This is a genomic window from Amycolatopsis sp. NPDC049688 (genome assembly GCF_040674975.1).
Lineage (GTDB): Bacteria > Actinomycetota > Actinomycetes > Mycobacteriales > Pseudonocardiaceae > Amycolatopsis.
The window spans coordinates 146503-204173 of the sequence record NZ_JBFANY010000008.1 but is presented as its reverse complement, the minus strand read 5'-3'; the positions used below and the strand labels follow the sequence as shown (position 1 = coordinate 204173).

Here is a 57671-nt window from a genome sequence, read left to right as displayed (position 1 = left end):
GCCGGTGCCGTGTGCCTCGACCAGGTCGACGTCCACTGTGGACAGGCGCGCGTCGGCGAGCGCGTCCCGGATCACCCGCTGCTGGGACGGGCCGTTCGGCGCCGAGAGACCGCTGCTCGCGCCGTCGGAGTTGACCGCCGAACCGCGGACCACGGCCAGGACCGGGTGGCCGAGGCGCTGCGCGTCGGCCAGCCGCTCGACCAGCAGCATGCCGGCGCCTTCGCCCCAGCCGGTGCCGTCGGCGCCGTCGGCGAACGCCTGGCACCGGCCGTTGCCCGACAGCCCGCCCTGGCGGCTCATTTCGGTGAACATGTCCGGGTTGACCATCACGGCCGCGCCGCCGGCCAGCGCGAGGTCGGACTCCCCGCGCCGCAGCGACTGGACGGCCAGGTGCAGCGCGACCAGCGACGACGAACAGGCCGTGTCCACGGTGACCGACGGCCCCTCCAGGCCGAGGGTGTAGGAGATCCGGCCGGACAGGACGCTGGTGGCGGTGCCGGTCATCAGGTGCCCGGCGACCGACTCGGCCTCCTCCCCCGCGCCCGTGCCGTAGCCCTGGGAGGCCGCGCCGACGAACACCGCCGTGCGGCTGCCGCGCAGGGTGTCCGGCACGATCCCGGCGCGTTCGAGGGCCTCCCACGACGTCTCGAGCAGCAGCCGCTGCTGTGGGTCCATGGCCAGGGCTTCGCGCGGTGAGATGCCGAAGAAGCCCGCGTCGAACCGGCCCGCGTCGTGGACGAAGCCGCCTTCGGCGACGAAGCCGGCGTCGTGGGCGTCGGGCCAGCCGCGATCAGCGGGGAAGCCGGACATCCCGTCGCCGCCGGAATCGACGAGCCGCCAGAGATCCTCGGGCGAGCGGACGCCGCCGGGGAACCGGCAGGCCATCCCGACGATCGCCACCGGGGCGGACGCGGCGTCCTCGACCTCCTGGACGCGCTTGCGGGCGCGCCGGAGGTCCGCGGTCACCTTCTTCAGGTACTCCCGGAGCTTCGCGTCGTTGTCCATCAGGCCCCATCCCGTCGCGTGCCGTCCATTCAGGACAGTCCGAGTTCGTTGTCGATCAGGTCGAAGATTTCGTCGTCGGTGGCGGAGTCGAGCTCGGCTTCGCCGTCTTCGTCGCCGTGCGCGGCCCGGCGGCGGGCGAGCAGGGTCTCCAGCCGCGCGGTGACGCGGCGGCTGTCCCCCGCCCGGTCCAGCAGCCGGTCCAGTTCCGCCAGCACCGCGTCGTCCGCGTCGGCGGCGGTGGGCGCGAGCCCGGCCAGCAGGTGCGCGGCCAGATCCGCGGGCGAGGGGTGGTCGAAGATCAGCGTGGCCGGCAGCCGCAGCCCGCTCTCGGCGGTGAGCCGGTTACGCAGTTCCACCGCGGTGAGCGAGTCGAAGCCCAGGTCGAGGAAGCCGCGGCCGCCCTCGACGTCGGCGGCCGAGCCGTGGCCCAGCACCGTGGCGACGTGCCCGCGCACAACGTCGAGCAGGAACTCGCCGCGCTCGGCCTCGGGCACGGCCGCGAGCCGCTCGGCCAGCGCCGGACCGGACGGATCGCCCGCCGCCACCGAAGCGGTCCGCCGGCCCGGCGCCCGCACCAGCGACGCGAACAGCGGCGGCAGCCCGGACTGCGCGCCCAGCGCGGCCGGGTCGAGCTGCAGCGGCAGCAGCGCCGGTTCCGGCCGGGCGGCCGCGACGTCGAACAGGTCGAGCCCGCGCTCGGCGGTGAACGGGACGAACGCGGACTTCGTCAGCTTCGCGAGATCGGCGTCGCGGAGCATCCCGCCGGTGGCCCACGGGCCCCAGCCGAGGGATCCGGCCGGGAGTCCCCGGGCTGCGCGGTGCTGCGCCAGGGCGTCGAGGAACGCGTTGGCCGCGGCGTAGTTGCCCTGGCCGGGGCTGCCCAGGGTGGCCGCCGCCGAGGAGAACAGCACGAACGCCGAAAGCCCCCGGTCGCGGGTGAGTTCGTGCAGGTTCAGGGCCGCGTCGACCTTCGGCCGCAGCACCGCGTTCAGCCGTTCGGGCGTCAGGGCCGCGACGACGCCGTCGTCGAGGACGCCGGCCGCGTGCACGACGCCGGTGAGCTCCGGGATCGCGGCGAGCACCCCGGCGAGTTCCCGGCGGTCGGCGGCGTCGCCGGCCACGACCCGGACGTCCGCCCCCAGCTCCCGCAGGTCCTCGGCCAGCTCGGCCGCGCCGGGGGCGGCCGGCCCGCGACGGCTCAGCAGCACCAGGTCGCGGACGCCGTGCCCGGTGACCAGCCGCCGGGCGACCAGGCCGCCCAGTGCCCCGGTGCCGCCGGTGACCAGTACCGTGCCGTCGCCGAAGGACGGCGGCATGGTGAGCACGACCTTGCCGACGTGCTTGGCCTGGCTGACGAACCGGAACGCCTCCGGGGCGCGCCGGACGTCCCACGTCCGCACCGGCAGCGGGGTCAGCGCGCCCGCCTCGAACAGCGCGAGGACCTCGGTGAACAGCTCCCGGATCCGGTCCGGGCCGGCTTCGACCAGGTCGAACGCCTGGTAGCGGACGCCCGGGTGCGCGGCGGCGACGGCGCCGGGGTCCCGCACGTCGGCCTTGCCCATTTCGAGGAACCGCCCGCCGCGCGGCATCAGCGCGAAGGAGGCGTCGACGAACTCGTGGGTCAGGGCGTTGAGCACGACGTCGACCCCCCGGCCGCCGCTGGCCTCGCGGAACAGCTCCGCGAACCCGGTCGTGCGCGACGACGCCAGGTGCGCGTCGTCGAGCCCGGAAGCACGCAGGACGTCCCACTTGCCGGGGCTGGCGGTGGCGTAGACCTCGGCGCCGAGGTGGCGGGCGAGCTGGATGGCGGCCATGCCGACGCCGCCGGCGCCCGCGTGCACGAGCACGGACTCGCCGGCCCGCAGCCCGGCCAGGTCGACCAGGCCGTAGTAGGCGGTGAGGAAGACGATGGGGACCGACGCGGCTTCGCTGAACGACCAGCCGTCCGGAATTTTGGCCAGCATCCGCCGGTCCGCGACCGAACGCGGGCCGAACGCGCCGGGGAAGAAGCCCATCACCTTGTCCCCGGGGGCGAGGCCGGTGACCCCTTCGCCGCATTCGAGGACGACGCCGGCGCCTTCGATGCCCATGATCGGCTCGCCCGGGTACATGCCGAGTCCGATGAGGACGTCGCGGAAGTTCATCCCGGCGGCGCGGATGGCCACCCGGACCGTGCCCGGTTCGAGCCGGTCCGGCAGCGGGTTGGGGACGAGCGCGAGGTTCTGCAGGGTGCCACGGCCGGTGCTGTCGAGCCGCCAGTTGCCCTCGGCAGGCGGCTGCAGCAGCGTGCCGGTGCCGGCGCGCACGAGCCGCGCGGCCAGTGCCCGGCCGTCGCGCAACGCGAGCTGGGGTTCGCCGGAGGCGACCGCGCCGAGCAGGGCCGCCGAGCGCGGGTCTTCGTCGTCGAGGTCGGCCAGGACGAGCCGGCCCGGGTTCTCGAACTGCGCCGACCGCAGCAGGCCCCACACCGGGGCGGCGGTGAGGTCGGGGACGCGGTCGCCGTCGGCCGCGCCGACCGCGCCGCGGGTCACCAGCACGAGCCGGGCGGTGGCGAACCGTTCGTCGGCCAGCCACTCCCGCACGAGCTCGAGCGCGAAGGCGGCGCGCTCGCGCGGGTGCGCGGAGTGCCGGATCGCGGAGAACACGTACTGCGGTTCTTCGCCGCCTTCTCCGATGCGGCGGCCCAGTTCCGCGAGGTCCACACAGGACTCGACGGTGCCCGAGGAGCCGAGCCCGGCCACCAGGCCGAGCGGGTCCGGGCCGATGACGGCGTACCGGCCGCCCGGCGTTTCCGGCACGGGCACCGGCGTCCACTCGACCTGGAACAGCGCGTCCCCGACGTCCGGGCCGCGCAGCTGCTCGGCCGAAACCGGGCGCAGCACCAGCGCGCCGACCGACGCGACCGGTGCGCCGGTGGTGTCGGCGACGTCGACGGCGACCGCGTCCCCGGTGCCCGGCCGCAGCCGGACCCGCAGCGCGGTGGCGCCGGTCGCGTGCAAGGTGACGCCGGTCCAGGCGAACGGCAGCCGCGGGCCGGTGTCGCCGTCCCGGAGACCGAGGGCGTGCAGCGCCGCGTCCAGCAAGGCCGGGTGCAGGCCGAACGCGCCCGCCTGCTGCTCGGGCAGCGCGACTTCGGCGTAGACGTCCTCGCCGAGGCGCCAGGCCGCGCGCAGGCCGCGGAAGGCCGGGCCGTAGCCGAACCCGGACGCGGCGAGGGTGTCGTAGAACCCGGTCACGTCAACGGGTTCCGCACCGGCAGGTGGCCACTCGGCCAGGGTGGCCGGTTGCGCCGCGGCCGCCGGGGCGAGAACGCCGGCGGCGTGCGCGGTCCATTCGTCGCGGCCTTCCGGTCGCGAATGGATGGTCAGCTCGCGGCGGCCGTCGTCGTCCGGGCCGCCGACCGACACCTGGATCGCGACGGCGTCCTGCTCGCGCAGCACGAGCGGAGCCGAGAGGGTCAGTTCCTCGACCACCGGGCACCCGGCCTGGTCACCCGCCCGGATCGCCAGCTCGACGAACGCGGTGCCGGGCAGCAGGACCGTCCCGAGCACGGCGTGGTCCGCGAGCCACGGCTGCGCGGAGAGCGACAACCGTCCGGTGAGGACGATGCCGTCCCCGCCCGCGAGCGGCAGGGTCGCGGCGAGCAGCGGGTGGGCGGCGTCGGTGAGCCCGGCCGCGCCGACGTCGCCGGCGTGGGCCGATACCTCGGGCCAGTAACGGCGGTGCTGGAAGGCATACGTCGGCAGCGGCACCCGGCGGGCGCCGGGGAACGCGGCCGCGAGGTCGACCGGGACACCGCGGACCCACAGCCCGGCGACCGCGGCGGCGAACGTGCGTTCCTCCGGCCGGTCGCGGCGCAGCAGCGGGACGGCCACGACGTCGTCGCCGAGGCAGTCGGCGGCCATCGCGCTGAGCACCGCGTCCGGCCCGGCTTCGAGGAACGTCCGCACGCCCAGCCCGGCCAGGGTGGCGACGGCGTCGGCGAACCGCACCGACGCCCGCACCTGGCGCACCCAGTAGTCCGGAGTGGACAGTTCGGGACCGGCGAGCGCACCGGTCACTGTGGACACCACAGCTCGTTCGGCCGGGTGGTAGGTGAGGCGCCGGGCCACCGCAGCGAAGGTGTCGAGCATCGCGTCCATCCGCGGCGAGTGGAACGCGTGGCTGACCTTGAGCCGTTTGGTCCGCACGCCCGCCGCGGCGAACCCGGCGGCCAGGTCCAGCACGACGTCCTCGTCGCCGGAGACGACGACCGAGCCGGGCCCGTTGACGGCCGCGATGCCCGCCCGGCCGCTGGTCTTGGCCACCTCGGCGGCCACGGCTTCTTCGCCCGCCCGCAGCGAAACCATCGCACCGCCCGCCGGCAGGGCCTCCATCAGGCGGCCGCGGGCGGCGACCAGTTCGGCGGCGTCGGCCAGGGACAGCACCCCGGCGACGTGCGCGGCGACCAGCTCGCCGATCGAGTGGCCGGCCAGGTGGTCCGGCCGCACGCCCCAGCTCTCGGCCAGCCGGAACAGGGCCAGCTCCACCGCGAACAGCGCCGTCTGCGTGTAGGCGGTCCGGTCCAGCAGCGCGGCTTCGGGCGTGCCGGACTCGGCGAACACCAGGTCGCGCAGGGAGTGCTCGAGATGCGCGTCGAGGTGAGCGCACGCCTCGTCGAACGCGTCGGCGTACACCGGGAACCGGTCGTAGAGCTCGCGGCCCATCCCGGCCCGCTGGGCACCCTGCCCGGTGAACAGCACGGCCAGCGGGCCGGTCGCGGCCTCTCCCGAAACGACCTCGGCGGCAGGTGTCCCTTCGGCGAGCGCGGTCAGGCCCGTCCGGAAGTCCTCGGCCGTGGTCCCGAGCACGACGGCCCGGTGGTCCAGCGCCGCCCGGCCGGTGGTCAGCGAGAAGCCGACGTCGGCCGGGTGCGCGTCCACTTCGGACAGCCGGGCGGCCTGGGCGCGCAGTGCGGCCACCGAGCGGCCGGACACCGGCCACGGCACGAGCCCGGTCCTTTCGGGCGTGGTCGCGGGCAAAGCGGGTTCGGCCTGCTCGATGATGGTGTGGGCGTTGGTGCCGGAGATGCCGAAGGAGGAGATCCCGGCCCGGCGCGGCCGGCCGGCCGGCCACTCGCGGGCCTCGGTCAGCAGGCGGACCGCACCCGCCGTCCAGTCCACGTGGGACGTCGGCGCGTCGACGTGCAGCGACTGCGGCAGCAGCCCGTGCCGCATGGCCATGACCATCTTGATGATCCCGGCGACCCCGGCGGCGGCCTGCGTGTGCCCGATGTTCGACTTCACCGACCCGAGCCACAACGGCGTCTCGCGGTCCTGGCCGTAGGTGGCGAGGACGGCCTGGGCCTCGATGGGATCGCCGAGGGCGGTCCCGGTGCCGTGCGCCTCGACGACGTCCACATCGGACGGTTGCAGGCCCGCGTTCGCCAGCGCCGCCCGGATCACCCGCTGCTGCGACGGGCCGTTCGGCGCGGTCAGGCCGTTCGACGCGCCATCGGAGTTGACGGCCGAACCGCGGACGAGCGCCAGCACCTCGTGGCCGTTGCGCCGGGCGTCCGAAAGCCGTTCCAGCAGGAGCAGGCCGGCGCCTTCGGCCCAGCCGGTGCCGTCGGCGGCCTCGGCGAACGGCTTGCAACGGCCGTCGGGGGCGAGCCCGCGCTGCCGGCTGAACTCGACGAACGCGCCCGGCGTCGACATCACGGTGACGCCGCCGGCGACGGCCATCGCGGACTCGCCCTGCCGCAGCGATTGGCAGGCCAGGTGCAGCGCGACCAGCGACGACGAGCAGGCCGTGTCGACCGCGACCGACGGCCCTTCGAGGCCGAAGGTGTAGGAGACGCGCCCGGCGATGACGCTCGTGGTGTTGCCGGTGAGCAGGTGCCCCTCGACGCCGGAGGACGCGCCGAGCATGGTGACGTAGTCCTGGCCGTTGGTCCCGGCGAACACACCGGTTTTGGTGCCGCGCAGCGAATGCGGGTCGATGCCGGCCCGCTCGAACAGCTCCCACGACGTCTCCAGCAGCAGCCGCTGCTGCGGGTCCATGGCCAGCGCCTCGCGCGGCGAGATCCCGAAGAACCCGGCGTCGAATTCGCCGGCGCCCTCGAGGAAACCGCCCTCGCGGGCGTAGCTGCGGCCGCTCTTGCCCGGGTCCGGGTCGTAGAGCGCGCCGACGTCCCAGCCGCGGTCGCCGGGGAACGCGGAGATGCCGTCGCCGCCCGTGCCGACCAGGCGCCAGAGGTCCTCCGGGGACCGCACCCCGCCCGGGTAGCGGCAGCTCATCGCGACGATGGCGATCGGCTCGTCGCCGGAGGCGGCCACGGCGGGCGGCGCCGGCTCCGGTGCGTCGTCCCCGAAGACCTCGCCGAGCAGGCGGTCGGTCAGGTCGGCCGGGGTCGGGTGGTCGAACACGAGCGTCGAAGGCAGCGCGAGGCCGGTTTCGGCGGCCAGCGCGGTGCGCAGCTCGACCGCGGTGAGCGAGTCGAAGCCCAGGTCCTTGAACGGCCGCGCCGGTTCGATCGCTCCGGCGCCGTCGTGCCCGAGGACCGCCGCGGCGCGGGCGCGCACGACGTCCAGGAGCACGCGACGGCGTTCGGGTGCAGGCAGCGCCGCCAGGCGGGTGGTCAGCTCGGCCGAGCCGCGCACGCCGGTGTCCTCGCCGGCGTCGAACTCGGGCAGTTCGGCCATGAGCGGCCGGGACCGGGCGGCGGCGTACGAGGGCGCGAACCGGGCCCAGTCGACGTCGGCGACGACGACCGTGGTCTCCCCCAGCCCGGCCGCCTGCAGCAGCGCACGCAGGCCCAGTTCGGGGTCCAGTGGGCGGAGCCCGCGGCGGCGGAGCAGTTCTTCGCCCTCTTCGGACGCGCCCATCCCGGCGCCCGCCCACGGGCCCCAGGCGATCGATGTCGCCTTCGCGCCGCGGGCGCGGCGCTGTTCGGCGAGCGCGTCGAGGTGGGCATTGGCCGCCGCGTAGGCGCCCTGGTGCCCGCTGCCCCAGACCCCGGCGATCGAGGAGAACAGCACGAACGCTTCGAGGTCGTCGCCGAGCAGTTCGTCGAGGTGGGTGGCACCATCCACTTTGCCGCTGACGACGTCTTCGAAGTCCGTTGTGGACGATTCGGCGATCGGGGTGAACCGGCCGTAGCCCGCCGCGTGGAAGACGGCGCTGATTGAACGTCCACTCAGGACTTCGGTCAGGGCCGTGCGGTCGGCGACGTCGCAGGCCACGATCTCGGGCTCGGCGCCGAGGTCGCGCAGCTGCGCCGCGAGGTCGTCCGCGCCCGGGGTGTCCGGGCCGCGACGGCTGAGCAGCAGCAGGTGCCGGACGCCGCGGGCGGCCAGGGTCCGGGCCAGCGCGCTGCCCAGTGCCCCGGTGCCGCCGGTGATCAGGACGGGGCCGCCGGGCCGCCAGCTGCCGGGCTCGGCGCCCGCCGGGGCGCGGACCAGCCGGGGCACGAAGGCGCCGGACGTCCGCAGCGCCACCTGGTCTTCGCCGGTGCCCGCGGCGAGGAGGGCGGCGAGCCGGTCGTGACCGCGGTCGTCGAGCGCCGCCGGCAGGTCGAGGAGCCCGATCTCGCGGCCGGTGAGTTCGAGGGCGGCGACCCGGCCGAGGCCCCAGACCTGCGCCTTCGCCGGGTCGGGGGCGGCGTCGGACCGGCCGGTGCGCACGGCGCCGGTGGTGCCGAGCCAGAGCGGGCCGGGCAGTCCGGCCTGCAGCACGGCGAGGGCTTCGGCCAGGTCCGCCGGGAAGGCGAGTGCCCCGGCGATGTCTGTCACCTCACCCAGGCGCCCGACGGGCACGGTGACGACGTCCGCACCCCGCGTGGCCAGGCCTTCCGCGAGACCCGCGGGCGCGGTGCCGATGAGCAGCCAGGTGCCGGACAGCCGTCCGGCGGGGATCGGGTGCGGCCGCCAGGCGACGCGGTAGCGCCACGATTCCAGGGTGCCCGCCTCGCGGTGGCGGGTGCGCCACGCCTGCAGCGCGGGCTGGATCGCGCCGGCGAGGTCTTCGCCGACGGCGAGGTCCCGGGCCAGGTCGCCGTGCTCGACGGCGGCCCAGAACGCGCTGTCGGCGGTGTCGGCCGCCGGCTGCGGGCGGACGGGTTCGAGCCAGTACCGCTGGTGCTCGAAGGGGTAGGTCGGCAGCGCGACGGCCCGGCCGGCGGATCCGGCGTAGAGGCTCTCCCAGTCCAGGCCGACGCCGTTGACGTGCAGGCGGGCCAGCGCGGTGAACAGCGTTCGTGCTTCGTCGCGGTCGCGGCGGAGGGCGGGGATCGCGATCCCGGGGACCATCGAGCTGAGGACGCCGTCCGGGCCCAGCTCCAGGAACACGCTGGTGCCCGCGGCTTCGAGGGTCGAGATGCCGTCGGCGAACCGGACGGTTTCGCGGACGTGCCGGACCCAATAGTCCGCGGTGAACGGCTCAGCGAGAGCACCGCTCACATTCGAGAGCACAGGTATCTGCGCCGGGTGGTGTGTGAGGGTCTCGGCGACCGCACGGAACTCGTCGAGCATCGGGTCCATCAGCGGCGAGTGGAACGCGTGGCTCACCTTCAGCCGCTTGGTCTTCGGGAACTGCGCCGCGATCGCCAGCACCGCGGCCTCGTCACCGGAGATCACCACCGACTCCGGGCCGTTCACCGCCGCAATGGAAACACCCTCGGTCAACGTGATGGCCGACTCGGGCGCGGCGATCGACACCATCGCTCCCCCGGTGGGCAGCGCCTGCATCAGCGACGCCCGCGCCGACACCAGACGACAAGCGTCCTCAAGGGACAACACGCCGGCCACATGCGCAGCCGAGATTTCCCCGATCGAATGCCCGGCCACGAAATCCGGGCGGACGCCGAACGATTCGACCAAGCGGAACAACGCCACCTCGACCGCGAACAACGCGGGCTGGGTGAACTCCGTACGGTCCAGCAGCTCAGCATCCTCGAAGGCTGCGCGCAGCTCCGGGCTGAAGTGTGCGCAGACAGCATCGAAAGCCTCGGCGTACACGGGGAACCGGTCGTAGAGGCCGCGGCCCATTCCGGCCCGCTGGGCGCCCTGGCCGGTGAACAGCACGGCCAGCAGCGCGTCCCGGTCGGCCGTGCCGGTCACCACGGCGGCGTCGGTACCGCCCTCGGCGAGGACACCCAAAGCGCGGTCGATCTCGTCGCCACTCGCGACGAGGACTGCGCGGTGGTCGTGCGTCGCGCGGGTGAACGCCAGGGAGTATGCGAGGTCCTGTGGCGCCAGGCCCGTGCCCCGGAGCCGGGCCGCGTGGGCTCGCAACGCCGTGGCACTCCGGGCCGACAGCGGGACGAGCGGCGGCGTCGCGTCCGGTCCCGCCGGCGGGACCGCGACCGGTTCGGCCTGTTCGAGGACCACGTGCGCGTTGGTCCCGCTCACCCCGAACGCCGAGACGGCCGCGCGGCGCGGGCCGTCGGAAACCCAATCGCGTTGCTCGGTGAGCAGTTCCACCGCACCCGCCGACCAGTCCACTTGCGACGATGGCGTGTCGACGTGCAGCGTCCGCGGAAGGACGCCGTGCCGCATGGCGAGGACCATCTTGATCACCCCCGCCACACCGGAAGCGGACTGGGTGTGCCCGATGTTGGACTTCAGCGACCCGAGCCACAGCGGCCGGTCGCGGTCCTGGCCGTAGGTGGCCAGCAACGCCTGCGCCTCGATCGGGTCGCCGAGCCGGGTCCCGGTGCCGTGCGCTTCCACCGCGTCGACGTCCGAAGTGGACATACCGGCATTGGCCAGTGCGGCCCGGATCACCCGCTGCTGCGAAGGACCGTTCGGCGCGCTCAAGCCGTTGGACGCACCATCCTGGTTGACCGCCGAACCGCGGACCACAGCGAGGACTTCGTGGCCGTTGCGCCGGGCATCCGACAGCCGTTCCAGCAGCACCAGGCCGACGCCCTCGCCCCAGCCGGTGCCGTCCGCGGCGTCGGCGAAGGACTTGCAGCGGCCGTCCTCGGCGAGCCCGCGCTGGCGGCTGAACTCGACGAACGCCGCCGGGTGCGCCATCACGGTGACCCCGCCGGCCAGCGCCATCGAGCACTCGCCCTGCCGCAGCGACTGGCACGCCAGGTGCAGCGCCACCAGCGACGACGAACACGCCGTGTCCACCGTGACGGCCGGGCCCTCCAGGCCGAACGTGTAGGACAGGCGGCCGGAGACGACGGCCGGGGCGCTGCCGGTCAGCAGGTAGCCTTCGGAGCCGCCGGACTCGTCGCGCGCGCCGACGCCGTAGCCGGAGGAGGTCGCGCCGACGAACACGCCGGTTCCGCTGCCGCGCAACGACTCCGGGTCGAGGCCCGCCCGCTCGAACACCTCCCACGACGTCTCCAGCAGCACCCGCTGCTGCGGGTCCATCGCGAGCGCCTCGCGCGGCGAGATGCCGAAGAAGGCCGCGTCGAACTCGGCCGCCGTGGTCATGAACCCGCCTTCGCGGGTGTAGCTGGTGCCGAGGTTCGCCGGGTCGGGGTCGTAGAGCGCGGCCAGGTCCCAGCCGCGGTCGGCGGGGAACGGGCCGACGCCGTCGGCGCCGCCGGCCAGCAGGCGCCACAGGTCCTCGGGCGAGGACACGTCCCCGGGGTAGCGGCAGCCCATGGCCACGATGGCGATCGGTTCGCCGGACGCGGCGGCCGTCACCGGATCCGCGGTCGCGGCCCCGGCGCCGGAGACCTCGCCGAGCAGGAGCTCGGCCAGCGCCCGCGGGTGCGGGTGGTCGAAGACGACGGTCGACGGCAGCCGGACGCCGGTCGCGGCGGTCAGCCGGTTGCGCAGCTCGACGGCGGTCAGCGAGTCGAAGCCGAGGTCGCGGAAGGCCCGGTCCGCCGGGACGGCCGCGCCGGAGTCGTGCCCCAGGACGGCGGCGGCCTGCGCGCGCACGAGCTCGAGCACGTGGTGCGCGGCCTCGCGCGGGCCGAGTCCGCGGACGGCCTCGGCGAGTCCGGTGCCGGCTTCGGTGACGACCTCCTCGGCGGTCACCTCCGGCAGGTCTTCGATCAGCGGCCGCCGCCGCGCGGCGGTGAATCCGGCGGCGAACCGCGCCCAGTCCATGTCGGCGACGGCCACGAACGTCTCGTCGGCGTCGAGCGCCTGCTGCAGGGCGGCGATCGCGAGCGCGGGGTCCATTTCGCGCAGGCCGCGGCGGCGCAGGTGGTCCTTCGCTTCGGCGCTGCCCGCCATGCCGTCGCCCGCCCAGGACCCCCAGGCGACGGCGGTCGCCGTCCGGCCGGCGGCGCGGCGGCGTGCGGCGAGCGCGTCGAGGTGGGCGTTCGCGGCGGCGTAGGCGCCCTGCCCGGCGCTGCCCCAGACGCCGGCGTTGGAGGAGAAGAGGACGAACGCGTCGAGGTCGTCGCCGAGCAGTTCGTCGAGGTGGTCGGCCCCGCCGGCTTTGGCGGCGAGGATTCCGGCGAACTCGGCGACGCTGGTGTCGGCGACGGTTTTCGCTTGCGGCAGGCCGGCGGTGTGCACGACGGCCCGCACATCGCCGAGGTTTCCGACGAGCGCGGCCACGGCGTCACGGTCGGCGAGGTCGCAGGCGGCGAAGGTGACCCGGGTGCCGAGTTCCGCGGCGAGTTCGGCGGCCCCGGGGGCATCGGCCCCGCGGCGGCTGACGAGGACGAGGTGCTCGGCACCGACCCGCACAAGCCACCGGGCGACGTGCCGGCCGAGCGCGCCGGTGCCCCCGGTGACGAGCACGGTCCCCCGCGGACGCCAGTTCCGGCGAGGTTCGCCGCCGGGAGCGTGCGCAAGCCGGCGCGCGAAGACCCCGGAAGCGCGGAGGGCGACTTGGTCTTCGTGGTCGAGCCCGGCCAGGACGGCGATCAGGCGGCGGGTGGCGCGGCGGTCGAGGGTGGCGGGGAGGTCGACGAGGCCGCCCCAGCGTTCGGGGTGTTCGAGGCCGACGACCCGGCCGAGCGCCCACACCTGCGCGGGATCGGCGGCGGGCGGGGTGTCGCCGGGCAGGGCCGCGACGGCGTTGCGGGTGAGGAGCCAGAGGGGCGCGGTGGTGCCGGCGAGGGCTTGGGTGAGGAGGAGGGTGGCGGGGGCATCGGGGAGGAGGGAGATGACCCCGGCGACGGGCGGCTCGGCGGCCGCCGCAAGCTCGGCTCCCCCGACGGCGAGGCCGCTCCCCGGCTCGGCGACCGCCGCAAGCTCCGCTTCCCCAACGACGAGGCCGCTCCCCGGCTCGGCCACCGCCGCAAGTTCGCCTTCCCCGACGACGAGGTCGCTCGCCGGCTCGGCGCCACCGCCAGCCGCCTGTCCTGCGCCCCCGGTGGCTTCGGCGAGCGAGGCAGGCGCGCTACCCCCGCCGGACCACTCGACCACCACCGGCTCCGCACCGGCCGCCGTCAGGCCGGTCGTCAGCTCTGTCGTATCCGTTCCCGGCGGGGCGACCACCACCCACCGCCCGGACAACTTCCCCGCTTCGGGTTCCGCGAGCGGCTTCCACTCCACCCGATACCGCCACGAATCCACAGTGGACTTCTCCTGCCGGACTCGCCGCCACTGGGCGAGCGCCGGCAACAGCTCGGCGAAGGACGTCTCCGCGGGCACGCCGATCAGCTCGGCCAGCGTCCCGAGGTCGCCGCCGTCGACCGCGGCCCAGAAGCGGGTGTCCGCCGGGTCTCCGGCTGCCGGGCGGTCCGGTGCGTCCAGCCAGTAGCGCTTGCGCTGGAACGCGTAGGTCGGCAGGTCGACGATCCGGCCGTCCGGGAACGCGGGCGTCCAGTCCACCGCGACCCCGCTCACGTGCGCCTCGGCGAGCGCCGTGTGGAACCGGGCCAGCCCGCCGTCGTCGCGGCGCAGCGAGCCCAGCGCGAGCACGTCCTCACCGATCGCCATGGTCAGCACCGGGTGCGGCGAGGCCTCGATGAACGTGCCGAAACCCTCGGCCTTCAGCCGCTCGATCGCCACGTCCAGGCGGACGGGGTGGCGGAGGTTGGAATACCAGTACCCGGCGTCCGGTGCGCCGGCCCATTCGCCGGTCACCGTGGACAGGAAAGGAATCTCCGGCGCCCGCGGAGCGATCGGGGCCAGCACCTCGAGGATTTCCTCGCGCAGCTGCTCCACCTGCGCCGAGTGCGACGCATAGTCCACCGGCACCCGCTTCGCGCGGACACCGTCGGCCTCGCAAGAACCGATCAGCTCGTCGAGGGCCTCCGGCGAGCCGGAAACCACCACCGCGGCCGGGCCGTTCACGGCCGCGATCGACAGCCCGTCCGCCAGCCGGTCTTCGACAGCGGACAGCGGCGCCGCCACCGACACCATTCCGCCCCGTCCGGCCAGCGCCAGCAGAGCCCGGCTGCGCAGCGCCACCACCCGGGCACCGTCCTCGAGGGACAGCGCACCGGACACCACGGCGGCCGCGATCTCGCCCTGCGAATGGCCGACCACCGCATCCGGCACCACACCGTAGGACCGCCACAGCTCAGCCAGGGAGACCATGACCGCGAACAACGCCGGCTGGACGACATCGACCTGGACGAGCGGGCCCCGGAGCACGTCCCGCAGTGACCAGTCCACAAAGGACGACAAAGCGAGAGCGCATTCGTCGAGACGCGCCGCGAAGACCGGCGACGCCGACGCCAGCTCCAGCGCCATCCCCGCCCACTGCGACCCCTGCCCCGGGAACACCAGAGCCACCTTGCCGCGGGCCGACGCCTCCCCGGTCACCACCGCCGGGCTGGGCGCGCCGGCCGCCAGCGCCGCCAGCCCGTCCGGGCCGGTCACCACCGCTCGATGGCCGAGCAACGCCCGCGACCTGACCAGCGAGAACCCGACGTCGGCCGGATCCCCGCCGTGCGAGAGCAACCCGGCCGCCTGAGCCTGCAACGCTTCCGGCGATCCCGCCGACAGCACCCACGGCACCGGCCCCGAAGCCACCCGCGACGGCAACGGAGGCACCGGAGGCGCCTGCTCCAGGATCACGTGCGCGTTCGTCCCGCTGACCCCGAACGACGAGACGCCGATCCGCCGCGGCTGCCCGGTTTCCGGCCACGGCGTGGCCTCGGTCAGCAGCCGGACCGCCCCGGCACTCCAGTCCACTTGGGACGAGGGTGCGTCGATGTGCAGCGACTGCGGCAGCAGGCCCCGGCGCATGGCCTGGACGGACTTGATGATCCCGGCCACGCCCGCGGCGGCCTGGGTGTGGCCGAGGTTGGACTTGACCGACCCGAGCCACAGGGGCGTCGAACGGCCCTGGCCGTAGGTCGCCAGCAGGGCCTGGGCCTCGATCGGGTCGCCGAGCCGGGTGCCCGTGCCGTGTGCTTCCACCGCGTCGATGTCCGAAGCGGACAGAGACGCGTTCGCCAGCGCGGCCCGGATCACCCGTTGCTGCGACGGCCCGTTCGGCGCGGTCAGGCCGCTGCTCGCGCCGTCCTGGTTGACCGCCGAGCCGCGGACGACGGCGAGCACCGGGTGCCCGTGGCGGCGGGCGTCGGAAAGGCGTTCGACGAGCAGCATGCCCGCACCTTCGCCCCAGCCGGTGCCGTCGGCGGCGTCGGCGAACGGCCTGCACCGGCCGTCGGCGGCGAGGCCGCGCTGGCGGCTGAACGCGGTGAACGTACCCGGCGTGGCCATCACCGTGACCCCGCCGGCCAAGGCCAGTGAGCAGTCGCCGAGCCGGACGGCCTGGCAGGCCAGGTGCAGCGCCACCAGCGACGACGAACAGGCCGTGTCGATCGTGACCGCGGGCCCCTCCAGGCCGAGCGTGTAGGCGATCCGGCCCGAGGCGACGCTGCCTGCGCTGCCGTTGCCGAGGAACGCCTCGAACTCCGCGTAGACGTCGGGGGCCAGCAGCAGCCGCGCCGCGTAGTCGGAGTACATCACCCCGGCGTAGACGCCGACCTTCTCGCCGCGCACGGACGTCGGATCGATGCCCGCCCGCTCCAGCGCCTCCCACGACGTCTCCAGCAGCAGCCGCTGCTGCGGGTCCATGGCGAGCGCCTCGCGCGGGGAGATGCCGAAGAACCCGGCGTCGAAGTCGGCCGCGTCGTGCAGGAAAGCGCCTTCCCGGGTGTAGCTGGTGCCCGCGCTGCCGGGGTCGGCGTCGTAGAGGCGGGCCAGGTCCCAGCCGCGGTCGGCGGGGAACGCCCCGACCGCGTCTTCACCCGCCTCCAGCAGATCCCACAGCTGGGCGGGGGTGCGGACGCCGCCGGGGAACCGGCAGCTCATGCCGACGATCGCGACCGGTTCCTGCGCGCGGTCTTCGGTCTCCTTCAGCCGCCGCCGGGCTTCCCGCAGATCGGCCGTGGCCCGCTTGAGGTAGTCCAGGAGCTTCTGTTCGTTCGACATTCAGGACATCCCCAGTTCGTCGTCGAGGAGGTCGAAGAGCTCCTCGGCGGTGGCGTCGGCCAGTTCCGTGCCGGGCTCGTCCCGGCGGTCGTCGGGTGCGGTCCACCGGGCCAGCAGGCCGCGCAGGCGTTCGGTGACGCGGTCGCGTTCGCCGGCGCCGGGTGCGGCCGCGGCGAGCACCGCGGCCAGCCGGTCCAGTTCAGCGTGGACCGGCTGGACGGCCTTCGCGCCGTCCGCGGGCAGTTCGGCGCACAGGTGCTTGGTGAGCGCGTCCGGGTTCGGGTAGTCGAAGATCAGCGTGGCGGGCAGCCGCAGCCCGGTCGCCGCGGTGAGCCGGTTCCGCAGCTCCAGCGCGGTGAGCGAGTCGAAGCCCAGGTCGAGGAACCCGCGCCCGGCTTCGACGGTGTGGCCCGAGGCGTAGCCGAGCACGGCCGCCACCTGGGCGCGCACGACCTCGTCGACGACGCGGAGCCGCCCGGCCTCCGGCAGGCCGGCGAGCCGTTCGGCCAGCCCTGGCCCGGCCGGGACGCCGTCGCGCACGGCCCGCCGCGCCGGGGTCCGGACGAGCCCGCGCAGCAGCGCCGGGACCTCGGGCCGGGCCCGCCAGGCGGCGAGGTCCAGCGCGACCGGCATCAGCAGCGGTTCGCCGGTCCCCAGGGCGAGGTCGAACAGCCGCAGCGCGCGGTCCGTCGGCAACGCGCGGACGCCGGACCGGCCGAGCCGCGAGACGTCGTCGTCGCCGAGGTGCGCGGTCAGGCCGCTGCGCGTCTCCCACAGGCCCCACGCGAGGGAGGTCGCGGGCAAGCCCCGGCCGCGGCGGTGCTGGGCGAGGGCGTCGAGGTAGGCGTTGGCCGCGGAGTAGGCCGACTGGCCCGCGCCGCCCATCGTCGTCGCGAAGGAGGAGAACAGGACGAAACTGTCCAGGTCGAGGTGCTCGGTGAGCTCGTGCAGGTGCCGGGCGGCGACCGCTTTGGGCCGCAGGACCGTGTCGAGCCGTTCGGGGGTCATGGCTTCGACGACGCCGTCGTCGAGGGCGCCCGCGGCGTGCACCACCGCCGTCAGCGGGTGCTCGGCGGGGACCTGGGCCAGCGCCTTTTCGAGGGCGTCCCGGTCGGCGACGTCGCAGGCGACGACGGTGACGGACGCGCCGGTCAGCTCGGCGGTGTCGGGGGCGCTGCGGCTGAGCAGCAGCAGGTGCCGGACGCCGTGCGTGCCGACCAGGTGCCGGGCGAGCAGGCCGCCGAGCACGCCGCTCGCGCCGGTGATCAGCACGGTCCCGTCCGGGTTCCAGGAGTGCTCCCGTTGCGGCGCGGCGGCCCGCGCCAGCCGGGGCACGTGGAGTTCGCCACCGCGCACCGCCAGCTGTGGCTCGCCGGACGCGGCAGCCATCCCGGCCCAGGTGGCGAGGTTGCCGGTCGTGTCGACGTCGAGGAGGACGAACCGGTCGGGGTGCTCCGACTGCGCCGAGCGCACGAGTCCCCAGACCGCCGCCGCGGCGGGGTCGGCGGGTGCCTCCCCCACGGCCGATTCGGTGACCAGGACCAGGCGTCCCTCTCCCGGCAGGAAGTCCTGCAGGGTCTTGAGCACCTCGGCCGTCACGTCGCCGCGGCACTGCGTGTAGGCCACCGGTCCGGGCTCGCCGAGGGGAACGGCCGGCGCGGCGGGTTGGGCGTCGAGCCGCTGCCAGGTGAGGGTGAACAGCGCGTCGGCGCCGTGGTCGGCGGCCGCCGCCAGCTGCCCGGCCGAAATCGGGCGCATGACGAGGGATTCGGCTTCGGCGACCGGCGCGCCGGTTTCGTCGGCGACGGCGACCGAGACGCCGTCCGCGCCGAGTGCGCCGAGCCGGACGCGCAGGGTGGTCGCGCCGGTCGCGTACAGCCGGACGCCGGTCCACGCGAACGGCAGCCGGGCGCCGGCCTGGGCGCTGGTCAGGCCGATCGGGTGCAGGGCGGCGTCGAGCAGGGCCGGGTGCAGCCCGTAGCGGGCGGCGTCCTGGCCGTCGGGCAGGGTGACCTCGGCGTAGAGGTCTTCGCCGTGCCGCCAGGCCGCGCGCAGGCCCTGGAACGCCGGGCCGTAGCGGTAGCCGTGGCCGGCGAGGGTGTCGTAGTGGCCGTCGACCGGCAGCGGTTCCGCGCCCGGCGGTGGCCACGCGGTGAGGGCCGTGCCCGGCTCGGCGCCCGTGGTCAGGAACCCTTCGGCGTGCTGGGTCCAGTCGACGTCGTCGGAGAGTCGCGAGTGGACGGTCAGCGCGCGGCGGCCGTGTTCGTCGGCGGCTTCGACCCGGACCTGCAGGGCGACCCCACCGCGTTCCGGCAGGACCAGCGGGGCCTGCAGGGTGAGCTCTTCGACGGTCGCGCAGCCGACCTGGTCACCCGCCTGCACGGCCAGCTCGACGAACGCGGTGCCCGGCAGCAGCACGGTGTCGCCGACCGCGTGGTCGGCCAGCCACGGGTGCGTGCGCTGGGAAATCCGCCCGGTGAGCAGGGTGACGCCGGTGCCCGCGACGGTCACCGCGGCGCCGAGGAGCGGGTGACCGGCGTCGGTGAGGCCGAGCCCACCGGCGTCGCCCGCGGTGATGGCGGTCCACTGTGGCCAGTACCGTTCCTGCTGGAAGGGGTAGGTGGGGACGTCGGTGAGCCGGGCGCCGGGGAAGGCCGGAGTCCAGTCGACCTGCACGCCGCTCACGTGCGCTTCGGCCAGCGCGGTGTAGAACCGCGTGAGGCCGCCGTCGTCGCGGCGGAGCGAGCCCAGCGCGACGACGTCGTCGCCGAGCACCATGGTCAGCACCGGGTGCGGGGACACCTCCACGAACGTGCCGAACCCCTCGCTCTTGAGTCGTTCGATCGCGGTGTCGAGGCGAACCGTGGTGCGGAGGTTCGTGTACCAGTACCCGGCGTCGACCCGTTCGTTCCACTCGCCCGTCACGGTCGAGATGAAGGGGATCCCGCCTTCCCTGGGCGTGATCGGGGCCAGCACGTCGAGGAGTTCTTCCCGCAGCTGCTCCACCTGCGCCGAGTGCGACGCGTAGTCCACCGGGACCCGCTTGGCGCGGATCCCGTCGGCCTCACACGACGCGATGAGTTCGTCGAGCGCCTGCAGCGTCCCGGAAACCACCACCGCGGCCGGGCCGTTGACCGCCGCGACGGAGAGCCCGTCGGTCAACCGCTCTTCGACCGCTTCACGCGACGCGGCCACCGAGACCATCCCACCCTGGCCGGCCAGGGCGAGAAGGGCCTTGCTGCGCAGAGTCACGACCCGGGCACCGTCCTCGAGGGACAGCGCGCCGGACACCACCGCGGCCGCGATCTCACCCTGCGAGTGCCCGACGACCGCGTCCGGCACCACGCCGAACGACCGCCACAGGTCCGCCAGCGACACCATCACCGCGAACAGCGCAGGCTGAACGACATCGACCCGGCTCAGCGCCTCCGCGTCGGCGAGGACATCACGGAGGTTCCAGTCCACAAAGGATTCGACGGCGGTGGCGCATTCGCCGAGCCGGGCCGCGAACACCGGCGAGGAGTCCGCCAGTTCGAGGGCCATGCCCGCCCACTGCGAACCCTGGCCCGGGAAGACCAGCGCCACCTTGCCCGGGGTACCGGCGTGCCCGGTGACCACGTCCGCCGCAGGCCGCCCTTCGGCGACCGCGGACAACGCATCGGCGCTGAGCACCACCGCGCGGTGCGGGAACCGTGACCGGGCCGTCGCCAGCGAGAACCCGATGTCCGCCGGGTCGCCGTCGACGCGGAGGAGGGCGCCGGCCTGGTCGCGCAGGGCGGCTTCGGTTCGTCCGGACAGCACCCAGGGCACCGGTCCGGAGACCGGCTCGCGCGGCTCGGCCACCGGGTCCGGCGCCTGTTCGAGGATCGTGTGCGCGTTGGTGCCCGAGATGCCGAACGACGACACTCCCGCTCGCCGCGGACGGTCGGCGTCCCACGCCCGGGACTCGGTGAGCAGCTCCACCGCCCCGGCTGTCCAGTCCACGTGGGACGAAGGCGCGTCGACGTGCAGGGTCTGCGGCAGGACGCCGTGCTGCATCGCCATGACCATCTTGATCACGCCCGCCACCCCGGCCGCGGCCTGCGTGTGCCCGAGGTTCGACTTGACCGACCCCAGCCACAGCGGCGTTTCCCGCGACTGGCCGTAGGTCGCCAGCACCGCCTGTGCCTCGATGGGGTCACCGAGGGTCGTTCCGGTTCCGTGCGCCTCCACGGCGTCCACTTCGGACGCTGTCAGGCCGGCGTCGGCGAGGGCGGCCCGGATCACGCGTTGCTGCGACGGGCCGTTCGGGGCGGTCAGGCCGTTCGAAGCGCCGTCCGAGTTCACCGCCGAACCGCGGACGACGGCGAGGACGCGGCGGCCCTCGCGCAGCGCGTCCGACAGCGGCTGGACCAGCAGCATGCCCGCGCCTTCGGAGAACCCGGCGCCGTCGGCCGCCTCGGCGAACGGCTTGCAGCGGCCGTCCGCGGCCAGGCCGCGCTGGAGGCTGAAGTCGACGAACATGCCCGGGGTCGCCATCACGGTCGCGCCGCCGGCCAGGGCCATCGAGCACTCGCCGCGCCGCAGGGCCTGCACGGCCAGGTGCAACGCCACCAGCGACGACGAACACGCCGTGTCCACCGTCAGCGACGGTCCTTCGAGACCGAACACATAGGACAGCCGGCCGGAGACGACGCTGGCGGCGTTGCCGACCCCGGCGTGGCCTTCCAGCGACTCGGTGGACCGCTCCAGCAGCGCCGGGTAGTCCTGGCCGTTGGTGCCGGCGAACACGCCGATCCGCTGGCCCCGCACCGAAAGCGGGTCGAGCCCGGCCCGTTCGAAGGCTTCCCACGACGTCTGGAGCAGGAGCCGCTGCTGCGGGTCCATGGCCAGGGCTTCCCGCGGCGAGATGCCGAAGAAACCAGGGTCGAACTGGGTGGTGTCGGCGAGGAAGCCGCCCTCGCGGGCGTAGCTCTTGCCGGTGACGCCGGGTTCGGGGTCGTAGATCTCGCCGAGGTCCCAGCCGCGGTCGCCGGGGAACGGCGTGATGCCGTCGCCGCCCGCCGCGACCAGCCGCCAGAGGTCCTCGGGCGAGCGGACCCCGCCGGGGAACCGGCAGCCGATGCCGACGATGGCGATCGGTTCGTCCGCGCCCGCGGTGGCCGGGGGGTGCTCGGCGGTTTCGCCGCCGGTGCCGAGCAACTCGCCGAGGAAGGCGGCGAGGACGGTGACCGTCGGGTGGTCGAACACCAGGGTCGCGGGCAGCCGCAGGCCGGTCGCGGTGGCCAGCCGGGTGCGCAGCTCGACCGCGGTCAGCGAGTCGAAGCCGAGTTCGGAGAAGGCGCGGCCGACGTCGACCGCGGCCGGGGAGGCGTGGCCGAGCACGGCCGCGGCCTGCGCGCGGACCAGGTCGGTCAGCACGCGGTGGGCGTCCGGCGTGCTCAGCCCGGCGAGCCGGGCGGCGAAGCCGGACGGCGCCGGGGCCGTCTCCTCGGCGGCTTCGGGGATCTCGGCGAGCAGCGGCCGGGGCCGGGCGGCGGCGAAGGCCGGCGCGAACCGCGTCCAGTCGACGTCGGCGACGAGCACGGTGGTGTCGTCGTGGTCCAGGGCCCGGCCGAGCGCGGTCAGCGCCAGCTCGGGGTCGAGCGGCGGGACGCCCTCGGCCGCCAGCCGGGCGCGGTCGACACCCTCGTCGGCGTCCCAGACCCCCCAGGCGACGGAGGTGGCGGTCTCGCCGCGGGCCCGGCGGCGTTCGGCGAGCGCGTCGAGGTGGGCGTTGGCCGCCGCGTAGGCGCCGTGCGCGCCGCTGCCGACGACCGCGGCGATGGAGGAGAACAGCACGAAGGCGTCGAGGCCGTCCGGGAGCAGCGCGTCGAGGTGGTCGGCGGCGTCCGCCTTCACGCGGCACACCCGGTCCAGCAGGTCCGGGCCGGTCTCGGCGAGGGGGGCCAGGTCGGTGACGGCGGCGGCGTGGAAGACCGACCGCACCGGCCCGTGGGCGTCGAGGACCGCGGCCAGCTGGTCGCGGTCGGCGACGTCGCAGCGGGCCTCGACGACGTCGTGTTCCCGCAGGGCTTCCGCGCCGGGGAAGGCCGCCGCGGCGAGCACGATCCGGGTGGCGCCCCGGGCGATCAGCCAGCGGGCGAGCCGGACGGCCGCGTGGCCGCCGGTGTCGGTGACGAGCACCGTGCCCTCGGGCCGCCAGCGGCGGACCGGTTCCCGCTTCTCGGCGGGCACGAGCCGCCGGGCGAAGACGCCGGACGCGCGCAGGGCCACCTGGTCTTCGCCGGTGGTCCCGGCCAGCACGGCGGCCAGCCGGGCGCCGGTCGTTTCGTCGAGGGTGGGCGGCAGGTCGGCGAGGCCACCCCAGCGGGCCGGGTGTTCGAGCCCGGCGACGCGGCCGAGTCCCCACACCCGGGCCTGCCGGGGGTCGGGTGCGCGGTCGTCGGGGCCGGTGGCCACGGCCCCTCGGGTGAGGAGCCAGAGCGGGGCATCGAGACGGGTCAGTTCGAGAGCCGTCGCGGCGTCCGGCCGCACGGCCACGACACCGGCCAGGTCCCGGTCGTCGTCGGCGATCTCGGCGCCGTGGGCGGCCAGGACGTCCCGGACGTCGTCGCCGTCTCCGACGACGCGCCAGCGGCCGGAGAGCCGGGCGGCCGGGGTGGCGACGGGCCGCCAGGCGATCCGGTAGCGCCAGGAGTCCGTTGTGGACTCGTCGCGGCGGCGGCTGCGCCACTTCGCGAGGGCAGGCAGGACGGCGTCGAGCGGGGCGTCCTCGGCGAGGTCGAGCGCGCCCGCGAACGCCGGGACGTCCTGGTCGGCGACGACGTCCCAGAAGCGCTGGTCGGCCTGGACGGGCTCGGTTTCCGGGACGTCGAGCCAGTACCGCTCGCGCTGGAAGGCGTAGGTGGGGAGGTCGGCCGGGCGGGCGCCGGCGAAGGCCGGGGTCCAGTCGACCCGGACGCCGTTGACGTGCGCTTCGGCCAGCGCGGTGTGGAACTGGGTGAGGCCGCCGTCGTCCCGGCGCAGGCTGCCAACGGCGACGACGTCCTCGCCGAGCGCCATGGTCAGCACCGGGTGCGGCGACGCTTCGACGAACGTGCCGAAGCCCTCGCTCCTCAACCGCTCGACCGCCGTGTCCAGCCGGACGGTGCTGCGGAGGTTCTTGTACCAGTACTCGGCGTCGAGAGCTTCGTTCCACTCGCCGGTCACCGTCGAGAGGAAGGCGGTCTCGCCCCGGCGGGGCGTGATCGGCGCCAGTACTTCGAGCAGCTCGTCGCGCAGCTGCTCCACCTGGGGTGAATGCGAGGCGTAATCCACCGGGACCCGCTTGAACCGGATGCCGTCCGCGCGGCAGGCCGCCACGAACTCGTCCAGGGCCTCCGGCGCACCGGAAACCACCACGGCGGCGGGGCCGTTGGCGGCGGCGAGCGAGACGCCCTCGGTCAGCCGCTCCTCGACGGTTTCGCGGGACGCCGCAACGGAAACCATGCCGCCACCCCCGGCCAGGGCCAGGATGGCTTTGCTGCGGAGGGCCACGACCCGAGCGCCGTCTTCGAGGGAAAGCGCACCCGACACCACAGCGGCGGCGATCTCGCCCTGGGAGTGCCCGACGACCGCATCCGGGACCACGCCGAACGACCGCCACAGCTCGGCGAGGGACACCATCACCGCGAACAACGCGGGCTGGACCACATCGACCCGGCCCAACGCCGTCGCGTCGGCCAGCACCTCGCGCAGCGACCAGTCCACAAAGGATTCGAGGGCCGCACCGCATTCCCCGAGCCGGGCCGCGAACACCGGCGACGACTCCGCGAGCTCCAGCGCCATCCCGGCCCACTGGGCGCCTTGGCCCGGGAAGACCAGCGCCACCTTGCCCGGCGCAGCAGCCTCACCGGTGATGACGTTCGGCGCGGGAGTGCCCTCGGCGAGCGCGGTGAGACCGCCGCGGAGGTCCTCGCCGACCACGACCGCGCGGTGCCGGAACAGCGACCGCGCCGACACGAGGGCCGCGCCGATCGACGCCGCCGGCAGCTCTCCCCGGCCGAGCAGCGCGGCAGCCTGGGCTCGCAGCGCCTCGGCCGTCCGGCCGGACAGCACCCACGGAGCAGCACCGTCCGCCAAGGGCTCGGCCACGGCCTCGGGAACGTGCTCCAGGACCGCGTGCGCGTTGGTGCCGCTGACCCCGAACGACGACACCCCGGCCCGACGCGGGCGGTCACCGGCCGGCCAGTCGCGGGCCTCGGTCAGCAGTTCCACCGCACCCGCCGACCAGTCCACATGGGACGTCGGCGCGTCGACGTGCAGCGTCCGCGGCAGCACGCCGTGCCGCATGGCCATCACCATCTTGATCACGCCGCCGACGCCCGCCGCGGCCTGGGTGTGGCCGATGTTCGACTTCAGCGAACCCAGCCACAGCGGCGTTTCCCGCTCTTGGCCGTACGTTTCCAGCAGGGCCTGCGCCTCGATCGGGTCACCGAGGGTCGTGCCGGTGCCGTGCGCCTCCACGGCGTCCACTTCGGACACCGACAGACCCGCGTCGGCCAGCGCCTGGCGGATCACCCGCTGCTGGGCCGGGCCGTTGGGTGCGGTCAGCCCGTTGGACGCGCCGTCCTGGTTGACCGCCGTCCCGCGGACGACCGCGAGCACCGGGTGGCCGTTGCGGCGGGCGTCGGACAGCCGTTCCACCAGCAGGAGGCCGGCGCCCTCGCCCCAGCCGGTGCCGTCGGCCGCGTCGGCGAACGATTTGCACCGGCCGTCGGCCGCGAGCCCGCGCTGGCGGCTGAACTCGACGAACAGCGCGGGCGTCGACAGGACCGTGACCCCGCCGGCCAGCGCCAGGTCGCATTCCCCCTGCCGCAGCGACTGGCACGCCAGGTGCAGCGCCACCAGCGACGACGAGCACGCCGTGTCGACCGTGATCGCCGGGCCTTCGAGGCCGAACGCGTAGGAGATCCGGCCGGAGGCGACACTCCCGGCGCTGCCGTTGCCGAGGTACCCTTCGTAGCCTTCGAGTCCACTTCGGACGCCCTGCAGCCGAGTCGCGTAATCCTGGTACATCACGCCGGCGAACACGCCGGTCCGGCTGCCGCGGACCGCGTCCGGCACGATGCCGGCGCGTTCGAACGCCTCCCACGCGACTTCCAGCAAGAGCCGCTGCTGCGGGTCGGTCGCCGTCGCCTCGCGCGGCGACATGCCGAAGAACTCGGGGTCGAAGTCGGCGGCGTTGTGGAGGAATCCGCCTTCGCGGACGTACGACGTCCCGCTGCGGGCGGGGTCGTCGTCGAAGAGGCCGTCGGGCCAGCCGCGGTCGGCGGGGAACGCCGAAACGGCGTCGCGGCCCTCGGCGACCAGCTGCCAGAGGTCCTCCGGCGAGGCGATCCCGCCCGGGTAGCGGCAGCTCATCGCGACGATCGCGATGGCGTCGCCCTCGTCGGCCGTGCGCGTGACGACGGTCCGCCCGGTCCGCCCGGCGAGGTGGGCGGCGAGCACCGCCGGGGTCGGGTGGTCGAAGACCAGGGTCGCGGGCAGCCGCAGGCCGGTGGCCGCGGCGAGCCGGTTGCGCAGGTCCACCGCGGTGAGCGAGTCGAACCCGAGGTCCTTGAAGGCGCGGCCGGGGTCGATCGCCCGCGCCGACGCGTGCCCGAGCACGGCGGCGACCTGCGTCCGGACCAGGTCGAGCAGCGCCTCTTCGGAGAGCTCGCCGACGTGGCCGCCGGCTGCGGCAGTGCGCCGCGCGGACGGCGGGAAGAGCCCGCGGAACAGCGGCGAAACGGTGCCGTTGGCGGCCTGGCGGCGCAACGCGGCGGCGTCGAGCGCGATCGGGACGAGCGCGGCCGGGCCCGCGGTGACGGCCCGGTCGAACAGCGCGAGGCCCTGCGCGGAGTCCAGGGGACGCACGCCGGACCGGCCCAGCCGGTCCCGCGCGCGGTCGTCGAGGTGCCCGGTCATCCCGCTGGCCTCGGCCCACAGCCCCCAGGCGAGCGACACGGCGGGCCGCCCGGCCGCGCGCCGCCGCTGGGCGAGAGCGTCGAGGTAGGCGTTGGCGGCGGCGTAGTTGCCCTGGCCGCTGCCGCCGGTCGTGCCGGCGGCAGCGGAGAACAGCACGAACGCGGTGAGGTCGGTGGTCAGTTCGTCGAGGTTGCGGGCGGCGGCGGCCTTCGGGCGCAGGACCGTGTCCAGCCGCTCCGGGGTGAGGGCCTCGACGACGCCGTCGTCGAGCACCCCCGCGGCGTGCACGACGGCGGTGATCCGGTGCGCGGCCAGCACCTCGGAGAGCCGGTCGCGGTCCGCGGCGTCACAGGCGACGAAGACGGCCTCCGGCAGGTCCGCGGCGAGTTCGGCGGCGCCGGGGGCGTCCGCGCCGCGGCGGCTGAGCAGGACGAGGTCCCGGACGCCGTGCTGCCGCGCGAGGTGCCGGGCGACGAGCCCGCCGAGCACCCCCGAGGCGCCGGTCACCAGGACGGCGCCGTCGCCCCAGTCCGGCGTCGCCCCGGCGGCGGTGACGCGGGCGAGACGGGGCGCGAAGGACCGTCCATTGCGGACGGCCATCTGCGGCTCGGATGGGACGACCGGGTGGTCGGGGTCGTCGGTGTCCAGCAGCGCGAACCGCCCCGGGTGTTCCGACTGGGCCGACCGCACCAGCCCCCACGCGGCGGCGAGATCCGGGTCCGGCGCCTCGTCGTCGTGCACGGCGACAGCCCCGCTGGTGACGAAGACGAGCATCTCGGGCCGCTCGGCGGCGAGCCAGTCCTGGACGAGCCCGAGCACGCGGTGGACCGGCGTGCCGGTGAGCGGTTCGAAGACGGCGCCGGCCTCGGGGGCCGCGGCCGGGACCTCGGTCCAGTCCACCCGGTACAGATCGTCCACGCGGTCCAGGCCGCCGGTGGGCAGCGGCCGGAGGACGAGGGAGTCCGCCGTCGCGACCGGGGCACCCGACGGGTCGGCGACCTCGACCGCCACCTCGTCCGCGCCGCGGCGGGTGAGCCGGACGCGCAGCGCGGACGCGCCGGTGGCGTGCAGCGTCACCCCCGTCCAGGCGAACGGCAGCCGGGCCTGCCCGTCCTCTGTGGACATCGCCAGCGCGAGCGGGTGCAGGGCCGCGTCGAGCAGGGCCGGGTGCAGGCCGAACCGGGCCGCGTCGGCCGGCTCCGGCAGCTCGACCTCGGCGAAGATCTCCTCGCCGCGGCGCCACGCCGAACGCAGGCCCTGGAACGCGGGGCCGTAGCCGTACCCGGCGGCCGCGCGGAGGCCGTCGTAGAAGCCGTCGAGGTCGATCCTGGCCGCGCCCTCGGGCGGCCAGGAGTCCGAAGTGGACCCGGGTGCCGGGCGGCCCGGGGCGAGCACGCCGGTGGCGTGCCGGGTCCAAGGTTCGTCCTCGTCCCGCCGCGAATGGATCTCGACGGCGCGACGGCCGGTTTCGTCGGCGGCGCCCACCCGGACCTGCAGCGCGCGGGGACCGGGCAGGGTGAGCGGGGTTTCGAGGGTGAGTTCCTCGACCGTGCCGCAGCCGGCGCGGTCGCCCGCCTGGATCGCGAGTTCGACGAACGCGGTGCCGGGCAGCAGGATCGTGTCGTGCACGGCGTGGTCGGCGAGCCACGGCTGCGCCTGCGGCGAGACGCGGCCGGTGAGGACGAGGCCGTCGCCCGCGGCCAGTGCCACGGCCGCGCCGAGCAGCGGGTGCCCGGTGGCGCTCAGGCCGAGCGCGCCCGCGTCACCCGGCTCCGCGGCGACCGCGGGCCAGAACCGTTCGCGCTGGAAGGCGTAGGTGGGCAGGTCGGCCGGGCGGGCGCCCGCGAAGGCCGGGGTCCAGTCGACCCGGACGCCGTTGACGTGCGCTTCGGCCAGCGCGGCGTGGAACCGGGTGAGGCCGCCGTCGTCCCGGCGCAAGGAGCCCAGCGAAATGACGTCGTCGCCGATCGCCATGGTCAGCACCGGGTGCGGCGACGCTTCGACGAACGTGCCGAAGCCTTCGCTCTTCAGCCGCTCGATCGCGGTGTCCAGGCGGACGGTGCTGCGCAGGTTCGTGTACCAGTACCCGGCGTCCACGCGTTCGTTCCACTCGCCGGTGACCGTGGAGATGAACGCCGTGTGTCCCGGCTGCGGGCTGACCGGTGCCAGTACTTCCATGAGTTCGTCGCGCAGCTGCTCGACCTGCGCCGAGTGGGAGGCGTAGTCGACCGGCACCCGCTTCGCGCGGATCCCGCCGGCTTCGCAGGACTCGATCAGCTCGTCGAGGGCTTCGGGCGCCCCGGACACCACGACCGCGGCCGGACCGTTGACGGCGGCGATCGACAGGCCCTCGGTCAGCTGTGCTTCGACGGTTTCGAGGGGCGCGGCGACCGAGACCATCCCACCGCGCCCGGCCAGCGCGAGAATCGCCTTGCTGCGCAACGCGACCACCCGGGCACCGTCCTCGAGCGACAGGGCACCCGAGACGACCGCGGCGGCGATCTCCCCCTGCGAATGCCCGACGACCGCGTCCGGCACCACGCCGAACGAGCGCCACAGTTCGGCCAGGGAAACCATGACGGCGAACAACGCCGGCTGAACCACGTCCACCCGGCTCAGCGCCTCCGCGTCGGCCAGCACCTCGCGCAACGTCCAGTCCACAAAGGACGCCAAGGCCGTGCCGCATTCCTCGATGCGGGCCGCGAACACCGGCGAGGACTCCGCGAGTTCGAGAGCCATCCCGGCCCACTGCGAACCCTGCCCCGGGAAGACCAGCGCCACCTTGCCCGGCGCGCCGGCTTCCCCGGTGATGACGTTCGCCGCCGGGGTGCCCTCGGCGAGCGCCGTGAGGCCGCCGGGGAGATCGCCGACCACGACCGCGCGGTGCGGGAACGACGAGCGGGTCGTGACCAGCGAAAACCCGATGTCCGCGGCCGGTCCTTCCTGCCCCGCCAAGGCCGCGGCCTGCGCCTTGAGCGCCTCCGCGGTCCGTGCGGACAGCACCCACGGCACGGGCCCGGCGGCGGTTCCCGGCTCTTCGACGTCCGGGACGGCTTCGAGGATGGCGTGGGCGTTGGTGCCGCTCATGCCGAACGCGGACACGCCCGCGCGGCGCGGCTCGCCGGTTTCCGGCCACGGCCGGGCCTCGGTGAGCAGCCGGACCCCGCCGGACGCCCAGTCGACGTGCGAGGTCGGGGCGTCGACGTGCAGCGTCCGCGGCAGGACGCCGTGCCGCATGGCCATCACCATCTTGATCACGCCGGCGACCCCGGCGGCGCCCTGGGTGTGCCCGATGTTCGACTTCAGCGAGCCGAGGAACAGCGGGTCGCCGCCGCCGCGGGCCCGGCCGTAGGTGGCCAGCAGTGCCTGGGCCTCGATCGGGTCGCCGAGGGTGGTGCCGGTGCCGTGCGCCTCGACCGCGTCGACCTGCTTCGCCGACAACCGCGCGCTGGCCAGCGCCCCGGTGATCACGCGTTCCTGGGCGGGGCCGCTGGGCGCGGTCAGGCCGTTGGACGCGCCGTCGGAGTTGATCGCCGAGCCGCGGACCACGGCGAGCACGGGGTGGCCGAGGCGGCGGGCGTCGGACAGGCGTTCCAGCACCAGCATGCCGGCGCCTTCGCCCCAGCCGGTGCCGTCGGCGGCGTCGGCGAAGGACTTGCACCGGCCGTCGGGGGCCAGGCCGCGCTGGCGGCTGAACGCGACGAACGCCGCCGGGGTGGACAGCACGGTGACCCCGCCGGCCAGCGCGAGCGAGCATTCGCCGCGCCGCAGCGAGTGGCACGCCCAGTGCAGGGCGACGAGTGAGGACGAGCAGGCGGTGTCGACCGTGACGGCGGAGCCGCCGAGGCCGAGGAAGTAGGCCAGCCGTCCCGAGACGACGGCGGTCGCGGTGCCGGTGAGCAGGTGCCCTTCGAGGTTGTCCCCGGCGCCGCGCATCAGGTTCGCGTAGTCCTGGCCGGTGTTGCCGACGAAGACGCCGGTCGGCGAGCCGGCCAGCGAAGCCGGGTCGATGCGCGCGCGTTCGATGGCCTCCCACGTCGTCTCCAGCAGCAGCCGCTGCTGGGCGTCCATGGCGAGCGCCTCGCGCGGGGAGATGCCGAAGAACGCGGCGTCGAAGTCGGCGACGTCGTGCAGGAAGCCGCCGGACGCGGTGTGCGAGGTGCCGGGCCGGTCGGGATCGGGGTCGCGGAGCGCGTCGAGGTCCCAGCCGCGGTTCCCGGGGAACCCGGTGACGGCGTCGGTACCGCTTTCGACCAGGTCCCACAGCTGCTCGGGGCTGTGCACCCCACCGGGCAGCCGGCACCCCATGCCGACGATCGCGATCGGCTCCTGCGCGGCTTCCTCGGCGGCCTGCAGCCGTTGACGCGTCTGGTGCAGATTGGTCGTGACCCACCTGAGGTGCTCGCGCAGCGTCTCCTCGTCGGCCATGTCAGTGCCACCAGCCTTTTCTCCAGCGAAGTGCGGACACCCGGCACATCCGCGCGCCGAAGTGGCATCAAAGTGAGGCTATGGGACCGGTTTTGGGCCTACAACCCCTAAGAATCCCCCCTAACAGGGGCCCCTACGCAGGGAAATCCCGCTCCGGCACCGGAGCGGGATTTCCATTCTTTTTGCTGTCGCTACATTTTTCCGAGGTCGTTGTTGATGAATGCGAGAAGGGCATCGTCGTCGGCGAATTCCAGTTCGCCGGTATTCTTTTCCGGCTCGGCGTACCGGCTCAGCAGGGCCTGCAGCCGGACGGTGAGCTCGGTCCGCGTCAGCCGGTCGGGTTCACCGCCGTCCAGGGCGGCTTCCAGGCGGCCGAGTTCGGCGAGGACGCTCGGGGTGTCCTCCCCCAGCTGCGCCTGCAGGTGCCCGGCGAGCGCGTCGGGGGTGGGGTGGTTGAACACGAGGGTGGGCGGCAGCGTGAGCCCGGTGGCCGCGGCGAGCCGGGTCCGCAGCTCGACGGCGGTGAGCGAGTCGAAGCCGAGGTCGGTGAACGCGCGGTTCGGCTCGACCGCGGCGGCGGAGGCGTGCCCCAGCACCTGCGCGGCTTCGGCCCGGACGAGGGTGAGGAGCGCGGCCCGCTGTTCGGCGGGGGCCAGGCCGGCGAACCGGCTGGTCCCGGCCGGTTCCGGCGGTTCCGGGAGCCGGGCCTCGGGCAGTTCGCCGAGCAGCCGGCTCGGCCGGGTCGCGGTGAAGGCGGCCGCGAACCGCTCCCAGTCGACGTCGGCGACGACGACGTTGCTTCCCCCGGCGGTCTTGAGCGCGGCCAGGGCCCGGGCGGGCGCCATCGGCGTGAGCCCGCGGCGGCGGAGGTGGTCCTGCTCGGCTTGGCCGGCGGCCATGCCCCCGCCGTCCCAGGGTCCCCAGGCGATCGACGTGGCCACGCGCCCGCGGGCCCGGCGTTGCGCGGCGAGGGCGTCGAGCTGGGCGTTGGCGGCGGCGTAGGCGGTCTGGCCGCCGCTGCCCCAGACGCCGGCGATGGAGGAGAAGAGGACGAAGGCGTCCAGGTCGTCGCCGAGGAGTTCGTCGAGGTGCCGGGCGCCGTCGACCTTGGCTTCGAGGACGCGGGTGAAGTCGCGGTCGGTGAGGTCCGCGAAGGCGGTGGCCTGACTGACTCCGGCGGCGTGCACGACGGCGGTGATCTTCGGGAGGGTTTTCAGGGTCCGGGCGAGGTCTTCGCGATCGGTGACGTCACAGGCGACGACGGTGGCGGGCAGGTCCTCGACGAGCTCGGCGGCGCCGGGGGCCTCGGGGCCGCGGCGGCTGAGGAGGACGAGGTTTTCGGCGCCGTTCCGGGCGGCCCAGCGGGCGACGGTGGCGCCGAGGGCACCGGTGCCGCCGGTGATGAGGACGGTGCCGGCCGGGGTCCAGGAGGGGGCGGCGGGGAGGGGCGCGCGGACCAGGCGCCGGGCGAAGACGCCGGAAGGGCGGAGGGCGAGCTGATCTTCGCCACCGTTGTCTGTCACGATTCCCCACACGCGGGACACGTGCAGGTCGTCCGGGGTCTCCGGGACGTCGAGCAGGCCGCCCCAGCGATCCGGGGCCTCCAACGCCCATGCGCGCCCGAAACCCCACAACCCCGCCAGCTCCGGGTCTTCCGGCCTGTCATCGCCCGGGGCCGCGACCGCGCCGAGCGTCACGCACCACAGCTTGGCCGGTACCTCCGCCCTGGCCAGGGCGACCACATTGTCCAGTGCGTCGTCACCCGGTGCCGAGACCAGCAGCACTCCGTCCAGCGGTTCCGCCGACAGCTCGCCCGGCCCCACCACCGGCACCCCCGGCCGTGCCAACGCCTCCGCCCAGCAGCGGGCCGCGCCGGGGGCCGCGACGATCGCGTAGCGGCCGTCCGGGGTCGCCGGGCCGGGCTCCGGGGCCGGGACCCAGGTGACCCGGTAGCGCCACGATTCCGTCACCGCGGCCTCCGCACGCTCCCGGCGCCACGACGCCAGCGCCGGCAGCACCTTCGCCACGTCCGGCTCGGGCACGCCCGTCCCCGCGGACAAACCGGCCACGTCCGCGCGGTCGACCGCCGCCCAGAACTGGGCGTCCACTTCGCCGCCCACCGGACGCGGGGACGGCGCCGGCCAGAAGCGTTCCCGCTGGAACGCGTAGGTCGGCAGCGGGATCCGGTGGCCCGGCAGCGCCGTCCAGTCCACCGGCACCCCGTTCGCGTGCAACGCAGCCAAGGCGGTCATGAACGTTCGTTCTTCGTCACGGTCGCGTCGCAACGCCGGGATCGCCGTTCCCGGCACCATCGCGCTGAGCACGCCGTCCGGGCCCAGCTCCAGGAACACCCCGACGCCTGCGGTTTTCAGCGTCTCGACGCCGTCGGCGAACCGGACAGTTTCGCGCACGTGCCGGACCCAGTAGTCCGCGGTGAACGGCTCGGCGAGAGCACCGCTCACATTCGAGATCACCGGGATCTCCGGCCGGTGATAGGTCAGGCTTTCGGCGACCGCGCGGAACTCGGCCAGCATCGGATCCATCAGCGGCGAGTGGAACGCGTGGCTCACCTTCAGCCGCTTGGTCCTCGGGAACCCGGCCGCCACCGCCAGCACCGCGGCCTCGTCACCCGAGATCACCACCGACTCCGGGCCGTTCACCGCCGCAATGGAAACACCCTCGGTCAACGTGATCGCCGACTCCGGCGCGGCAATCGACACCATCGCCCCACCGGCGGGCAACGCCTGCATCAACGACGCCCGCGCCGCCACCAGCCGACAAGCGTCCACAAGAGACAGGACACCGGCGACGTGCGCCGCGGAGATCTCGCCGATCGAGTGGCCGGCCACGAAATCGGGCCGCACGCCCCACGAGGAAACGAGCCGGAACAACGCCACTTCGACCGCGAACAGCGCAGGCTGCGTGTACCCGGTGGAGTTCAATGAGGACCCGTCGAAGACGACCTCCCGCAGTGGACGGTCCAGCAGCCGGTCGAATTCGGCGCACACCGCGTCGAACGCCTTCGCGTACACCGGGAACCGGTCGTACAGGCCCCGGCCCATCCCGGCCCGTTGCGCCCCCTGGCCGGTGAAGAGCACTGCGAGCGAGCCCGCACCCACTTCCCCGCGGACCACCGCGGGATCCGGCGTGCCGTCGGAAAGCGCTGTCAAGCCGCGGACCAGGTCGTTGTCGTCCGCGGCGAGCACCACCGCGCGCCGGGACAGCGCCGCGCGCGTGTTCGCCGACGAGAAGGCGACGTCCGGCAACGCCCCGCGTTCGGCGACGAGCAGCCGCCGGGCCTGCTCGCGCAGCCCGGACTCCGTCCGCGCGGAGAGCGGCACCGGAAGCAGCCCCGCCGGCGCGGTGTCGTGGACCACGACGTCGTCCGGCGCCTGCTCCAGGATCGTGTGCGCGTTCGTGCCGGAGATCCCGAACGACGAGACGCCCGCGCGGCGCGGCCGGTCGGACGGCCACTTCCGGGCCTCCGTCAGCAGCTCCACCGCCCCCGAGCGCCAGTCCACATGAGACGATGGCGTGTCGGCGTGGAGCGTCTGCGGCAGGACGCCGTTCCGCATGGCCAGCACCATCTTGATGACCCCGGCGACACCGGCGGCGGCCTGCGTGTGCCCCAGGTTCGACTTCACCGACCCCAGCCACAGCGGCTCGTCGCGCTCCTGGCCGTAGGTGGCCAGCAGCGCCTGGGCTTCGATCGGGTCGCCCAGTTCGGTGCCGGTTCCGTGCGCTTCGACGACGTCCACATCGGACGGTTTCAGCCCGGCGTCGGCCAGCGCCGCCCGGATCACCCGTTGCTGCGACGGGCCGTTCGGTGCCGTCAGGCCGTTCGACGCGCCGTCCGAATTGACCGCCGAACCGCGCACCACGGCCAGCACCTCGTGCCCGAGCCGGCGCGCGTCCGACAACCGCTCCACCAGGAGCAGGCCCGCGCCTTCGCCCCAGCCGGTGCCGTCGGCCGCTTCGGCGAACGCCTTGCAGCGGCCGTCGGGGGCGAGGCCGCCCTGCCGGTCGAACTCCACGAACGCGCCGGGCGTCGCCATCACCGTGACACCGCCGGCGACGGCGAGGTCGCACTCGCCCGCCCGCAGCGCCTGCCGCGCCCAGTGCAGCGCGACCAGCGACGACGAGCACGCCGTGTCCACGGTGACCGCCGGGCCTTCCAGGCCGAACGCGTACGCGATCCGGCCGGACATCACGGCGGCCGCGTTGCCCGTGCCGACGTACCCGGCGACGTCGTCACCGGCGTCGGCGAGCAGCACCGGGTAGTCCTGGCCGTTGGTGCCGGCGAAGACGCCGATCCGTTCGCCGCGGACCGAGCGCGGGTCCAGGCCCGCCCGCTCGAACAGCTCCCACGCCGTCTCGAGGAGGATGCGCTGCTGCGGGTCCATGGCCAGGGCTTCGCGGGGCGAGATGCCGAAGAGGGCGGCGTCGAAATCCGCGGCGTTTTCGAGGAATCCGCCCGGCCGGACGGCGGCGTGGTCCGGCCAGCCGCGGTCGGCGGGCGGCGCGGACCGGGCGTCGGCACCGCGCGCGACGAGCTCCCACAGGTCCTCCGGCGACCCGGCCCCGCCGGGGAACCGGCAGGCCATCGCGACGATCGCGATCGGCTCGTCGTCGCCGGCGGTGACCGCGACCGGCGCGGCGAGAGCAGCGCTCTCGTTTGAGAGCAGGCTGTAAAGATGCCGGGCCAGGGTGGCCGGGTCGGGGTGGTCGTAGGTCAGGGTGGCGGAGAGGTCCAGACCGGTGGCCGACCGGAGACGGTTGCGCAGTTCGACCGCCGAGAGCGACGTGAACCCGAGGTCGCTGAAGGCGCGGCCGCGATCGACCGCGGCCGCCGACGAGTGCCCCAGCACCGCGGCGACGTGCTCGCGGACGAGGTTCAGCACGCCCGCCTCGGTGACCTCGACGGCGGGGCGCTCCGCGCGCGGAGCGAGTTCGGCGAGCAGCGGGCTCGGCCGGGAGGCGGTGAACGCCGGGCCGAACACCGTCCAGTCGACGTCGGCGATCGCGACGGTCGTGTCCCCCGCGGCCAGCGCTTCCGCCAGGACGTCCAGCGCGACGCCGGGGTCGAGCGGACGGAGACCCGCGGCACCGAGCCGGGCGGTGACCGCGGCATCGGCCATCCCGCCGCCGGCCCACGGCCCCCAGGCGACGGAGCAGGCGGGCAGCCCGGCGGCGCGGCGCGTCTCGGCGAGGGCGTCGAGCCGCGCGTTGGCGGCGGCGTACGCGGCTTGGCCGGCCGCGCCGAGGGTGCCCGCGAGGCCGGAGAAGAGGACGAAGGCGTCGAGATCGCGGGTCAGTTCGCCGAGGTGGACGGCCCCGGTGACCTTGGCCGCTTCGACCTGGGCGAGCCGCTCGGGGGTGAGGGTGCCGAGGACACCGTCGTCGAGGACACCGGCGGCGTGCACGACGACGCGGAGGTCATCGCCGAGGCGCTCGACGAGCGCGGCGAGGGCGGCACGGTCGGTGACATCGCAGGCTTCGACGACGGTTTCGGTCCCGGCGGCGGTGAGTTCGGCGGCCAGCTCGGCGGCGCCGGGGGCGGCGGCGCCGCGGCGGGAGGTGAGGACGAGCCGGTCGGCCCCGTTGCCGGCGGCCCAGCGCGCGACGCGGGTGCCCAGCGCGCCGGTGCCACCGGTGATCAGGACGGTGCCGCGGAGCCGCCAGTCATGCGGATTCGCCGCGGCGCGGGGGTGGAGGCCGCCCGCGGCCGGGGCGGTGCTGCCCGCCCGCTCATCCGTCTCCATCTCCCGCACCCCGGCGCTGCTGATGCGCGGGGCTGCCACCAGGCGCCGCCCGAAGGCTCCTGAATCGCGGATCGCCACCTGGTCCTCGTTGCCGCTTAACACCGCCAGCAGGCGTTCGGCCACCCGCTCGTCCACTGTGGACGGCAGATCGACCAACCCACCCCAGCGCTCCGGTACCTCCAAAGCCGCGCTGCGGCCGAAGCCCCAGATTGCCGCCTGCTCCGGGGCCGTCAGCGCGTCCGTCGGGCCGGTCGTGACCGCGCCGCGGGTCAGGCACCACAGCGGTGCCTTGATCCCCGCGTCGCCGAGGGCCTGGGTCACCGCCATCGTCGTGGCCACGTCGCCGCCTACCGAAAGCACGCCGGTCCACGGCCGGCCTGCCTCCGGACGCAGGCGGTCAGTCAGCTCGGCACGGGAAGCCACCGGCAACGGCACCACGCCGGTGAGCAGCTCCTCCAGGCGGGCCGCGGTTTCGTCGTCCTCGGGTGAGAGCAGCAGCCACTGCCCCGGCTCGCCGGCTTCCAGGCCGAGCGGTGTCCACTGTGTCCGGTACCGCCGGGCGGGCGCGTCCCGTCGGGGCGCCCGGCCGCCGAGCCAGTAGTGCCGCCGCTGGAAGGGATAAGTCGGCAGGTCCGCCCGGGTCTCGCTGGGCAAGAACGACGTCCAGTCCACCTCGACGCCGTGGACGTGCAGCGTCGCCAGCGCGGTCAGCAGCGACTGCTCCTCCTCGCGGTCACGGCGCAACGCCGGCACCGCGACCCCGGGCACCATCGAGCTCAGCACCCCGTCGGGCCCGAGCTCCAGGAACACCCCGGCCCCCGCGGCCGTCAACGTCGAGACACCGTCCGCGAAGCGAACCGTCTCCCGGACGTGCCGCACCCAGTACTCCGCCGTGAACGGCGAAGCGAGAGCACCGCTCACATTCGAGATCACCGGTATCTCCGCCGGGTGGTACGTCAGGGACTCCGCCACGGCCCGGAAGCCGGCCAGCATCGGATCCATCAACGGCGAGTGGAACGCGTGACTCACCGGCAGCCGCTTGGTCTTCGGGAACCGAGCCGCCACCGCCAGCACCGCGGCCTCGTCGCCGGAGATCACCACCGACTCCGGGCCGTTCACCGCCGCGATCGAGACCCCCTCGGGCAAGTCCACAGCGGACTCGGGCGCGGCTATCGCCACCATCGCCCCACCGGCAGGCAACGCCTGCATCAACGAAGCCCGCGCCGAAACCAGGCGACAAGCGTCCTCAAGGGACAGGACACCGGCCACGTGCGCCGCCGAAATCTCCCCGATCGAATGCCCGGCCACGAAATCCGGCCGGACACCGAAGGACGAAACAAGGCGGAACAACGCCACCTCGAGCGCGAACAACGCCGGCTGCGCGGCCCCGGTCGCGTCCAAACCGGACCCGGCACCGAACACCAGGTCCCGCACCGGGACGTCGAACCGCGCACACACCTCGTCGAAGGCCTCGGCATACACCGGGTACCGCTCGTACAGCGCACGGCCCATCCCGGCCCGCTGCGCGCCCTGCCCGGTGAACAACACCACCAGCCCACCCGGCACGACCCGGCCGCGCACCACGTTCGGCGCCTCGCCCCCGGCAGCCAGCGCCGACAGCCCGGTCCGCAACGACCCGGCCGTGCCGAACACGACCGCCCGGTCCTCGAACGCCGTGCGGCCGGCGAGGGCGGCGCCCACGTCCGGCAGGTCCCCGCCGGTCAACGGCACGAGCGCGGCGGCCTGCGCGGACAGCGCGTCCGTGCCGCGGGCCGACAGCAGCCACGGGACCGGCCCGGCCGGTTCGCTCGCCGGCACCGCGGCCGGAGGCGGCACCTCCTCCAGGATCACGTGCGCGTTCGTCCCCGAGATCCCGAACGACGACACCCCCGCCCGCCGCGGCCGGTCGCCGGACGGCCACTCGCGCGCGGAGGTCAGCAGCTCCACCGCCCCGGACGACCAGTCCACCTGGGACGAGGGGGTGTCCACGTGCAACGTCCGCGGCAGCACGCCGTGGCGCATCGCCAGCACCATCTTGATCACGCCACCGACGCCCGAAGCCGATTGCGCGTGCCCGATGTTCGACTTCAGCGACCCCAGCCACAGCGGCGTGGCACGGTCCTGCCCGTAGGTGTCCAAAAGGGCCTGCGCCTCGATCGGATCACCCAGCGCCGTGCCGGTACCGTGCGCCTCCACCACATCCACGTCCGAAGTGGACAGACCGGCCGCCGCCAGCGCGGCCGTGATGACCCGGCGCTGCGACGGGCCGTTGGGCGCGGTGAGGCCGTTCGACGCGCCGTCGGAGTTCACCGCCGATCCGCGCACCACCGCCAGCACCGGGTGCCCGTGCCGCCGCGCGTCCGACAGCCGCTCGACCAGCAGCAGGCCCGCACCCTCGGCCCAGCCGGTGCCGTCCGCCGCGTCCGCGAACGCCTTGCAGCGCCCGTCGGCCGCCAGGCCGCCCTGCCGGTCGAACTCCGCGAAGGTGCCCGGTGTGGCCATCACCGTCACGCCGCCGGCGATCGCGAGGGTGCACTCGCCACGCCGCAGGGCCTGCGCGGCCAGGTGCAGGGCGACCAGCGACGACGAGCACGCGGAGTCGATCGTCACCGACGGGCCCTCCAGCCCGAGGTGGTAGGACAGCCGCCCGGACAGCACACTCCCGGCCGTCCCGGTGAGCAGGTAACCGGCCACTTCGTCGTCATCGGCCTCGGTGCCATACCCCGACGCAGCACCGCCGATAAACACCCCAGTATTGCTGCGTCGCAACGACTTCGGCGTGATGCGGGCCCGTTCCAGGAGTTCCCACGACGTCTCCAGCAGCAACCGCTGCTGCGGGTCCATGGCGAGCGCCTCGCGGGGCGAGATGCCGAAGAACGCGGCGTCGAACTCGCCGGCGTCGTGGAGGAAGCCGCCCTGGAACCGGTCCGCCGGCCAGCCGCGCCCCTCGGGGAAGCCGCCGATCGCGTCGGTGCCGCTGTCCACCAGCCGCCACAGGTCGTCGGGCGAGCCGACGCCACCGGGGTAGCGGCAGCTCATGGCCACGATCGCGACGGGCTCGGAGTCCCGGGCCTCGACGTCGGCGAGCCGGTCGCGGGTGTCCTTCAGATCGGCCGTGACAAACTTGAGGTAGTCACGGAGTTTCTGCTCGTTGGCCATGGCCGCCCCACTGTCGTTCACGAAGTCCGGAAAGTGCTGTCGATGAAGTCGAAGAGTTCGTCGTCGCCGGCGCTCCCGAGGTCGGTGCCGCCGGACAGCTCGGTCCAGCGCGCGAGGACCCCCCTCAGCCGCGCGGTGATCTCGGCGCTCGCCAGGTCCTCCTCGGTGACGGTCTCGAACGCGGCTTCCAGCCGGTCGAGCTCGTCGAGCAGGCTGACACCGGCTGCCTCTCCACCGCCGAGCCGGCGGTCCAGTTCCTCGGCCAGGTCCACGGCGGTCGGGTGGTCGAAGGCCAGCGACGCGGGCAGGCTGAGCCCGGTCCCGGCGGCGAGCCGGTTGCGCAGCTCGACGGCCATCAGGGAGTCGAAGCCGAGCTCCTTGAACGCGCGTTCGGCCCCGACCGCCGCGGCCGAGCCGTGCCCGAGCACGCCCGCCACCTGGTCCAGGACCAGCGCGAGCAGCGCCTTCGGCCGCTCTCCGGGCGGCAGCAGGGGGAAGCCGGCGGGCTCCGGTTCGGCCAGCGCGGCCCGCACCGCCGGGAGTTCGGCCAGCAGCGGCCGCGGCCGGGCGGCGGTGAAGACCGGTGCGAAGCGGTCCCAGTCGACGTCGGCGACCACGACGGCCGTGTCGTCGGCGGCGAGGGCGCGCCGGAAGGCCGCCACGCCCCGGGCGGGGTCGATCGGCGGGAGGCCGCGCCCGCGCAGCATGCGCACGGCGTCGGCGCCGGCCGCCATCCCGGACCCGGCCCACGGGCCCCAGGCGATCGCGGTCGCGGGCAGCCCGCGCCCGCGGCGGTCTTCCGCCAGCGCGTCGAGGAACGCATTAGCCGCGCCGTACACCGCCTGTTCGCCGCTGCCCCAGACCCCGGAGATCGAGGAGAACAGCACGAACGCGTCCAGGTCGTGGCCGCGGGTCAGCTCGTCGAGGTGCCGTGCACCGGCGACCTTGCCGGCCAGGACCGCCGGCACCTCCTCGGGCGTGATCGCGGTGAGCGGGCCGTGCTGGCCGGTGCCGGCGGCGTGCACGACGGCGGTCAGCGGCAGATCCGCCGGGATCGCCGCGAGGACTTCCGCCAGGGCGTCCCGGTCCGCCGCGTCGCAGGCGGCGAGGGTGACGCGGACGCCCAGCGCCGACAGCTCGGCCGCCAGCTCGGCCGCACCGGGTGCTTCCGCGCCGCGACGGCCGGTGAGCACGAGGTGCTCGGCGCCCGCCGCGGCGAGGTCGCGGGCGACGGCCGCGCCGAGCGCGCCGGTGCCGCCGGTGACCAGGACCGTGCCGCGGGGCCGCCAGTCGCGCGTCTCCCCGGCGGGGGCGGGGACGAGCCGGCGGGCGAAGACGCCGTCCGGGCGGATGGCGACCTCGTCCTCGGTGCCGTCGGCGAGGACCGCGGCGAGCCGGGCGCCGGCCGCCGCGTCGAGCGTCTCGGGCAGGTCGGCGAGGCCGCCCCAGGCCGACGGCAGCTCCAGGGCCGCGATCCGGCCGAAGCCCCAGGTGGTCGCCTGGTCCGGGCGGGAGGCGCCGTCGACCGCGCCCCGGGTGAGGCACCACAGCCGGGCCGGGACGCCGGAATCGGCGAGCGCCTGGGTGAGGGTGAGGTTCGCGGCGAGCCCGGCCTCGGCGTCGCCGCCGAAAGCCAGGAGGGACACGACGCCTTCGACGTCGGCGTGGTCGCGCAGCAGGGCGGTCAGCGCGGCGCGGTCCCGGCGCCCGGGTTCGACCACCGGCTCGGCCCCGTGCGCGGCCAGCGCCTGCGCCACTTCCGCGGCCGGCCCGTCCGCGTCGAGGACCAGCCAGCGGCCGCTCAGCCGGCCCGCGGTCCCGGCCACGAGCCGCCAGCCGACGCGGTACCGCCAGCTGTCCACAGTGGACGCCTGGGGCACGGACGCGGGTTCGAGCCAGAAGTGGGACCGCTGGAAGGCGTAGGTCGGCAGTTCGGTCCGCCGGGCGCCCGGCAGGAGCACCGAGGCGTCGAGCGGGTACCCGGCGGTCCGCAGCCGGGCGAACGCGGTGACCAGCGCCCGCGGCTCGTCCTCGCCCGCCCGCAGCGCGGGGATCGCCGGGACGTCGGTGCTGTCGGCCGCCATCGCCGACAGGACGCCGTCGGGGCCGAGTTCCAGGAAGGTGCTCGCGCCCAGTTCGGCGAGGGTGCGGACGGCGTCGGCGAACCGGACCGTGCCCCGCACGTGCCGCACCCAGTAGTCCGGTGTGGACGGTTCGGCGAGCGCGCCGGTCAGGGTCGACACCACCGGGATCACCGGCTCGTGGTAAGTCAGTTTCCCCGCCACCGCCCCGAATTCCCCCAGCATCGGGTCCATCAGCGGCGAGTGGAAGGCGTGGCTGACGCGCAGCCGCTTGGTCTTGACGCCGCGGGCCGCGAACTCCCCGGCCACGGCGAGCACGGCGGTTTCCTCGCCGGCGATCACCGTGGCGGCGGGCCCGTTGACGGCGGCGATGCCGACGCCGTCGGTCAGCGCGGCCCGGACGTCGGCCTCGGGTGCGCCGACGGCGATCATCGCGCCGCCTTCGGGCAGGGCCTGCATCAGGTTCGCCCGCGCGGCGACCAGCGTGCACGCGTCGGGCAGCGACAGCACGCCGGCGACGTGCGCGGCAGCGAGCTCGCCGATCGAGTGCCCGGCCACGAAGTCCGGCCGGACGCCCCACGACTCGACGAGCCGGAACAGGGCGACTTCCAGGGCGAAGATCGCCGGCTGCGCGTGCCCGGTCCGGTCGAGCCGCGTCGTTTCGACGTCGCCGAGCAGGGCGCGGACCTCGTCGAAGGCCCGGGCGAACACCGGGAACCGGGCGTACAGCTCGCGGCCCATCCCGGGCCGTTGCGCACCCTGCCCGGTGAAGAGCACGGCGAGCCGTCCGGGGTTCCCGCTGCCGGTCAGGACGCCGAGGTCGCCGCCGGCGATCGCGGCCAGCCCGGCCAGCAGCTCGGGACCGGTCTCGCCGACGACCGCGGCGCGGTGACCGAGGTCGGCCCGGGTGGTGGCCAGGCTGAGCGCGACATCGGCAGGATCCACCTCACGGCCGTCCAGGAACTCGCGCAACCGGGCGGCCTGGGCCCGCAGCGCCGCCGGGCTCTTGGCCGACAGCAGCCACGGCACCGGCCCGGCGACCGGCTCGCGTTCCGCGGCGACGACGTCCGGAGCCTCCTCCAGGATCGTGTGGGCGTTGGTACCCGAAATCCCGAACGACGACACCCCCGCCCGCCGAGGTCCGTCCGAAGTCCATTCGCGACGCTCGGTCAGCAGCTCGACCGCGCCGGCCGTCCAGTCCACCTGCGACGAAGGCGTGTCGACGTGGAGGGTCCGCGGGAGGACGCCGTGGCGCATCGCCATGACCATCTTGATCACGCCCGCGACGCCGGCCGCGGCCTGCGTGTGGCCCAGGTTCGACTTCACCGAACCGAGCCACAACGGCGTTTCCCGGTCCTGGCCGTAGGTCGCCAGCAGGGCCTGGGCTTCGATCGGGTCGCCGAGTTTCGTGCCGGTGCCGTGCGCCTCCACAGCGTCCACTTCGGACGAGGACAGCCCGGCGTCGGCGAGCGCCGCGCGGATCACCCGTTGCTGCGACGGGCCGTTCGGGGCCGTGAGGCCGTTCGACGCCCCGTCCGAGTTCACCGCCGAACCCCGCACCACGGCCAGGACCTCGTGCCCGTGGCGACGCGCATCCGACAGCCGCTCGACCAGCAGCAGCCCGGCACCTTCGGCCATGCCGGTCCCGTCCGCGGCCTCGGCGAACGCCTTGCACCGGCCGTCCCCGGCCAGGCCGCGCTGCTGGCTGAAGGCGAGCAGGACGCCGGGCGTCGGCATGACCGTGACACCGCCCGCGAGCGCGAGATCGCATTCGCCGCGCCGCAGCGCCTGCACCGCCAGATGCAACGCCACCAGGGACGACGAGCACGCCGTGTCCACGGTGAGCGCCGGACCTTCGAGGCCGAACACGTACGACAGCCGTCCCGACGCCACCGACGACGTGCCGCCGGTCATCAGGTGTCCCTCGAGCCCGTCGGTGGCCGCGCCGGTGCCGTAGCCGGAGGTGGCGGCGCCGATGAACACCCCGGTCCGGCTGCCGCGGACCGACGCCGGGTCGATCCCGGCGCGCTCGAACGTTTCCCACGTCGTTTCGAGCAGCAGCCGCTGCTGCGGGTCCATGGTCAGGGCCTCGCGCGGGGAGATGTCGAACAGCTCCGGGTCGAACCCGCCCGCGCCGGTCACGAAGCCGCCGCTGCGGGTGTAGACGCGGCCCGGGGTCCCGGGTTCGGGCGCGTACAGCCCGTCGAGGTCCCAGCCGCGGTCGGCGGGGAACGGCGAGATCGCGTCGACGCCGTCGGCCACCAGGGACCACAGGTCTTCGGGTGAAGCGACCGAGCCCGGGTAGCGGCAGCTCATCCCGACGATGACGACCGGGTCGTCGCCCGTCGCGGCGGCGGTGACCGCCTGCACCGCCGGCGTGTCGGCACCCAGCAGCCCGGTCCGCAGGAAGGTCACCAGGGCCGCCGGGGCCGGGTGGTCGAACACGAGCGTCGCGGGCAGCCGCAGGCCGGTCGCGGCGCCGAGGCGGTTGCGCAGCTCGACGGCGGTCAGCGAGTCGAAGCCGAGTTCGGCGAACGACCGCGTCGGTTCGATGTCGCCGGCGGTGTCGTGGCCGAGCACCGCGGCCACGTGGTCGCGCACCAGGTCCAGCAGGCGGCGGTCGCGTTCGGCCGCGGGCAGCGTCCGCAGCCGGGCGGCCAGGTCACCGTCGCCCGCGGCGACGGCCGCGGTCCGGCGGGTGGCGCGGACGAGCCCGCGCAGCAGGGGCGGGACCGGGCCGTCCGCCGCGGACAGGTCGAGCCGGGCCGGGATCGCGAGGGTCTCGCCGCGGGCGATGGCCGCGTCGAACAGGGCCAGGCCTTCGGCGCCGGACAGCCCGGTCATCCCGCCGCGGGCCATCCGGGCCAGGTCGGCGGCGCCGAGGTGACCGGTCATCCCGCTGGCCTCCGCCCACAGGCCCCAGGCCAGGGACACGCCGGGGAGGCCGAGCGCCCGGCGGTGCGCGGCCAGGGCGTCGAGGGCGGTGTTCGCGGCCGCGTAGCTGCCCTGCCCGGCAGTGCCGAACACGCCCGCGGCGGCCGAGAACAGCACGAACAGCGCCAGATCCGTGTCCCGGGTCAGCTCGTGCAGAGCGACCGCGGCGTCCACCTTGGGCCGGAGCACGTCCGCGAGTTTCGCCGGATCGAGGCTGGTCAGCAGGCCGTCGTCGAGCACGCCGGCGGTGTGCACGACCCCGGTCAGCGACCGGCCGGCCAGCAGCCCGGCCAGCGCGTCGCGGTCGGCGGCGTCGCACGCGGCGATCGTCACCTCGGCGCCGAGGGCGGTCAGGTCCCCGGCCAGGTCCGCGGCGCCGGGCGCGTCCGGCCCGCGGCGGCTGAGCAGCAGCAGCCGCCGGACGCCGTGCGCGGTCACCAGGTGCCGCGCGATGCGGGCGCCGAGCGTGCCCGTGCCGCCGGTGACGAGGACGGTGCCGTCCGGGTCGAGGGGCCGCGGCAGGGTCACGACGTTCTTGCCGACGTGCCGGGCCTGGCTGATGAACCGGAACGCCTCCGGCACCTGCCGCACGTCCCAGGTCCGGCGCGGCAGCGGGGTCAGCGCGCCGGCGGCGAAGAGCCCGGCGAGTTCGCGCAGGATCTCCTGCAGGCGCTCGGGTCCGGCCTCGACGAGGTCGAACGCGCGGTACCGGACGCCTTCGTGCGCGCGGGCGACTTCTCCGGCGTCCCGGACGTCGGCCTTGCCCATCTCGACGAACCGGCCGCCGCGGGGCAGCAGCCGGAGGGACGCGTCGACGAACTCGCCCGCGAGGGCGTCGAGCACGACGTCGACGCCGCGGCCGCCGGTCGCCGTGCGGAACTGGTCCTCGAAGGACAGTGACCGGGAGTCTCCGATGTGGACGTCGTCGAGGCCGAGATCCCGCAGCACGTCGTGCTTTCCGGTGCTCGCCGTCGCGAACACCTCGGCGTTCCGCCACCGGGCCAGCTGGACGGCGGCCATGCCGACCCCGCCCGCGGCCGCGTGCACGAGCACGGACTGCCCCGGCTGCAGGCCACCGAGGTCGAACAGGCCGTAGTAGGCGGTGGCGAACGCGACGGGCACGGCCGCGGCGTCGGCGAAGCTCCAGCCCGCGGGCATCGGCGTCACCAGGCGGTGGTCGGTGACCGCGACCGGGCCGAGCGCGCCGGTGAACAGGCCGGTGACGCGGTCGCCGGCGGCGAGCCCGCGCACCCGCTCCCCGGTTTCCAGCACGACACCGGCGGCCTCGCCGCCCATCAGCGCCTGCCCGGGGTACATGCCGAGGGTGATCAGGACGTCGCGGAAGTTCAGCCCGGCCGCGCGGACCGCGACGCGGATTTCGTCCGGTCCGAGGGCCGTTCCGGGAACCGGGAGGGCCGCGAGGCCGTCTAGCGTGCCGGTGCCGGTGGTGCCGACGCGCCAGGCGTCGCCCGCGGGCAGCGTCAGCTCGGCGGCCGGGCGGGCCAGCCGCGCGGCGAGCAGCGTCCCGGCACGGGCCGCGACCTGCGGTTCGCCGGAGGCCAGGGCGGTCCCGATGGCGGCTTCGCGGTCCGCACGCTCGTCGACGTCCAGGAGCACGAACCGGCCCGGGTGCTCGGACTGGGCCGCGCGGATCAGGCCCCAGGCCGGGGCCTGGGCGAGGCCGGGCACCGGGTCGCCGGGCAGCGCGGCGAGCGCGCCGGTGGTGAGCACGACCAGCCGGGACGCGGCGAACCGCTCGCCGGCCACCCATTCCTGGGCGGTCGTGAGGACCTGGTCGATGCCGGTGACCGGCAGGACCACCGCGTCCGGCACGGCGTCCAGCTCGGCCAGCGGCCCGGTCAGCCAGGCGAACTCCGGAGCGTCGCCGGTCGTGGTGAGCGGGACCCATTCCGTGCGGAACAACGCGTCCGGCACGTCGTCCACAGTGGACGACGTCACCTGGAACGCGAGGGAGCCGATGCTCGCGACCGGGTCCCCGGCGGGGTCGGTGGCCACGACCGACACGGCGTTCGGGCCGGCCGCGGCGAGCCGCACGCGCAGGGCGGTGGCCCCGGCGGCGAACAGGGCGACGTCGGTGAAGGCGAACGGCAGCCGAGCCCGGCCGTCGCCGGGGAAGAACCCGCCGAGGCCCAGCGCGTGCAGGGCGGCGTCGAGCAGGGCCGGGTGGACGGCGAACGCGTCGGTGGCGGGCAGGGCCACCTCGGCGAACACCTCGCCGTCGCCGCGCCAGGCCGCCCGCAGGCCGCGGAAGGCGGGCCCGTAGTGGTAGCCGGCGTCGGCGAGGGCGGCGTAATGGGCGTCGACGTCGAGCGGTTCGGCGCCGGCGGGCGGCCACTCCGCGGGGGTCACGGCGGGTTCGGGTGTCCCGGGTGCGAGGACGCCCTGGGCGTGCCGAGTCCAGCGCGTGCCGGGCCGGTCGGAGCGGGCGCTGATGGTGACGCCGCGGCGGCCGTCGGCGCCGGGTTCGCCGACGACGACCTGCAGCTGGACGCCCCCGGTGGCGGGCACGGCCAGCGGCGCGCCGAGGGTGAGCTCTTCGACGGTGCCGCACCCGGCGTGGTCCCCGGCGTGGAGGGCGAGTTCGGCGAACGCCGTGCCGGGCAGCAGGGCCGCGCCGAGGATGTCGTGGTCGGCGAGCCAGGGGTGGGCCTGCCGGGACAGCCGTCCGGTGAGGACGAGCCGGCCGTCGTCGGCGAGGGTGGTCGCGGCGCCGAGCAGCGGGTGGTCGACGGCGCCGAGGCCGAGCCCGGCGGCGTCGCCGGTGCGGGCGGCCGGGCGGGGCCAGTACTGCTTGCGCTGGAAGGCGTACGTGGGGAGGTCGACGACGTGGGCGTCCGGGAAGGCCGGGGTCCAGTCGACCGGGACCCCGTTGACGTGGGCCTCGGCGAGGGCGGTGTGGAAGCGGGTCAGGCCGCCGTCGTCCCGGCGCAGGCTTCCCAGTGCGACGACGTCCTCGCCGAGCGCCATGGTCAGGACCGGGTGCGGCGAGGCCTCGATGAAGGTGCCGAAGCCTTCGCCCTTCAGCCGCTCGATCGCGGTGTCCAGGCGGACCGGGTGGCGGAGGTTGGCGTACCAGTACCCGGCGTCGACGTTTTCGTTCCACTCCCCCGTCACCGTCGAGAGGAAGGCGGTCTCGCCGCGGCGGGGGGTGATCGGGGCCAGGACGCCGAGGATCTCGGCACGCAGCTGCTCGACCTGGGCCGAGTGGGAGGCGTAGTCCACCGGCACCCGCTTGGCACGAACACCGTCAGCTTCGCAGGATTCGATCAGTTCGGCGAGGGCGCCCGGTTCGCCGGACACCACCACCGCGGCGGGACCGTTCACCGCCGCGATCGACAGTCCCTCGGTCAGCCGACCTTCCACGACGTCAAGCGGAGCTGCCACCGAAACCATGCCGCCGCGTCCGGCCAGCGCCAGGATGGCCTTGCTGCGCAATGCCACGACGCGAGCACCGTCCTCAAGGGACAGTGCACCCGAGACCACGGCAGCGGCGATCTCGCCCTGGGAGTGGCCGACGACCGCGTCCGGCACCACGCCGAACGACCGCCACAGCTCGGCCAGCGACACCATCACCGCGAACAGCGCGGGCTGCACGACATCGACCCGGCTCAACGCTTCCGCGTCGGCCAGGACGTCCCGCAGTGACCAGTCCACACAGGAGCCGAGAGCGCTCGCGCACTCGTCGAGCCGGGCCGCGAACACCGGTGACGCCCCGGCCAGTTCGAGGGCCATCCCGGCCCACTGCGAACCCTGCCCCGGGAACACCAGGGCGACCTTGCCGGGAGCTTCGGCCACGCCGGTGACGACGTTCGCCGCCGGGACGTCCTCGGCCAAGGCGGCCAGGCCCTCGGCAAGGTCGCCGACCACGACCGCGCGATGCGGCAACGAAGCACGAGTGGTGACCAGGGAGAAGCCGACGTCCGCGGGCGACTCGCCGACCTTGGCGAGCAGGGCCTGCGCCTGTCCGCGCAACGCCTCGGCCGACCGTGCCGACAACACCCACGGCACCGCACCCGACCCCGCGGTCGGCGCCGGGCTGGGCTCGGGCACGGCCTCCAGGACGGTGTGCGCGTTGGTCCCGCTCATGCCGAACGACGACACCGCGGCCCGCAGCGGACGGTCGGCGGTCCACTCGCGCGGCTCCGTCAGCAGCTCGACCGCACCCGCCGTCCAGTCCACATGGGACGATGGGGTATCGACGTGCAAGGTCCGCGGCAGCACGCCGTGCCGCATCGCCATCACCATCTTGATCACGCCGGCCACGCCCGCCGCCGCCTGGGTGTGGCCGATGTTCGACTTCACCGAACCCAGCCACAGCGGCGTTTCCCGCGCCTGGCCGTAGGTGGCCAGCAGGGCCTGCGCCTCGATCGGGTCCCCGAGCGTCGTGCCGGTGCCGTGCGCTTCGACCACGTCGACGTCCGCTGTGGACAGACCGGCGTCGGCCAGTGCGGCGCGGATGACCCGCTGCTGGGCCGGGCCGTTCGGTGCGGTCAGGCCGTTGGACGCGCCGTCGGAGTTGACCGCCGAGCCGCGGACCACGGCCAGCACGCGGTGCCCGTTCCGCCGGGCGTCCGAAAGCCGTTCCAGCAGCAGCAGGCCCGCCCCTTCGCCCCAGGCCGTGCCGTCCGCGGCTTCCGCGAAGGCCTTGCAGCGGCCGTCGGGCGCCAGGCCGCGCTGGCGGCTGAACTCGACGAACGTCCCGGGCGTGGCCATCACCGTGACCCCGCCGGCCAGCGCCATCGAGCATTCGCCGAGCCGCAGCGACCGGACGGCCAAGTGCAATGCCACCAGCGACGACGAGCACGCGGTGTCGACGGAGACGGCCGGGCCCTCCAGTCCGAAGGTGTAGGCCAGCCGGCCCGAGGCGACGCTCGCCGCGTTGCCGGTGGCGAGGTGCCCCTCCAGGACGTCGGCCGAATCCAGGAGCAGGGTCGTGTAGTCGTGGCTGTTCGTGCCGGCGAACACCCCGGTCCGGCTGCCGCGCACGGTCGCCGGGTCGAGGCCCGCGCGCTCGAACGCTTCCCACGCGAGTTCCAGCAGGAGCCGCTGCTGCGGGTCCATCGCGAGCGCTTCGCGCGGGGAGATGCCGAAGAACGCGGCGTCGAACCCGCCTGCCGCCTCGAGGAACGCCCCTTCGGTCACGGTCACCGAGCCGAGGCGGGCCGGGTCGGCGTCGTACAGGTTCTCCAGGTCCCAGCCGCGGTCCGCCGGGAAGCCCGACACCGCGTCCGCGCCTTCGGACACCAGGCGCCACAGGTCTTCCGGCGAGGCGACCCCGCCCGCGTACCGGCAGCTCATCGCGACGATGGCGATGGGTTCGTCGGCCGCGGTCACCGTCGCGGGGGCGTGCTCGGCCGTGCCGCCCAGGACACCGGCGCGCAGGTGCCCGGCCAGCGCGACCGGCGTCGGCCAGTCGTAGACGAGCGTCGCCGGCAGGGTGAGCCCGGTTTCCGCGCTCAGGGCGTCCCGGAACTCGACCGCGGTCAGGGAGTCGAAGCCGATCTCCTGGAAGGCGCGGTCCGGGGCGACGGCGGCCGCGCTCGGGTGCCCGAGGACCGCGGCGGCCTGGTCGCGGACGAGCTGCAGCAGCACCTCGCCGGCGACGGCCGGGGTCAGGCCGCGCAGCCGGGCGACGAGCCCTCCAGGCTCGCTCATCGGCTCGTCGGCGGTGGCTTCGGGGATGGTGGCCAGCAGCGGGCTCGGCCGCCGGGAGGTGAAGGCCGCGGTGAACCGGGCCCAGTCGACGTCGGCGACGGTGACGTTCGTGTCGCCGCCCGCGGCCTGCAGCAGAGCCGAGACGGCCGCATCCGGTTCCAGCGCGCGGAGGCCGCGGCGCCGCAGGTAGTCCTCGGCGTCGTTGTCGGCGGCCATCCCGCCGTCCGCCCACGGGCCCCAGGCCACCGCGGTGGCGGCCAAGCCGCGGGCGCGGCGGGCTTCGGCCAGTGCGTCGAGGTAGGCGTTGGCGGCGCCGTAACAGCCCTGCTGCCCGCTGCCCCACACCCCGGCGATCGAGGAGAAGAGGACGAACGCGTCGAGGTCGGTGTCGGCGAGCAGCTCGTCGAGGTGCCGCGCACCGGTCGCCTTGGCCGCCCACTGCGCGGCGAAGTCGTCCGCTTCGGACAGTGGGGCGGACCGGACGATCCCCGCCGTGTGCACGACGGCGGTCAGCCCGGGACTGACCCGGTCCAGGAGTTCCGCGACGAAGTCCCGATCCGCGACGTCGCCGGCGGCGAATGTCACGCGGGTGCCGAGGCCGGCCAGCTCGGCGCCGAGTTCGGCGGCCCCGGGCGCGTCGGCGCCCCGGCGGGAGACGAGCACGAGGTGGTCGGCGCCTTCGCGGGCGAGGCGGCGGGCGACGTGCGCACCGAGCGCGCCGGTGCCGCCGGTGACGAGCACCGTGCCGCGCGGCGTCCACGCCGGCCCGGGGGGCGGGGCGTGCTCGAGCCGGCGCCCGAAAGCTCCTTCCGCCCGCAGCGCAACCTGGTCTTCGCTTCCGCCGAGCAGAGCCCGGAACCGCCCGGGGTCCACAGTGGACGAGAGGTCGATCAGGCCGCCCCAGCGGCCGGGGTGTTCGAGCGCGGCGACGCGGCCGAGGCCCCAGACGGCGGCCTGGTCCGGGTCCGGCGCGGGGTCCGCCTCGGTCACGCGGACCGCGCCCGAGGTGACGCACCACAGTGGTGCTTCGATGCCCGCTTCGCCGAGGGTCCGGTGGAGGTCGATCGTCCGTTCCGGACCGGCGCCACCGAGCACGACGACCGGTTCGATGCCGTGGAGGTCCGCGGGGGTGACCGGGCCGTCGAGCCGCACGACCCGGCCGTCCCAGCCGGCCAGCGCGGCTTCGAGCCGTGGGGACGGGTCGACGACGAGGCAGTCCCCGGCCGGCCCGGGGGTGTCGGCGATCTCCAGGGGCGTCCACGTGACCCGGTACCGGCCGGCGGGCGCATCGAGTGCGCCTTCGCCTGGTGCCGGCCAGAAGCGTTCCCGCTGGAAGGGGTACGTCGGCAGGTCGGCGCGCGGGCCGGCGGGCAGGTAGGCGGCCCAGTCGACGGCGCCGCCGCGGACCCACACCCCGGCGAGGGCGGTCAGGAGGGTCCGCTCTTCCGGCCGGTCGCGCCGCAGGGCCGGGACCGCGGCGCCGCCGACCAGCGCGCTGAGCACGCCGTCGGGACCGAGTTCGAGGAAGGTGCGGACGCCTTCGGCTTCGAGGGTGGCGACACCGTCGGCGAACCGGACGGCTTCCCGGACGTGCCGCACCCAGTAGTCCGCGGTGAACGGCTCCGCGAGAGCGCCGCTCACATTCGAGATCACCGGTATCGCCGCCGGGTGGTAGGTCAGGGTTTCCGCGACCGCGCGGAACTCCGCCAGCATCGGATCCATCAGCGGCGAGTGGAACGCGTGACTCACCTTCAGCCGCTTGGTCTTCGGGAACTGCGCCGCGATCGCCAGCACCGCAGCCTCGTCACCCGAGATCACCACCGACTCCGGGCCGTTCACCGCCGCAATGGAAACGCCTTCGGTCAGCGTGATCGCCGACTCCGGCGCCGCGATCGACACCATCGCCCCACCAGCGGGCAACGCCTGCATCAACGACGCCCGCGCCGAAACCAGCCGGCAAGCGTCCTCAAGGGACAGCACACCGGCAACGTGGGCGGCCGAGATCTCCCCGATCGAATGCCCCGCCAGGAAATCCGGGCGCACACCGAAGGACTCGACCAGCCGGAACAGCGCCACTTCGACCGCGAACAACGCGGGCTGGGTGAACTCGGTCCGGTCCAGCAGCTCAGCATCCTCGAAGGCGGCGCGCAGCTGCGAGCCGAAATGCGCGCACACCGCGTCGAAAGCCGAAGCGTAGACCGGGAACAGGTCGTACAGCTCCCGGCCCATCCCGATCCGCTGGGCACCCTGGCCGGTGAACAGCACCGCCAGCCGGGCATCCTCGCGGACCTCTCCGGTGACCACCTTCGCCTCGAGGACGACCGCGCGGTGCTCGAACGCCGTCCGGGTGAGCAGCGTCCGGGCGATCTCCGCCGGGTCGGCCGACACCTCGGAAAGCCGGGAAATCTGCTCCTGCAAAGCTTCCGGTGACTTCGCCGACAACACCCACGGCGTGAGCGTGCCCACCGGCGCCTCCGCGGGCACCGGCTCGGCAGGCGGAACGGACTCGAGAATCGTGTGCGCGTTGGTGCCACTGACCCCGAACGAGGACACCGCGGCCCGCAGGGGACGGTCGGCCGCCCACTCGCGTGCTTCGGTCAGCAGCTCCACCGATCCGGCCGACCAGTCCACATGGGACGAGGGTGCGTCGACGTGCAGGGTCTTCGGGAGGACGCCGTGGCGCATGGCCATGACCATCTTGATCACCCCGGCCACACCGGCCGCGGCCTGGGTGTGCCCGATGTTGGACTTCACCGAACCCAGCCACAGCGGCGTTTCCCGCACCTGGCCGTAAGTCGCCAGCAGCGCCTGGGCTTCGATCGGGTCGCCCAGGGTCGTCCCGGTGCCGTGCGCCTCGACCACATCGATGTCCGAAGTAGACAGGCGCGCACTGTCCAAGGCGGCCTGGATCACGCGCTGCTGGGCCGGGCCGTTCGGCGCGGTCAGGCCGTTGGAGGCGCCGTCGGAGTTGACCGCCGAGCCGCGGACGACCGCGAGCACCGCGTGGCCGTTACGCTGCGCGTCCGACAGCCGTTCCACCAGCAGGACGCCCACGCCTTCGCCCCAGCCGGTGCCGTCGGCCGCCTCGGCGAACGCCTTGACCCGGCCGTCCGGGGCGAGCCCGCGCTGGCGGCTGAACTCCACGAACGTCCCGGGCGTGGCCATCACGGTCACCCCGCCGGCCAGCGCGAGGTCGCACTCGCCCTGGCGCAGCGCCTGTGTGGCGAGGTGCAGGGCGACCAGCGACGACGAACACGCCGTGTCGACGGTCAGCGCCGGGCCCTCGAAGCCGAACTGGTACGCCAGCCGCCCGGAGACGACGCTGGCGGCGTTGCCGGTGCCGAGGTAGCCCTCGACGTCCTCGGCCGACGACCGCAGCAGCGTGGCGTAGTCCTGGCCGTTGGAGCCGGTGAACACGCCGGTCCGGCTGCCGCGCAGCGCCGCCGGGTCGATCCCGGCCCGCTCGAACGCCTCCCACGACGTCTCCAGCAGCAGCCGCTGCTGCGGGTCCATGGCCAGGGCTTCCCGCGGCGAGATCCCGAAGAACCCGGCGTCGAACAGGTCCGCGTCGTGCAGGAAAGCGCCTTCTCGCGCGTAGGTCGTGCCCGGACGGCCGGTGTCGTCGAACAGCGACGCCGTGTCCCACCCCCGGTTGGCCGGGAAGGCCGTGACGGCGTCCCCGCCGCGGGCCACCAGGTCCCACAGCGCCTCCGGCGAGCGCACGCCGCCGGGGAACCGGCAGGCCATCGCGACGATGGCGATCGGCTCGGTCGCGGCCTCGACGAGCTGCCGGTTCCGCCGCCGCAGCCGCTCAGCCTCCTTGACGGAGGCGCGCAGCGCGTCGAGCACCTTCTCGGGCGTGGCCATGGTTCAGCTCCAGGAGTGGGTCATCGGGAATCGGTACCGTCCAGCGCCAGCCGCACCAGTGCCTCGGCGTCCAGGTCGTCGACGTCGCCGGGGTCGCCGGCCGGCGCGTCGAGCCCGGTCAGTTCCAGCAGGGCCGTCATCAGCCCGGCGTCGCGGAACCGGGCCAGCGGCACGGTGGCCAGCGCCGCCCGGATGCGGGCTTCCTCGGGGTCGGCCGCGGCGCCGGGCCGCAGGACGCCGAGCAGGTGCGCGGCCAGCGCGGCCGGGGTGGGGTGGTCGAACACGACCGTCGCCGGCAGGGCGACGCCGGCCGCGGCCGCCAGGCGGTTGCGGAACTCCACCGAGGTCAGGGAGTCGAAGCCGAGCTCGGTGAACGGCCGGGCCGCGCCGACGGCGTCGGCGCCCCGGTGTCCCAGCGCGACCGCCGCTTCGGTGCGGACAAGATCCAGCAGGGTCCGCTCGGCGTCCGCTTCGGACAGTCCGGCCAGCTTCTCCCCCAGGCCGGTTTCGGCGACCTCCGCGTCCAGGACCTGCCGCGCTTGCGGCACACCACGCAGCAGGGCGCTCGGGCGGGCGGAGGTGAAGGCGGGTACGAACCGCGTCCAGTCGACGTCGGCCAGGGTCAGCGTGGTCTCGTCGCGGCCGACCGCGGCGGCCAGCGCGCGGAGGGCGAGGGCGGGTGGCAGCGGCGTCAGGCCGCGGCGCCGCAGGTAGTCCTCGGCGTCGTGGTCGGCCGCCATGCCGCCGCCGGCCCACGGGCCCCAGGCGAGCGCGGTCGCGGTCCGGCCCGCGGCCCGGCGGCGCCGGGCGAGCGCGTCGAGGTGGGCGTTGGCCGCGGCGTAGGCGGCTTGGCCGCCGCTGCCCCAGATCCCGGCGATGGACGAGAACAGCACGAAGGCGTCGAGCTCGGTGTCGCCGAGCAGCACGTCGAGGTTTTCGGCGCCGGTCACCTTGGCGGCCAGGATGTCGGCGAAGGGCCCCGGGTCCGGATCGTCCAGCGGTGTCGCGCCGCCGGCCCCGGCCGTGTGGACGACGGCGGTCAGGTCGTCGCGGATGTCACCGAGCACCGCGGCGAGGGCGGTCCGGTCGGCGACGTCGCAGGCCGCGATCGTCACCTGGGCGCCCAGCGCGGTCAGCTCGGCTTCGAGCTCGGCCGCGCCCGGTGCCTGCCGGCCGCGGCGGCTGGTGAGGACGATCCGGGCGGCGCCCGCGGTGGCCAGCCAGCGGGCGACGTGGGCGCCGAGAGCGCCGGTGCCGCCGGTGACGAGCACGGTGCCGCGCGGCTGCCACGGGCGGCCGGCGGGGGCGCCGGTGACCGGGGTGAGCCGCCGGGCGAACCGGCCGTCCGGGCGGAGGGCGACCTGGTCCTCGGCCGGGTCGGCCAGGGCCTGGACCAGGAGTTCGCCGGTCCCGTCGGTGAAGTCCGCGGGGATTTCGATCAGGCCGCCCCAGGCGTCCGGCCGGTCGAGCGCGGCGGTGCGGCCGAGTCCCCGGACCTGGGCCTGGACGGCGTCGCCGGCCCGGGTGATCATCCACACGGGAGTGTCCGGAAGGGACCGAAGCAGGGTGAGGGTCGCCGCCACCCCGGGCGGGACGGCGCCCGTTCCGGGGGTGAGGGCGAGCAGGGACAGGACGGCGTCCGCGGTCCGGCCCGCCTCGGCGAGTTCGCCGGCGGCCGGGTCGTCGAGCCGCGTGAGTTCCACTCCGCGCGTGACGAGGGCCGCTTCGACCTGGTCGCCCAGGCGGGTTTCCGCGGCCGGGACGGCCAGCAGCCAGCGCCCCGGCGGGGTGGCAGCGGTTTCGGGGACCGGTTCCCAGCCGACCCGGTACCGCCATCCGTCCACAACGGACTCCGCGGTGTGCTGCCGCCGCCAGGACGACAGGGCAGGGAGCAGCGCGGTCAGGGACGCGCGCTGGTCCTCGTCGATCGCCAGGGTGCCGGCGAGCTCGCCGACGTCCTCGCGTTCGACCGCCGACCAGAACGCGGTGTCCGAGGCCGGGGCGGCCGCTTCCAGCCAGTAGTGCTCGTGCTGGAAGGCGTAGGTGGGCAGGTCCACGCGCCCGGCGGGAGCGAAGACCGCGGCCAGGTCCGCCGGTGCGCCGTTGGCGAACAGCGTCGCCAGGGCGGTCAGGGCCGCTTCGCCGTCGGGGCGGTCGCGCCGCAGCGAGGGCACCACCACGGCGTCTCCCGAGAGGCTGTCGCGGGCCATCGAACTGAGGACGCCGTCCGGGCCGAGCTCGAGGAAGAACCGGGTGCCTTCGGCTTCCAGGGTGGTGATGCCGTCGGAGAACCGGACGGCTTCCCGCACGTGCCGCACCCAGTAGTCCGCCGTGAACGGCTCGGCGAGAGCACCGCTCACATTCGAGAGCACCGGTATTTCCGCGGGGTGGTAGGTGACCTTGTCGGCGGCCGCGCGGAACTCGTCCAGCATCGGGTCGAGGTGCGGGGAGTGGAAGGCGTGGCTGACGCTGAGCCGCTTGGTCCGCACGCCCCGGCCGGCGAACTCGGCGGCGACGGCGAGGACCGCGGATTCGTCGCCGGAGACGACGACCGATGCCGGGCCGTTGACCGCGGCGATCGAGACTTGGTCCCCGAGCCGCGGCCGTACCTCGGCCTCGGGGGCCGCGATCGACACCATCGCGCCGCCCTTCGGCAGCGCCTGCATCAGCGCGGCCCGCGCGGACACGAGCAGGCAGGCGTCTTCCAGGGAGAACACCCCGGCCACGTGCGCGGCGGCGAGCTCCCCGATCGAGTGACCGGCGACGAACGACGGCCGGACACCCCACGACGCGAACAGCCGGTAGAGCGCGACTTCGACGGCGAACAGCGCGGGCTGGGTGAAGCCGGTCTCGTCCAGGCCGGGCGCATCGCCGAAGACGACATCGCGGACGGGAACGGTGAACTCGGCACAGATCCGGTCGAAGGCGGCGGCGTAGACGGGGAACCGGTCGTAAAGTTCACGGCCCATGCCGGCCCGCTGCGCGCCTTGGCCGGTGAAGAGGATGGCGAGCCGGCCGGGCCCGGCGGTGCCGCGGACAACGCCGGGCGCGGATTCCCCGGCGGCCAGGGAGTTCAGCTTGGTGAGGAGTTCGGCTCGGTCGCGGCCGAGAACGACGGCACGATCTTCGAACTGCGCACGGGTGGCGAGCAGCGCCCCGGCAACGGCGGCTGGACCGGCGACGGATGCGGCCGGGTCGCGCTCGGCCGACGAGATTCCCGCCACCGCGGAGTCGCGCGCCTCGGCAAGCGCCGGCTCGGTCCCGACCGGCGAAACCCCCGCCACCGCGGAGTCGCGCGCCTCAGCAAGCGCCGGCCCGGTCCCGACCGGCGAAACCCCCGCCACCGCGGAGTCACGCGCCTCAGCAAGCGCCGGCTCGGTCCCGACCGGCGAAACCCCCGCCACCGCGGAGTCACGCACCTCAGCAAGCGCCGGCCCGGTCCCGACCGGCGAAACCCCCGCCACCGCGGAGTCGCGCGCCTCAGCAAGCGCCGGCCCGGTCCCGACCGGCGAAACCCCCGCCACCGCGGAGTC

Annotated in this window: 6 protein-coding genes (1 of these 6 running past the window's edge); all 6 read right to left on the bottom strand. The window is 75.0% G+C overall.

Annotated features, from left to right (window positions below):
• Positions 1 to 1005, bottom strand: the 5' portion of a protein-coding gene (locus AB0J55_RS25885) for a type I polyketide synthase (RefSeq protein WP_364253415.1). Its footprint begins 8097 nt before the window's first position; the window shows 1005 of its 9102 coding nt (coding positions 1-1005); the start codon lies at positions 1003 to 1005; the stop codon falls past the left edge of the window.
• Positions 1006 to 1034: 29 nt separating this feature from the next.
• Complete coding sequence (locus AB0J55_RS25880; protein ID WP_364253413.1) at positions 1035 to 16301, bottom strand: type I polyketide synthase; 15267 nt, start codon at positions 16299 to 16301, stop codon at positions 1035 to 1037.
• On the bottom strand, positions 16302 to 30659 hold the full coding sequence (locus AB0J55_RS25875; protein WP_364253410.1) for an SDR family NAD(P)-dependent oxidoreductase: 14358 nt from the start codon (positions 30657 to 30659) through the stop codon (positions 16302 to 16304).
• 191 nt (positions 30660 to 30850) lie between these two features.
• On the bottom strand, positions 30851 to 39580 hold the full coding sequence (locus tag AB0J55_RS25870; protein ID WP_364253828.1) for a type I polyketide synthase: 8730 nt from the start codon (positions 39578 to 39580) through the stop codon (positions 30851 to 30853).
• Between the two features lie 17 nt (positions 39581 to 39597).
• Positions 39598 to 54138 carry an SDR family NAD(P)-dependent oxidoreductase gene (locus tag AB0J55_RS25865; protein WP_364253407.1) on the bottom strand — a complete coding sequence of 4847 codons (14541 nt, stop codon included), beginning with the start codon at positions 54136 to 54138 and terminating at the stop codon, positions 39598 to 39600.
• A gap of 20 nt (positions 54139 to 54158) precedes the next feature.
• Positions 54159 to 57671 (bottom strand): SDR family NAD(P)-dependent oxidoreductase (locus tag AB0J55_RS25860; RefSeq protein WP_364253404.1); only part of this gene is annotated, 3513 nt, incomplete at its 5' end.

Excerpts from the sequence above, each read along its gene's own strand:
- AB0J55_RS25880 (WP_364253413.1), bottom strand. The coding sequence starts at position 16,301 with ATGTCGAACGAACAGAAGCTCCTGGACTACCTCAAGCGGGCCACGGCC.
- AB0J55_RS25875 (WP_364253410.1), bottom strand. The coding sequence starts at position 30,659 with ATGGCCGACGAGGAGACGCTGCGCGAGCACCTCAGGTGGGTCACGACC.
- AB0J55_RS25870 (WP_364253828.1), bottom strand. The coding sequence starts at position 39,580 with ATGGCCAACGAGCAGAAACTCCGTGACTACCTCAAGTTTGTCACGGCC.
- AB0J55_RS25865 (WP_364253407.1), bottom strand. The coding sequence starts at position 54,138 with ATGGCCACGCCCGAGAAGGTGCTCGACGCGCTGCGCGCCTCCGTCAAG.